Source organism: Vibrio sp. Vb1755 (genome assembly GCF_033338635.1).
GTDB classification, from domain to species: Bacteria; Pseudomonadota; Gammaproteobacteria; order Enterobacterales; family Vibrionaceae; genus Vibrio; species Vibrio alginolyticus.
The window spans coordinates 68,317-125,987 of the sequence record NZ_JAWOTA010000003.1 but is presented as its reverse complement, the minus strand read 5'-3'; the positions used below and the strand labels follow the sequence as shown (position 1 = coordinate 125,987).

General features: G+C 45.7%; 53 protein-coding genes (2 of these 53 only partly in view). 33 read left to right on the top strand and 20 right to left on the bottom strand.

Translation table 11 applies throughout. The annotated features are described in order from the left end of the window. From R7E00_RS05145 to R7E00_RS05120, 6 genes are all read left to right on the top strand, one after another. Nucleotides 1–244, top strand: the 3' portion of a protein-coding gene (locus tag R7E00_RS05145; RefSeq protein WP_258481610.1) for a U32 family peptidase. Its footprint begins 1,748 nt before the window's first position; 244 of the gene's 1,992 nt are visible here — the last part of the coding sequence; its start codon lies off the left edge, out of view; its stop codon occupies nt 242–244. Between the two features lie 104 nt (nt 245–348). Beyond that, nucleotides 349–594 carry a DUF3297 family protein gene (locus R7E00_RS05140; RefSeq protein WP_005374689.1) on the top strand — a complete coding sequence of 82 codons (246 nt, stop codon included), beginning with the start codon at nt 349–351 and terminating at the stop codon, nt 592–594. Between the two features lie 487 nt (nt 595–1,081). Then, complete coding sequence (locus R7E00_RS05135; RefSeq protein WP_258481611.1) at nt 1,082–1,792, top strand: ABC transporter ATP-binding protein; 711 nt, start codon at nt 1,082–1,084, stop codon at nt 1,790–1,792. Further along, the gene (locus R7E00_RS05130) at nt 1,779–4,289 is read left to right on the top strand and encodes an ABC transporter permease (protein ID WP_238843151.1); all 2,511 of its coding nucleotides are present in this window, start codon (nt 1,779–1,781) and stop codon (nt 4,287–4,289) included. The genes R7E00_RS05135 and R7E00_RS05130 overlap by 14 nt, the downstream gene beginning before the upstream one ends. After that, the gene (locus R7E00_RS05125) at nt 4,289–5,398 is read left to right on the top strand and encodes a lipocalin-like domain-containing protein (RefSeq protein WP_213869410.1); all 1,110 of its coding nucleotides are present in this window, start codon (nt 4,289–4,291) and stop codon (nt 5,396–5,398) included. Before R7E00_RS05130 ends, R7E00_RS05125 begins: the two co-directional genes overlap by 1 nt. Nucleotides 5,399–5,477: 79 nt before the next feature. Next, nucleotides 5,478–5,744: a DUF2999 family protein gene (locus R7E00_RS05120; protein WP_038135740.1), complete on the top strand. Its 267-nt coding sequence runs from the start codon at nt 5,478–5,480 to the stop codon at nt 5,742–5,744. Nucleotides 5,745–5,854: 110 nt separating this feature from the next. Here the strand turns inward: R7E00_RS05120 and R7E00_RS05115 are convergent, their stop codons facing one another. Then, the gene (locus R7E00_RS05115) at nt 5,855–6,442 is read right to left on the bottom strand and encodes a GNAT family N-acetyltransferase (RefSeq protein ID WP_262606191.1); all 588 of its coding nucleotides are present in this window, start codon (nt 6,440–6,442) and stop codon (nt 5,855–5,857) included. 91 nt (nt 6,443–6,533) lie between these two features. Then, nucleotides 6,534–7,397: a helix-turn-helix domain-containing protein gene (locus tag R7E00_RS05110; protein WP_262606190.1), complete on the bottom strand. Its 864-nt coding sequence runs from the start codon at nt 7,395–7,397 to the stop codon at nt 6,534–6,536. Between the two features lie 184 nt (nt 7,398–7,581). On the opposite strand from R7E00_RS05110, the gene R7E00_RS05105 reads away from it, so the two are divergent. Together R7E00_RS05105 and R7E00_RS05100 are read left to right on the top strand one after the other, a co-directional pair. Next, complete coding sequence (locus tag R7E00_RS05105) at nt 7,582–8,481, top strand: AraC family transcriptional regulator (protein ID WP_009706616.1); 900 nt, start codon at nt 7,582–7,584, stop codon at nt 8,479–8,481. A 298-nt stretch (nt 8,482–8,779) separates the two neighbouring features. Continuing rightward, complete coding sequence (locus R7E00_RS05100; RefSeq protein ID WP_042600224.1) at nt 8,780–9,877, top strand: YdcF family protein; 1,098 nt, start codon at nt 8,780–8,782, stop codon at nt 9,875–9,877. A 78-nt stretch (nt 9,878–9,955) separates the two neighbouring features. On the opposite strand, the gene R7E00_RS05095 is transcribed toward R7E00_RS05100, so the two are convergent. After that, nucleotides 9,956–10,378, bottom strand: coding sequence for an organic hydroperoxide resistance protein (locus R7E00_RS05095; RefSeq protein ID WP_262606189.1), 423 nt, complete (start codon nt 10,376–10,378; stop codon nt 9,956–9,958). Between the two features lie 137 nt (nt 10,379–10,515). Here R7E00_RS05095 and R7E00_RS05090 point away from each other — a divergent pair, with 137 nt between their 5' ends. From R7E00_RS05090 to R7E00_RS05075, 4 genes are all read left to right on the top strand, one after another. After that, entirely contained in the window at nt 10,516–10,974 is a 459-nt protein-coding gene (locus R7E00_RS05090) for a MarR family winged helix-turn-helix transcriptional regulator (protein ID WP_005383518.1), read from the top strand. A gap of 305 nt (nt 10,975–11,279) precedes the next feature. Beyond that, complete coding sequence (gene ahpC / locus R7E00_RS05085; RefSeq protein WP_005374632.1) at nt 11,280–11,837, top strand: alkyl hydroperoxide reductase subunit C; 558 nt, start codon at nt 11,280–11,282, stop codon at nt 11,835–11,837. Nucleotides 11,838–12,009: 172 nt separating this feature from the next. Beyond that, entirely contained in the window at nt 12,010–13,578 is a 1,569-nt protein-coding gene (ahpF, locus tag R7E00_RS05080; protein ID WP_005374617.1) for an alkyl hydroperoxide reductase subunit F, read from the top strand. Nucleotides 13,579–14,498: 920 nt separating this feature from the next. Beyond that, nucleotides 14,499–14,918 carry a VOC family protein gene (locus R7E00_RS05075; RefSeq protein ID WP_005374615.1) on the top strand — a complete coding sequence of 140 codons (420 nt, stop codon included), beginning with the start codon at nt 14,499–14,501 and terminating at the stop codon, nt 14,916–14,918. A gap of 77 nt (nt 14,919–14,995) precedes the next feature. Here the strand turns inward: R7E00_RS05075 and R7E00_RS05070 are convergent, their stop codons facing one another. After that, on the bottom strand, nt 14,996–15,535 hold the full coding sequence (locus R7E00_RS05070; RefSeq protein WP_017634523.1) for a CAP domain-containing protein: 540 nt from the start codon (nt 15,533–15,535) through the stop codon (nt 14,996–14,998). 127 nt (nt 15,536–15,662) lie between these two features. Beyond that, a complete protein-coding gene (locus tag R7E00_RS05065; protein ID WP_042522258.1) occupies nt 15,663–16,619 on the bottom strand; it encodes a LysR family transcriptional regulator in 957 nt (318 codons plus the stop codon). A gap of 126 nt (nt 16,620–16,745) precedes the next feature. Between R7E00_RS05065 and R7E00_RS05060 the strand changes: the two genes are divergently transcribed. The 3 genes from R7E00_RS05060 to R7E00_RS05050 all read left to right on the top strand — a co-directional run bounded on the left by R7E00_RS05060 (nt 16,746) and on the right by R7E00_RS05050 (nt 18,945). Beyond that, complete coding sequence (locus tag R7E00_RS05060) at nt 16,746–17,432, top strand: DJ-1/PfpI family protein (protein ID WP_258481613.1); 687 nt, start codon at nt 16,746–16,748, stop codon at nt 17,430–17,432. 120 nt (nt 17,433–17,552) lie between these two features. Further along, nucleotides 17,553–18,083, top strand: coding sequence for a sigma-70 family RNA polymerase sigma factor (locus R7E00_RS05055; protein WP_254901941.1), 531 nt, complete (start codon nt 17,553–17,555; stop codon nt 18,081–18,083). A 166-nt stretch (nt 18,084–18,249) separates the two neighbouring features. Further along, nucleotides 18,250–18,945, top strand: a complete 696-nt coding sequence (locus R7E00_RS05050) for a VC0807 family protein (protein ID WP_005383527.1) — start codon at nt 18,250–18,252, stop codon at nt 18,943–18,945. A 71-nt stretch (nt 18,946–19,016) separates the two neighbouring features. Here R7E00_RS05050 and R7E00_RS05045 read toward each other — a convergent pair whose 3' ends face one another. Together R7E00_RS05045 and R7E00_RS05040 are read right to left on the bottom strand one after the other, a co-directional pair. Then, on the bottom strand, nt 19,017–20,009 hold the full coding sequence (locus tag R7E00_RS05045) for a zinc-dependent alcohol dehydrogenase family protein (protein ID WP_258481614.1): 993 nt from the start codon (nt 20,007–20,009) through the stop codon (nt 19,017–19,019). A 49-nt stretch (nt 20,010–20,058) separates the two neighbouring features. Next, nucleotides 20,059–20,913 carry a helix-turn-helix transcriptional regulator gene (locus R7E00_RS05040; protein ID WP_318124404.1) on the bottom strand — a complete coding sequence of 285 codons (855 nt, stop codon included), beginning with the start codon at nt 20,911–20,913 and terminating at the stop codon, nt 20,059–20,061. Nucleotides 20,914–21,024: 111 nt separating this feature from the next. Here R7E00_RS05040 and R7E00_RS05035 point away from each other — a divergent pair, with 111 nt between their 5' ends. Next, nucleotides 21,025–21,717 carry an MOSC domain-containing protein gene (locus R7E00_RS05035; protein WP_005374601.1) on the top strand — a complete coding sequence of 231 codons (693 nt, stop codon included), beginning with the start codon at nt 21,025–21,027 and terminating at the stop codon, nt 21,715–21,717. Nucleotides 21,718–21,782: 65 nt separating this feature from the next. On the opposite strand, the gene R7E00_RS05030 is transcribed toward R7E00_RS05035, so the two are convergent. Further along, complete coding sequence (locus R7E00_RS05030) at nt 21,783–23,021, bottom strand: DEAD/DEAH box helicase (protein WP_225491596.1); 1,239 nt, start codon at nt 23,019–23,021, stop codon at nt 21,783–21,785. A gap of 273 nt (nt 23,022–23,294) precedes the next feature. Further along, on the bottom strand, nt 23,295–24,296 hold the full coding sequence (locus R7E00_RS05025; protein WP_158173298.1) for an arginine deiminase-related protein: 1,002 nt from the start codon (nt 24,294–24,296) through the stop codon (nt 23,295–23,297). Between the two features lie 404 nt (nt 24,297–24,700). Here R7E00_RS05025 and R7E00_RS05020 point away from each other — a divergent pair, with 404 nt between their 5' ends. Next, nucleotides 24,701–26,551, top strand: coding sequence for an ABC transporter ATP-binding protein (locus R7E00_RS05020; protein ID WP_005374597.1), 1,851 nt, complete (start codon nt 24,701–24,703; stop codon nt 26,549–26,551). Between the two features lie 591 nt (nt 26,552–27,142). Further along, nucleotides 27,143–27,850 carry a DUF445 domain-containing protein gene (locus R7E00_RS05015; RefSeq protein ID WP_005383549.1) on the top strand — a complete coding sequence of 236 codons (708 nt, stop codon included), beginning with the start codon at nt 27,143–27,145 and terminating at the stop codon, nt 27,848–27,850. A 123-nt stretch (nt 27,851–27,973) separates the two neighbouring features. On the opposite strand, the gene R7E00_RS05010 is transcribed toward R7E00_RS05015, so the two are convergent. Beyond that, nucleotides 27,974–28,450, bottom strand: coding sequence for an Lrp/AsnC family transcriptional regulator (locus R7E00_RS05010; RefSeq protein ID WP_258481615.1), 477 nt, complete (start codon nt 28,448–28,450; stop codon nt 27,974–27,976). A 292-nt stretch (nt 28,451–28,742) separates the two neighbouring features. Then, nucleotides 28,743–28,991: a hypothetical protein gene (locus R7E00_RS05005; protein WP_005374593.1), complete on the bottom strand. Its 249-nt coding sequence runs from the start codon at nt 28,989–28,991 to the stop codon at nt 28,743–28,745. A 358-nt stretch (nt 28,992–29,349) separates the two neighbouring features. Between R7E00_RS05005 and R7E00_RS05000 the strand changes: the two genes are divergently transcribed. Then, nucleotides 29,350–29,883, top strand: coding sequence for a GNAT family N-acetyltransferase (locus tag R7E00_RS05000; RefSeq protein ID WP_258481616.1), 534 nt, complete (start codon nt 29,350–29,352; stop codon nt 29,881–29,883). 18 nt (nt 29,884–29,901) lie between these two features. Next, nucleotides 29,902–30,336, top strand: a complete 435-nt coding sequence (locus tag R7E00_RS04995; protein WP_258481617.1) for a hypothetical protein — start codon at nt 29,902–29,904, stop codon at nt 30,334–30,336. 91 nt (nt 30,337–30,427) lie between these two features. Here R7E00_RS04995 and R7E00_RS04990 read toward each other — a convergent pair whose 3' ends face one another. Continuing rightward, nucleotides 30,428–30,667: an RNA recognition motif domain-containing protein gene (locus tag R7E00_RS04990; RefSeq protein WP_005374587.1), complete on the bottom strand. Its 240-nt coding sequence runs from the start codon at nt 30,665–30,667 to the stop codon at nt 30,428–30,430. Between the two features lie 148 nt (nt 30,668–30,815). Between R7E00_RS04990 and R7E00_RS04985 the strand changes: the two genes are divergently transcribed. Beyond that, nucleotides 30,816–31,349 carry a GNAT family N-acetyltransferase gene (locus R7E00_RS04985; RefSeq protein WP_042522265.1) on the top strand — a complete coding sequence of 178 codons (534 nt, stop codon included), beginning with the start codon at nt 30,816–30,818 and terminating at the stop codon, nt 31,347–31,349. 124 nt (nt 31,350–31,473) lie between these two features. Here R7E00_RS04985 and putP read toward each other — a convergent pair whose 3' ends face one another. The 4 genes from putP to R7E00_RS04965 all read right to left on the bottom strand — a co-directional run bounded on the left by putP (nt 31,474) and on the right by R7E00_RS04965 (nt 38,171). Continuing rightward, nucleotides 31,474–32,967 carry a sodium/proline symporter PutP gene (putP, locus tag R7E00_RS04980; protein WP_005374582.1) on the bottom strand — a complete coding sequence of 498 codons (1,494 nt, stop codon included), beginning with the start codon at nt 32,965–32,967 and terminating at the stop codon, nt 31,474–31,476. Nucleotides 32,968–33,103: 136 nt separating this feature from the next. Then, nucleotides 33,104–33,811, bottom strand: coding sequence for a 1-pyrroline-5-carboxylate dehydrogenase (locus R7E00_RS04975; RefSeq protein ID WP_006740880.1), 708 nt, complete (start codon nt 33,809–33,811; stop codon nt 33,104–33,106). Between the two features lie 11 nt (nt 33,812–33,822). Beyond that, the gene (gene putA / locus R7E00_RS04970) at nt 33,823–36,954 is read right to left on the bottom strand and encodes a bifunctional proline dehydrogenase/L-glutamate gamma-semialdehyde dehydrogenase PutA (protein ID WP_065275555.1); all 3,132 of its coding nucleotides are present in this window, start codon (nt 36,952–36,954) and stop codon (nt 33,823–33,825) included. Nucleotides 36,955–37,358: 404 nt separating this feature from the next. Continuing rightward, nucleotides 37,359–38,171, bottom strand: coding sequence for an AraC family transcriptional regulator (locus R7E00_RS04965; RefSeq protein ID WP_104976367.1), 813 nt, complete (start codon nt 38,169–38,171; stop codon nt 37,359–37,361). A gap of 971 nt (nt 38,172–39,142) precedes the next feature. Here R7E00_RS04965 and R7E00_RS04960 point away from each other — a divergent pair. Then, nucleotides 39,143–39,862: a PAS domain-containing protein gene (locus R7E00_RS04960; RefSeq protein WP_017820063.1), complete on the top strand. Its 720-nt coding sequence runs from the start codon at nt 39,143–39,145 to the stop codon at nt 39,860–39,862. A gap of 73 nt (nt 39,863–39,935) precedes the next feature. On the opposite strand, the gene pdxH is transcribed toward R7E00_RS04960, so the two are convergent. Next, nucleotides 39,936–40,571 carry a pyridoxamine 5'-phosphate oxidase gene (gene pdxH, locus R7E00_RS04955; protein ID WP_005374570.1) on the bottom strand — a complete coding sequence of 212 codons (636 nt, stop codon included), beginning with the start codon at nt 40,569–40,571 and terminating at the stop codon, nt 39,936–39,938. 115 nt (nt 40,572–40,686) lie between these two features. Between pdxH and R7E00_RS04950 the strand changes: the two genes are divergently transcribed. The 7 genes from R7E00_RS04950 (at nt 40,687) to R7E00_RS04920 (ending at nt 51,276) form a co-directional block, all read left to right on the top strand. Then, nucleotides 40,687–42,561 (top strand): sensor histidine kinase, encoded by a 1,875-nt coding sequence (locus R7E00_RS04950; RefSeq protein WP_017634535.1) that lies wholly within the window; start codon nt 40,687–40,689, stop codon nt 42,559–42,561. After that, on the top strand, nt 42,554–43,777 hold the full coding sequence (locus tag R7E00_RS04945) for a sigma-54-dependent transcriptional regulator (RefSeq protein WP_005383565.1): 1,224 nt from the start codon (nt 42,554–42,556) through the stop codon (nt 43,775–43,777). Before R7E00_RS04950 ends, R7E00_RS04945 begins: the two co-directional genes overlap by 8 nt. A gap of 173 nt (nt 43,778–43,950) precedes the next feature. Beyond that, nucleotides 43,951–45,342 (top strand): HlyD family type I secretion periplasmic adaptor subunit, encoded by a 1,392-nt coding sequence (locus R7E00_RS04940; protein WP_005374562.1) that lies wholly within the window; start codon nt 43,951–43,953, stop codon nt 45,340–45,342. A 114-nt stretch (nt 45,343–45,456) separates the two neighbouring features. Then, a complete protein-coding gene (locus R7E00_RS04935) occupies nt 45,457–46,140 on the top strand; it encodes a transglutaminase-like cysteine peptidase (protein WP_005374561.1) in 684 nt (227 codons plus the stop codon). A gap of 5 nt (nt 46,141–46,145) precedes the next feature. Beyond that, entirely contained in the window at nt 46,146–48,059 is a 1,914-nt protein-coding gene (locus R7E00_RS04930; protein WP_005374560.1) for an EAL domain-containing protein, read from the top strand. Between the two features lie 15 nt (nt 48,060–48,074). Beyond that, a complete protein-coding gene (locus tag R7E00_RS04925; RefSeq protein ID WP_005374556.1) occupies nt 48,075–50,189 on the top strand; it encodes a type I secretion system permease/ATPase in 2,115 nt (704 codons plus the stop codon). A gap of 493 nt (nt 50,190–50,682) precedes the next feature. Further along, nucleotides 50,683–51,276: a mechanosensitive ion channel family protein gene (locus R7E00_RS04920; protein ID WP_042522270.1), complete on the top strand. Its 594-nt coding sequence runs from the start codon at nt 50,683–50,685 to the stop codon at nt 51,274–51,276. Nucleotides 51,277–51,575: 299 nt separating this feature from the next. Here the strand turns inward: R7E00_RS04920 and R7E00_RS04915 are convergent, their stop codons facing one another. Then, entirely contained in the window at nt 51,576–51,899 is a 324-nt protein-coding gene (locus R7E00_RS04915; RefSeq protein ID WP_021707580.1) for a hypothetical protein, read from the bottom strand. 246 nt (nt 51,900–52,145) lie between these two features. Here R7E00_RS04915 and R7E00_RS04910 point away from each other — a divergent pair, with 246 nt between their 5' ends. Next, nucleotides 52,146–52,730: a flavodoxin family protein gene (locus tag R7E00_RS04910; RefSeq protein ID WP_054576529.1), complete on the top strand. Its 585-nt coding sequence runs from the start codon at nt 52,146–52,148 to the stop codon at nt 52,728–52,730. Nucleotides 52,731–52,793: 63 nt separating this feature from the next. Here R7E00_RS04910 and R7E00_RS04905 read toward each other — a convergent pair whose 3' ends face one another. Then, nucleotides 52,794–54,419 carry an ABC transporter substrate-binding protein gene (locus tag R7E00_RS04905; RefSeq protein WP_054576528.1) on the bottom strand — a complete coding sequence of 542 codons (1,626 nt, stop codon included), beginning with the start codon at nt 54,417–54,419 and terminating at the stop codon, nt 52,794–52,796. Nucleotides 54,420–54,560: 141 nt separating this feature from the next. Between R7E00_RS04905 and mpaA the strand changes: the two genes are divergently transcribed. Further along, a complete protein-coding gene (gene mpaA, locus R7E00_RS04900) occupies nt 54,561–55,271 on the top strand; it encodes a murein tripeptide amidase MpaA (RefSeq protein ID WP_033907251.1) in 711 nt (236 codons plus the stop codon). Nucleotides 55,272–55,290: 19 nt separating this feature from the next. Here mpaA and R7E00_RS04895 read toward each other — a convergent pair whose 3' ends face one another. Then, nucleotides 55,291–56,142 (bottom strand): SIS domain-containing protein, encoded by an 852-nt coding sequence (locus tag R7E00_RS04895; protein WP_005383578.1) that lies wholly within the window; start codon nt 56,140–56,142, stop codon nt 55,291–55,293. Nucleotides 56,143–56,384: 242 nt separating this feature from the next. Here R7E00_RS04895 and murQ point away from each other — a divergent pair, with 242 nt between their 5' ends. Together murQ and murP are read left to right on the top strand one after the other, a co-directional pair. Then, nucleotides 56,385–57,287 (top strand): N-acetylmuramic acid 6-phosphate etherase, encoded by a 903-nt coding sequence (murQ, locus tag R7E00_RS04890; protein WP_053303963.1) that lies wholly within the window; start codon nt 56,385–56,387, stop codon nt 57,285–57,287. A gap of 28 nt (nt 57,288–57,315) precedes the next feature. Beyond that, nucleotides 57,316–57,671: the 5' portion of a PTS N-acetylmuramic acid transporter subunit IIBC gene (murP, locus tag R7E00_RS04885; RefSeq protein ID WP_062730872.1), read on the top strand. Its footprint extends 1,099 nt past the window's final position; only the first 356 of its 1,455 coding nucleotides appear in the window; the start codon lies at nt 57,316–57,318; the stop codon falls past the right edge of the window.

Below are 57,671 nucleotides of genomic sequence, written 5' to 3'. Positions count from 1 at the left end.
CAATTCAATCTACAGCGAGCACAACGTCTTAAACCTGCAAGTGATGCACGATCTGCCGCAATTGTTTACCGATGTGTTGATCGATCTGCGTGATATCCAGACCGAAACGAAAGTCTCAGCAAGCAAACCTGAGTTGATTGACGCGTTCTTAGCTCTACTTGAAGAGTACAGCGAACAAACCGTCCAAACGCTGAATGCCATGATTCAACCAACAGCCAACGCGCAGTATTTGAAGGGGTTGTAGGCGGTACTTGAAAGTTAAACAACGCATCCACTCTCAACATATCTTGAACACACACAGTGCACTGACTACAATAGCGCACTTTTTACGGAATTTAGGTCACAAACATGACAGATACAGCTAAACCAGCTCTACCAGATCGCCTAGCGGGTAACCCACGTAGCCCATTCTTCATCAAAGAATGCTTCGAGCACCAAATCGGTATTCGTATCAACGGCCAAGAGCGTACTGACGTAGAAGAATACTGCATCAGCGAAGGTTGGGTAAAAATTGCTTCTCCTAAAGCAAAAGACCGTTTCGGTAACCCAATGCTAATCAAGCTTAAAGGCGAAGTTGAAGCGTACTACGTGTAAGCTGACCACGCTTAATATCTTTGAAAGCTCGAGTCTGACTCGGGCTTTTTTAATGCCTGTCATATCCCTTCCTCATTTAATCTCTTCCCTCTTCTTTTCAGTACAAAGTAGGGTCTGTTTATCTTTCGAGATTAAGTTTTGTTCGAGGTAAAATCGTTTTAGGCGAGGCAAGGAGTGTGTAGCCTAGCATCCTAAGTAAATACTCCTTAACAAGGCATAGAACGATTTTAGCCGAACCCTTTGGGCAGCGTTTGTTGGTCATTTCTCCTGCGTTATCAGCTTTTTCATGTAGGCTAACTACACATCAAAGCTTCTGCCTTGCACAAATACCCAACAATTCGCTGCAAAAATCAGCTCGAAAGGTCAACAGACCTTAAACTCGATGTAAATCGCTGTTTTTATCTAATTGTTGTCTAAAGTTTCTAGAGAACTAACTGCAATAGTGATTGCCAAAAGAAACGACACCTTTTGAATACAGGGAGAGGAAATGGAAAGCCCACTTGTCACACTCAAACACGCCAGCAAAAGCTTTGTTGATGGTAAAGAGACACATCGCGTGTTGGAAGGCGTCGACTTCACGTTGAACACAGGAGCGAGTGTTGCGCTGACGGGCGCAAGTGGCAGCGGCAAAAGTACCCTACTCAATATCATCGCTGGCTTTGAGCCGCTTTCCGAAGGTGAGTTGTGGTTAGATGGCGATAACACGGCGGCTTGGAAAGACCCACAATGGAGCCGATTTCGACACCAAAAACTCGGTGTTATCTTCCAGCAATTCAACCTATTAACGCCACTCAACGTGCAGCAAAACATCGCCTTCCCTCTGCATTTGAATCAGCAGAAATGGAACGACTGGTGCGATTATTTGGTCGAGACTCTGGGCATCAGCCAACTGCTCGATAGACATGTTTTTACCCTTTCCGGTGGTCAACAACAACGAGTCGCTATTGCGCGCGCCTTAGCACACAAACCTAAACTGCTACTTGCTGATGAACCCACAGGTAACCTTGACCAAAAAGCAGGGTTAGAAGTGATGAAACTGCTGAGTGAAATCACCACCCAAGGCAATACCGCCGTGCTCTTGGTGACCCACAGCCATGAATGCGCTGAATTTATGAAAGCACGGCTGCGATTGGATAACAGTCAGCTACAGAACAGCCATCAAGTAAACAAACATGAGCTTCACCATGAAGCAAACTAAGCCATCAAACAACAGATTCACTCATACTCGACTCGCCCTGAATCTGTTTGCAGCGCACTATCGGCAGGCGCCACTGCAAGCCGCCGCAATTCTGATCGGTATCGTGTTGGCTGTGACCTTGTTTGTTGCGGTGCAAGCCATCAACCTCAATGCCAAGCGCAGTTATGCGGAGTCTACCGAGCAGCTTAGCGCACAAGCTCAGAACGTAATTATTCCACCAGCAGGGCAAAACTACCTGCCCGAATCGCTCTACTTCACCCTTAGACAAAACGGACTCAGTACAGCGCTACCTGTAATCGAAGGGCGAGTGAGAGACGAACAAGGTCGACGCTGGTCAGTACAAGGTAGCGAGTTGATTGCCGCTATCTCTTCACGTTCTCGCTATTCATCAGATAGTGAACAGAACGTGTCTTTGTTCGATAGTGCTTTACCTTTGCCTGAGCTTTTAGCCGGCAAGCCAATCGTGATGATGAGCCAATCTCAACATCAAAACTTAGGAGAGGTAGAAACCCTAACTCTGGACGACATTCCAACCCAAGTGGTGGTGCTACCTGACGAATGGCAGTTAGGTAGCCGAATGTTGATGGACATTGGCTTTGCCCAGCAACTGCTCAATAAACAAGGACAGCTCAGTTACATTGCGGTTTTCCATTCGGGTGATAAAGGGAATAAAGACACGCAAGCAAATTGGCAGAACCTTATTGGTGAGCAAGGACAATGGATTGCCAATAATCAAAGTACCGACCTTGGTTCGCTGACCGACAGCTTTCACCTCAACCTCACGGCAATGAGCTTACTCGCGTTTTTAGTCGGGCTGTTCATCGCTTACAACGGCGTAAAGTACAGCTTGCTTAAACGCAATCGGCTGTTAGTGCAAATTCAACAAGCGGGTGTTGCGCCGAGCATTGTGTTCTCTGCGCTGTTAGTTGAACTCACAATTCTCGTTACCATCGGCGCTTCCCTCGGTTTTGTATTGGGCATGCAGCTTAGCCACTGGTTACATCCGACCGTGGCACTGACTCTAGAACAACTTTATGGCGCGACACTGCTGCCCGGCACTTGGCAGTGGCAATGGTGGGCGCAAGCCCTGCTACTCACGTTAACCGCAACCCTATTGGCATGTTGGCAGCACTTTAAACAGCGAGTGCGCCAGCCGCTTTCCTCTCATGGCGGATTTTATCAAGCGCCGGAAGCCTCTAACGAAAACCAATTGTTCGTGATAGGTGCTGCGTTGACGGCTCTCGCACTCGCAGGGTTATGGCTGAGTGAGCATCATCGCTTTACCATGGCGTGGCTCGGCGTGCTTGTGGTGTCGATTCCTTTGTATCTACCTAAAACACTCAGCGTCTTAGCCAATTGGTGTGAAAAACGCACCACTTCCGGTTTGATGCAGTATCTGTTTGCTGAGCTGCGCGAGCTGATTTCTCCGCTTTCTCTCGCCATGATGGCGCTGCTACTCGCCGTTACTGCCAATATGGGGATGAACACGCTAGTGGGTAGCTTCGAGTCCACCCTAAAACAGTGGTTAGAACAAAGGCTGCACGCCGATATTTACGTCAGTCCTGCGCAAGGAGAAATCGCTGATATAGAGCACGCGTTAGAGCAGTTTGACAATGTTGAGACCGTCTACAAGCAATACTATGTCGACGATAACCTGCAAGGCTTACCGATTTTGCTTGGTACCAAAGACAAAGACACCTTAGAGCAAACCATGGTGTTCAAATCGCATTTGGAGAACTTCTGGCAGCGTTTTTACCAAGGTGAGTCAGTCGCGATCAGTGAACCAACCGCGGTCAAACTGGGTTTATCACTGGGTAGCGAGCTCACGCTTGATGCCGTTCCAAATAAGAACCTGCTTGTGGGTGCGATATTCCATGATTACGGCTCACCCAATGGTGAAGTGTTATTGGCTCCCAAATTATGGCAAGAGAGCGGCTTTACCGACCTGCCAACAAGCCTTGGCATTAAAGTCTCAGGTGACCCACAAATCGTATACGAGCAACTGCGCGAGCAATTGAATCTGCACCCAAGTCAGCTCTACGATCAGGCGCAAATCAAATCCATCGCGTTGGATATTTTCTCGCAGGCCTTCGCCATTACGCGCGCACTCAACGGCGTAACTTTGATGGTCGCGGTAATTGGTCTGTTCAGTGCTTGTTTTATGTTGCTCGACGCGCGCAAAGCCGCCATTGCAAGGCTGTATGCACTTGGCGTTAGTCGTCGTAAATTAATGACCATGGTGGTCGGACAGATCGTCGCTTTGGTCAGTTTTACTCTGGTTATCGCCCTGCCCCTCGGAGCCATGGTGGGTTACGTGCTGACAGACATCGTCACCTTACGCGCTTTTGGTTGGAGCTTAAATTATCTGTGGAATTGGAGTGACGCCCTCAGCATTGCGGCGATCACCATCTTAGTGGCAGTGATCGCAACCTTGATTCCGCTGTGGCGATTGGTCAGTAAGCCTGTCGTATCCAGTTTGCAAAGCGAGGTGTTGTGATGGTTCGATTGGCAAGCAAACTTACTCTACTCATAAGCAGCTTATTCCTGTTCGGTTGTGAAGATCCCCAACAACAAAATATGGGCACGTTGCTGGGCAGTGGATATACGCAAAGCGAGAGCAACCTATTCACCCCCGTAGAAAAAGGGAATGAACTCACCTTCCCGGCAGACCATCAAGCGCACCCGAATTTTCGTCATGAATGGTGGTACTTAACCGCTAACTTAATTGATGAAGATGGCAACCCACTTGGCGTCCAGTGGACACAATTTCGCTTTGCTGCTGCGCCGCCAACTGGCGAAGATGACGTAAAGAAAACCGAATGGCAAGCTCAACAAATCTACATGGCGCACAGCGCAGTCACGACCGCGGACAAACACTACGCCGATGAAAAATGGTCGCGCGATCAAACATCCCTCGCTGGCGTCGACACTTCACCATTTCGAGTTTATCTCGATGATTGGCAGTGGACCTCTTCAACCACCGACCTCTTCCCTGCCACATTGAAGGCGAACTCCGAACAGTTTGGCTATTCGCTGACGCTTACCAGCAGCGCACCTTATCAAAAGCAAGGCGAGCAAGGTTACAGCACCAAAAGCGCCGATGGTCAGGTGGCTTCGTATTACTACAGCCAACCGTTTATTGATGTGTCCGGTGAGGTCACGATCGACGGCGAAACCCATCAAGTGTCGGGCAAAGGTTGGATAGACCGAGAGTGGAGCTCGCAATTCTTACTCGACTCACAACAAGGCTGGGACTGGTTTGCCCTAAGGTTGAGTGACGACACCAACTTGGTGGTGTTCCAATTGCGTGATTCTAAAACCGGATCATCCAGTTACTCCAGTGCAAGGCTGATGCAGCAAGATGGTTCTGGCATCGCTATCCCACAGAAAGACATTCAGTTAGAGGCAACCAATCAAACAGAAATCCAAGGGCGAAAGTATCCAACCCAGTGGCAGGTGTCGATTCCTAAGCAGCAAATCGAGCTTACCGTTTCTGCACTCAACCCGAACGCGAAAATGCCGCTTTCTGTGCTTTATTGGGAAGGCCCAGTACGTATTGAGGGCTCTCATTCTGGGACAGGTTATATGGAGCTAACAGGGTATTGAAATATTGCGCGGGAGCCCCAATTATTCTGCTAGAACAAATACTGGCAACCAAGTCATACACTGATTGAAAGGAAATATGATGAACCCAATTATCGCCTTGCTGAAAGAGAACAACATCAGCGATGAACAGATCAACGAAATCTTCCAGACTCTGACGCAAAACCCGCTCGCAGCAATGGCAACCATCAGCCAACTAGGTCTGCCACAAGAGAAGCTACAAATGCTGATGGCGCAAGTGATGCAAAACCCTGCGCTAATCAAAGAAGCCGTAGACGAGTTGGGATTGGATTTCTCAAAGGTTGAAGAAGCAAAAGAGAAGCTTCAAAGCCAAAACCAAGGCAACTAAGTCTTAATCATTTAGCGCTGAATATAGAAAAGGCCGTTAACCCGAGCATGTGGGTTAACGGCCTTTTTTGTTCCTACTTTGTTTTTGACTACTTTTCTGTCAGCTAATTATTAGCGATTTAAAGACGCGAATTGTTCTGCGGTCATACCGTAGTAAAGTTTATCGTCAAAGCCTTGCTCTCGTTTGTAGTAGTCTTTCTGACGGCCTTCTTGAGTAAAACCATTTTTCTCTAACGTCTTGTAAGAGCCAGCATTAGAAGCGTAGCAATCGGCACTGACTTTATGGGCGTTTAGCTCAGTAAAGCCAACCTCGGTCATCATTTGACAAGCGCGAGTCGCAACGCCTTTGCCCCATGCGCAAGTAGGTAACTGATAACCCACTTCGTAGTTGCCGGTTAAGAACATCACTGCGGTCACCGCACACATTCCCATGTACTGACCTTGCTGGTCACGAATCACGAACGTTGGGCTATCTGGCCAAACATCGTCTTTAATCGCTTGTGCCGTATTTTCAATAATAGGGCCAAAGAAACCTTCATACAGGCTGTTGTCAGCAGGTGCGAAGAACAGATACTGATTGACCTTATCGTCGTTCAGCATCTCGATAATATCTTGTAGATCAGAGCCTTGAATCAACTGGATAGTCAACGATTCGTTAAATGGGATGGCTTCGCCTTGTTTTAGTTTTTGATATGACATGTGTTACCTCGTTATCTGCTGAAAATAGTAGCTCAGCGGATAAGAGAAAAATTGGATTTTTGCGACAAATTTCGGGCTGATTGGCAATGTATTATGACTCAAAGTCGCCATAGATATCGATGGTTAAGTCGCGCTTTTTCAAGTATTTGCTTGGCGTTTTTCTTAGCTGCTGTTTGAGGGTACGAATCAAATGCGATTGGTCACTGAAACCAAATTGTTGTGAGAAACTCGCCCAATCAATCGCTTCTTGTTGCTGGTAGAGGGTCAAAATCATCTGCTCTAGGCGTGCCATTTGTTGATACTGCTTAACGCTCAACCCCACCACTTGTTTGAAACTGCGCTCAAGCGTTCTTCGAGAACAGGCGCACTGTTTGGCTATCTCATCAATATCCATCGCTAACTCAGGTGAACGTAGCGCCTGAGCATCCATCACGGACACCGCTTTTTGCGATGCCAAAAACGGTTTGATACGGCAAGGTTCGATATCTAACGCATCTAAATGTCGCTTGATATAGTCCAGCAAACATTGCGGTGAATCTTGCAACTCTAACTGCCATAAGCCTTGTTGAAAGCGCACATCAAACGCTGTGTTAAGCCACTCAAACCATTCGCATTGGTTAATTGCGCTAACTCGGGATGCATCACTAAACCGCGATTCAATGGCATACAAACCCTCAGGGCGAAAGGTGATACCAATACGCTTGATGGGAGCCGTATCTTCCAACAACAGCAAGTGTTCGTTAGCCGTTAATAAGTGGCAGCCTTTGCCAGCAAGCTTAGTGTCTCCCGTGTCGTAGCTGTAGCCTTGCTCTGGTGACGTAAAGAGTAAATGAGCACGCGGGTTTGGAATAAGGTGCGGCTTGGGGTCAATGACTTCACCCTCTGGCACTTCCAAGTACCAAACTTGATGAATGAGCCATTCGTACTCTGGCAGAGTGTGTTTCCAAGCTATCATGATTGTCCTAGCGGTTAGTAAAGATAATGAGCGCAACGTTTCTGCTTAAACATCTGTTCGTTGAGTGTGACTGATTGACGCTCATCTCGCCACGCATTTCTCACCCAGCTCCCTTGCAAGCTTGTTGGATTGCGGTAGGCTTTGAGCAGAGAAAACAAGCTGAACAGAACAAGGAAATACCCCGATGCGCGTCGACTACCACCAACGACTGGTTCCTGTGATTCGTTATTTAGAACAACACTTTAATGAACCACTCAATCTGCCAGAAGTGGCCGCGCTGGCGAACCTTTCCCCTTATCACTTTCATCGCACCTTCAAAGCCGTGCAAGGCGAGACATTGGCCGATTTCATTCGACGTTTGCGTCTAGAAGCCGCCGCCGATGACTTATTCAAATCCAAGCAACCGGTATTAAACATTGCTCTAGAGTACGGATTTTCTAGCTCACAGAGCTTAGCCAAAGCCTTCAAACAACATTATGGCGTTACACCTACGGCCTTTCGTGACTGTGAGAACTACCAGCAATTTTCTGAATTAGCACGAAACAGCAAGATTGGACACACGTTGCGCAAGAATGGAAACGAAGTAACACCAAGCGATTCATATACTGGCTCTGAACTCACCAAATGGAGCATGACAATGGAAACGCAAAACTTTGAAAAAGCAAAACTGGCTTACATTCGCGTAAACGGCCCTTACGGCCAAGGCTATGAGGAGCCGTCAGGTCGCCTGTATCAATGGGCAGGAATGAAAGGTTTGGCGGGCAATACCTGCATTTTCATCTACCACGACAACCCAGAAATCACGCCAGACGAGAAGTGTCGCACTGATATCTGCTTGATGGTGCCAGAAGATACGGAAGTTCCAAAAGGCATTGAGCTGCAAGACTTCCCCGGCGGTCAATATGCGGTGATGCGCCAGCACATTACTGACCCAAGCCAATACTCAAAAGCGTGGGATGATGTCATGAGTAAAGTGATTGAATCCGGTATTGAGAACGACGACCGTCCTTGCTTTGAGCTTTACCACAGCTTCGACCCACAAACGCATCATGCAGACGTTAGCTTCTGCACCGCGATCAAATAAACCAAAAGCCTGCATCGTTGCAGGCTTTTTCATTTCTTACTCTGGTTGCTTAAATCCGTTCTTCCAAACGCTGTTTATCTTTTAATCCAATTACTTAGAACACGAACGAATACCTCAATATTTTCGTGATCCTACTTCGCGTTTTGACCACGTGCATTCATTCGCTCGGCTGAGTTGGGATTCATTTCACAGATTATTCATGAAGCGAACCTAGACTGAAAAAATTCTATCGACCCCGTTCGACCTACAACGCTAGGCACAATAAAAACTAGGTACTACAGCACCTCTAGGACATTCCATGAAGAAGAACTTACTTGCCATTGCTCTTGGTAGCGTGATTGCGCTGACTGCTGCCCCATACTCTATCGCGGCTAACGATGCTGCCGTCCAATCTTCCGCCGACTACTCACAGATCGTCACTAAACGTCAGGTTGTCGACCAACTGCTGAATGACGCGGTACAAGCATTCAAATCCCCTGCGCGTATCTCGCATGCGGGTTTTACCGCCAAAATGCCGAGCAACATGGAGATTGTTACCGATCGCTTGCTTGAAGCGTATAAACTTGAGCCGTACCGTACTGACCTACTGATTTCTGCAGCAAACGCGCAGATCTACAACAAGAATGCAGACCGCGCGATTGAACTGTTTGAACAAGCCCTTTCTGTTGCGCCAGACGATGTGGATTTGCACGCCTACTTAGCAGTGTGGCAACGCTTTGAGGGCAACCAAGCGGAATCAGCAAAACACATGGCGACGCTCACTAAACTCAATGCAGGTAAAGCGGCAGATATCCAACGCATCTTCGACACCGTAGACCGCGTACTTGCAACGCCACTAAAAGAGAAAGCCGATAAAGGCAAATTGGATGACAAAGGCGCTATAGTCACGTTGGGATACGCGCTGAACCCAGATGGTTCAATGCATCAAATCTTGGTTGAGCGTTTGGAAACCACGCTAGCAATGGCGAAAGCAAACCCAGACGCGTTGATCGTGTTGACGGGCGGCGTACCGAAGAACCACAAAACCGAAGGCAAGTTAATGGCGGATTGGCTGATTGAAAAAGGCATCAGCAAAGATCGCATCATTGAAGAAAACTACGCCACCAGCACGGTAGGTAACGCCCTATTCAGCAGCTACGCGTTGGCGCGTCATAACATCAAACACGCGACCATCATCAGTTCCGCGAGCCATGTGCGCCGTGGTCAAACCTTGTTTGAAATCGCAAGCTGGCAAACTGGCCCACAAGGCATCACTTTCGACACTGTGAGCTACCCAGACAAGCCACTGAAAGACTTAGCCAAAGCCAGCGATAGTGAGCTGCTTGGTATCTACCGCGATGCTCTGCGTACCTACGGCATGTGGAGCTACCGCTCTTACCCGTTAGAGTCGCGTTAAGTATTCTCGACTCATACCAATCAAAAAAAGCCTGCGTACTTGCAGGCTTTCTTGTCTTTGTGCAGTGATAAGAACCGCTTAAATCGCTTCGCCGTTTACCGTTACTGCCACATCAATGTTGCCACGAACTGCGTTTGAATATGGGCAAACTTGGTGTGCAATGCGCGTTAGCTCTAGCGCTTGTTCTTGTGGCATGTCTAGCTCTACCGCTAGGCTCACTGTCAGTGCAAAGCCGCCGGTATCGTTCGGACCGATGCCCACTTGCGCTGTTACGGGTGCACTCTTCAGGTTTACTTTACCTTCACGCGCTACGTGCAGAATCGCGTTAGAAAAACACGCTGAATAACCCGCAGCGAACAGCTGCTCAGGGTTAGTTGCTGCGCCTGTGCCGCCCATTTCCTTTGGGTATGACAGCTCTAGATCGAGAAGACCATCATCTGTTTTTACTTGACCATTACGACCAGCCAAAGCGGTAGCTTGAGTTTTGTATAGAGTAGTCATGCGAGTGTCCTTCTTAATTTAAGTTGCGCACAATTTAATTGCTTGCAATCTTATATCGAAGTAAAGATCGTTTGCAACTATATTGTGCACAATTTATTTTATGACTCTCTTTCTCTGTGAGCAGGTAGGCAACGCTAATGAGCCAGTGTTACACCGACAACACCATGACCGACGACGATAAACTCTTACTCGAAAACCAAGTTTGCTTCCCGCTCTACAGCGCAGCAAACGCAGTGATCCGAGCTTACCGCCCGTTGCTGGACGAGCTTGATCTGACTTATTCGCAGTACTTAGTGATGATGGTGCTGTGGGAGAAAGACGGTGCCAGTGTGAAAGAGTTGGGGTCACAACTGCATTTGGACTCAGGCACACTCACGCCGCTGCTTAAACGCTTAGAAGCAAAAGGCTATGTAGAGCGTGGTCGCAGTGAAACCGATGAGCGTGTTCGCGTACTCAACCTAACAGAACAAGGTCGTGATCTTAAGGAACAAGCCAAGTCAGTGCCAAACGCCATGATGTGTAAAATCACCTTAGAGTTGGATGAAATGATCATGCTGAAGAAGCTGTGTGGCAAAGTGCTCGATAATCTGAGCTGACAAAATAGACGCATCAGCGTATCCACTCCCTATTAGAAAGAGCCTGCCGAGATGCAGGCTCTTTCGATCTTAGCTAGAAGATCTACTCAAAGTCATCATCGGTATTCTCTATTGCTACTCTGCCTTCATCTTCAATAAAACCTATCAAAGCAAACTCACTTACATCGGATTTCCCTATCAAGTGAAATAGGAAATGGCTATCAATAGGATAGTTACAAGCGATTTTCCTTAAACACACTCCGATGAGAATATACTTTCCGAAAGCAACAACAGCTCAGCTTAAAACATTCAAAGGAAAGTAAATTATGATTAATACTCAAATCAAACCATTTGCAGCTACAGCGTACAAAAACGGCGAATTCGTTGAAGTAACAGAACAAGACGTTCTAGGTAAATGGGCAGTATTCTTCTTCTACCCAGCAGACTTTACGTTTGTATGTCCAACAGAACTGGGCGACCTAGCAGACCACTACGAAGAGCTACAAAAACGTGGCGTAGAAGTTTACTCAGTATCTACTGACACACACTTCACTCATAAAGCATGGCACGACAGCTCAGACACAATCGGTAAGATTCAGTACTACATGCTTGGCGACCAAACAGGCAACATCACAAACAACTTCGGTGTGATGCGTGAAGGTCAAGGTCTTGCAGACCGTGCAACGTTCCTAATCGACCCAGAAGGTACTATCCAAGCAATGGAAATCACTGCTGAAGGTATCGGTCGTGACGCGGAAGACCTACTACGCAAAGTGAAAGCAGCTCAATACGTAGCAGCGCACCCAGGCGAAGTTTGCCCAGCTAAATGGAAAGAAGGTGAAGAGACACTAGCTCCATCACTAGACCTAGTTGGCAAAATCTAAGCCACTGAAATTTAAGTTCTAATCAGTTCCCGATTTCCTTTTTCTGATTAGAACTGAATTAGAGAGCACTTCAGGTTAGATACCTTGACGACCTTCTGCCTGATTTGCTCTCTCCCCCTCAGGTTTTATCTACAGTAACCACTTTTTAGTTTTAATTAAGGTAGTAACAACTATGTTAGACCAAGCGATCCAACAACAACTCAAACAATATCTGGCTAATGTAAAAGAAGAAGTTCGTTTAGTGGTTAGTCTAGATGAAAGCAAAGCATCGAATGACATTTTATCTCTGGCGAACCAAATCGCAGAGATGAGCGACCTAATCACCGTTGAACGTGACGACAACGCAAGCGCACGTAAACCAGTGATGGCGGTAACTAACCCAGCAAAAGGCACAGCACTACGCTTTGCAGGCTTGCCAATGGGTCACGAATTTACCTCTCTAGTATTGGCACTGCTTCACTCTGGCGGTCACCCAATCAAACTAGAGCCAGAAGTGATTGAGCAAATCGCAGCACTAGACAAAGATCTAGACGTAGAAATCTTCATTTCACTGTCGTGTCAAAACTGTCCGGACGTGGTTCAAGCGTTCAACATGATGGCGGCGATCAACCCGAAAGTAAAAGCAACCATGATCGACGGTGGTTTGTTCCAAGATGAAGTGAAACAACGCGACATCATGGCAGTACCAAGTGTATTCGTGAACGGTGAGCTATTCGGTCAAGGCCGTATGTCTCTGACTGAAATCCTAAACAAAGTGGATGACGGCGCGAGCGAGAAAGCGGCGAAAGCACTGAGCGAAAAAGACCCATACGACGTGCTTGTTGTCGGCGGTGGTCCTGGTGGTAGCGCAGCTGCACTATACGCTGCTCGTAAAGGTATTCGTACTGGCGTTGTTGCTAAGCGTTTTGGTGGTCAGGTTATGGACACCATGGCAATCGAGAACTTCATTTCGGTAAAACGTACTGAAGGTCCAAAACTAGCAACTGACCTAGCAGAACACCTAAAAGAATACGACGTAGACGTCGTGACTGAGCAACAAGCTGAGAAGCTAATGGGCGCAGCACATACAGAAGATGGTTTGATTCACATCCAACTTGAAAGCGGCGCAACGCTGAAGAGTAAGAGTGTCATCTTAAGCCCTGGTGCACGCTGGCGTGAAATGAACGTTCCGGGTGAGCAAGAGTACCGCAACAAAGGGGTCGCGTACTGCCCACACTGTGACGGCCCACTGTTCAAAGGCAAGAAAACCGCAGTTATCGGTGGTGGTAACTCAGGCATCGAAGCTGCTATCGACCTTGCTGGTATTGTAGAACATGTAACGGTTCTTGAATTTGCAGACGTACTTCGTGCAGACCAAGTGCTTATCGACAAAGCGAACTCACTACCAAACGTAGACATCATCACGATGGCGCAAACAACAGAAGTCGTGGGTGACGGTACTCGCGTAACAAGCTTGAAGTACAAAGACCGCAACACAGATGAGATCAAAGAGATTGAACTGTCAGGTATCTTTGTTCAAATCGGTCTAGTACCAAACACAGAATGGCTAAAAGATTCAGAAGTAGCGCTATCTGAGCGCGGCGAAATCGAGGTCGGTAGCCGTGGCGATACGAGCCTAGAAGGTGTGTTCGCAGCCGGTGACGCAACAACCGTTCCTTACAAACAGATCATCATTGCGATGGGTGAAGGTGCAAAAGCAAGCTTAGGCGCATTTGACTACCTAATCCGTAAGCAAGGTTAATCTCCAATTTCTTGAGCACAAAGCGCACGGTGCTGTGTTTTCTTCCCCGGAAAACCAATCGGGGCACCGTGACAGCGATGAGTAACAAGAAATACAATCAAAAAACCTAGAAGCCCAAAGACTTTGCCAGCAGATATTAACTGCTGGCTTTTTTGGTTTGGGGAGAGGTGTAAGCAAATCTCTCAGCGCTCCGAGTTCAAACTGGAGGGAATGGCTCTACAATCACGGATAATTCAGTTCACTCCACCAGCATCACAACGCGCTGCGAATAGATTCTGAATACTCGCTTAGGCTCCTTCAGAATGACGCTGTTCGTTTAGCGTTCTCTCCCCGTCATTCCCGCGAACCTAGGTGAGACTCGGAATCTACTCACCGTAAACTCGATCGAAAATGAGTAGCACGAACAAACAAAAGGTGAAACAAGGTTGCAAGCACCTTACCCAACATTCAACCAGCAACCCCACCTAACCTCCCCTTGTATCAAACTCCGAAGCTCTCAACACGCAGAGCTCAAAAGGGAGGAACTGGTTCTGTGCTCGCGGATAGTTCAATTCACAACGCAACATAACAACACACTGAAAGTAGATTCTGAATACTCGCTTAGGCTCTTTCAGAATGACGCTCTTCGTTTAGCACTCTCTTTCCGTCATTCCCGCGAACCTAGGTGAGGCTGGGAATCTACTCACCACAAACTCGATCGAAAATGATTAGCAAGAACACGAACAAACAAAAGGTGAAACAAGGTTGCAAGCCCCTAACCCAGCTCTCAGATTCAAAGCACCAAACCCACCGAATCTCTCAATGTATCCAGATCCAAAGATATCAACCCTAAAAAATTTTAAAAAAGCCCTTTACCTCAACTTTACTTGAGGTTTTAGCATATTCATCGTTGGCTAGAAAATGACAAAAAGGAGCACATCATGATCCAACTAGAACATATTAACTTAGTCGTGAAAGATATCCCTGAAATGCTGAAGTTTTACCAAACTGCATTTCCACATTGGTACGTGCGTGATGAAGGTAAAGGCGAATGGAGTGGCAAGCCAAGAAACTGGCTACATTTTGGCGACGAGTATCAATACATAGCCATGAGTGACCATGGCGAAGGAGAAAACCGCGAGTTGAGCGGGCACCAAGTTGGGCTAGCGCATTTTGCTTATGTGACCAACAACGTCGATGCAATCATCAAAAGACTAACCGATGCAGGTTATCCGATTGCCCAACCTGGTGCTGATGAACCATACCGCAAAAATGTGTATTTTGTTGACCCTGCCGGTTTTGAGATTGAATTTGTTGAATACCTGGCGGATGACCCAAAACTTCGTAACCTGACAAGCTAAAAGAGATGTAAATAATAAAACGCCAGCAGATAGTGACTGCTGGCGTTTTATTTTATCTATCAGGCTTCTTTATCGCATTAGCGCTGTTTGGCAAAAACCTGAGTCCAGTAATATCCGTAGCGTGCAGAGTGATTTTCGACAAGCGACGCGCCCATCTGATCAAAATCCGCACTCATGATATTAAGGCAGTGACCTTCACTCGATAACCAAGCATTAATGACGGCGTTAATGCTGCTTTGCCCTACGGCGACATTCTCACCAATGGCGCTCCAAGCATAACCCGTTGCGTTAACTCGATCTGACATTTTGCTGCCATCAGAGCCTGTGTGGCTCATGAAATCGCTGTTCGCCATATCGCTTGAATGTCGATAAGCGGCGCTTTCCAAATCGTAGCTCCAAGTCAGGGCCCCAACAGGTGGCATGGTGGTTGCGCCACACTGTTGTGTAGTAGAGCGGGCGCTGTTGACCGCTGCAAGCATCTGCTCGGCAAATGTGCCTTGTGACGATGTGGAACCTGTGTTTTGTGAGCCGCTTTCTGCTGGGGCTGACGACTCCCCGTCGCCGCCACATGCGCTGAGAAGTAGGGCCAAAGCAGGCACTAAGATCTTAGTTGGCATTGTCTTTCCTTTATGAGTGACGAAGAGCAAACTGCGCTTTTCGATAATAACGCCCAATAAACTAACAAAAACCAATAAAAGCGCCATATAGCTTAGGGGGTTTTAACCAAAGACTCACATGAAGTTTTCAATCGCCTTGGTTCGGTCGATAAATCGGCAACGTTTCAGCCCAAGTATGGAATGGCGTTTCATCCATATCCTGTATTGCTTGAGTGATAAAATCGATGAACACCCTAACTCGTGCAGGCACATATTCCCGGTTGGCATAGAGAAGATACACGCCATTTCCTGCTTGGCGCATGCTCGGAAATATCGGCACTAAACGCCCCGATTTAAGCCAGTCTCTCGCGATAAAATGAGGGATCTGAGTTAATCCTAAGCCTTCTGCGCAAAGCTCTGCCATGGATTCACCGTCATTTACAATATAGTTTCTTTCGGGGTCATATTCACTCGCACCGTCTGGTTCTGGCATCCGAATCGGCAACAGTTTCCCCGTTTGTTTAAAACGAAAACGAACCCAAGAATGGTCATTGAATACATCCGGGCCACTCGGAACACCATGGCGCGCTAAGTAATCCTGACTGGCACAAATGATAAAATCGATAGGGCTCAGCTGACGCACAATCAATTGACTATCGTGAACGACACCAGAGCGAATCGACACATCAATACCTTGCTCAATAATATCAACGTAGGCGTCATCGTAATGAATATCGATAGTGATGTTAGGGTAGCGGCGACAAAACTCTTTTAATAAAGGACGAATATAGAGGCGACCGTACGAGACTGGCACATTAATCTTAAGCTGCCCTGAAAGCGCATCATTGTGACTTTTTAATGAATCCTCACATGCCGCCAGCTCCTCTAGTACAAACCTAGCAGTATTTGCGTACCTACGACCAGCTTCTGTCAGGCGGCTCTGTCGCGTAGAACGTTGAAAAAGCTGTATACCCAAATCGCTTTCAAGACGATGTATGGCTTTGCTCACGGTCGAAGGGTCAGTGCCATACACTTTGGCAGCCGCAGCAAAACTACCGCCATCTAAAGTGGCAATAAAAAATCGTAGGGACCGTATCTTATCCATATAACCAATGAACTCTATTCATGAATTTTATTCACTTTAGTAAAGACCAAGTGGCTCTTCAATCACTAATTAGCCTAAATATAATGAACCTCAATAACTTGATGCTCTGTTAACGAGGAAAAAACCATGGGTAAAAACGGATTGAAGAATGCACTACAACTATTGATAGCGACACTAGTCCTATTCTTTGGGATGCTTCAAACAGCACATGCCGCAGATAAACGAATTGGTATTCTGGTTTACGATGGCGTACTGACCTCTGATGTTACTGCGCCTTTAGAGGTTTTTGGCGTCGCAAGTCGTCTCACTTGGTTTAGTGATTATGACGTGCTCACCATTTCCGTCTCTGATCAGAAAACCATCACCACTGAAGAGGGATTAAAAATTGGTGTGGATGCTTGGATTGGTGATCTGCCGGAACTCGACGTATTGGTTTTAACATCCAGCTATGACATGGATGCACTAATCGAAAATAAAGATCTCATTCACTTTATTAAAACTACCTCAAAGGCGGCAGATTGGATGGCAAGTAATTGCTCTGGCGCGTATTTGTTAGCCGAAGCTGGCCTTTTAAACGGCAAACAAGCAACAACTTGGGCCGGAGGTGAAAACGGCTTTCAAAGAGATTACCCTGCAGTCAAAGTACAAGTCGACCAGAATTTTGTCATTGATGATGGCGTTATCACTTCGAACGGTAGCCTAGTTAGCTATCAAGCTGCTCTTAAGCTACTTCACCTTATGACTTCAGAGTCTAAAGCTCAGGAAGTCGCAGATGCCATCCAGTACTCACGCTTTTCCAACCAACCATTTTAAGCGTGTAAGAAAGAAATCAGAGTCACCCTTCGATATTTGGAAGGTTAACTCTTCGAATTTGTCTTCCTAATCGAACAACCCTTTTTATCACTGTAAAAGCGATAAAAAGGGTTGTCGTTCATCTGGCAGACACAACGTGCTCTCCAAACTTTTTATCTTAATGCTATGGAAAAACGTAAACGTTACGAAGCACTGACGAAAGAGCGATACCAAGAGATCTACCGTCTCGCGTATTGGTTATGCAAAGATCACCACCTTGCTCAAGATTTAGCGCAAGAAACCTTTCTGAAAGCGTGGCGATTCTTTGATAAATTAAATGACCCCAACGCCGCGAAGTCTTGGCTCATTACTATTTTGCGTCGTGAGAATGCTCGGCGCTTTGATAGAAAACAGTACGATTTTGTCGACATTGATGAGTGTGCAATACAGACAAAAACCTACCCTGGCAGTGACTACGACATGGCCCAAGATTGGCTTCAAAAACAAATGATGATTCTCGAACCCAAATACCGAGAGCCGTTGCTCTTGAGCTTAGTGGCTGGGTTGAATCATGATGAAATTGCCCAAGCCTTGAGGCTCAACCACAACACAGTGGCAACTCGATTATTCAGAGCGCGTAATCAGATCATCGCACAGAAGGAGAGTCATTAAGACACAAAAAGTAGTCAACCATGTAAACTAACTGGCTATGCTCCGGTCTATTTCATAAGTCGTTACACAACTCGACGCTTTAACGCTTTACATCAAGCGCGACTAGATGAACACTTCTTGTCAAAGTACAATAACAGCCGACATAGAGTAGAGTCAGTAAAACATTATGAGTAACACGACGGCGAAAAAGCCGAATCCCTTATTTGAAATCCTTTTCAACGTATTTATCCCTTCCTTCATTTTGATGAAGTTTAGTGGCGATGAGCATCTAGGGACAGCAATGGCGCTGGTTGTCGCTTTGCTATTTCCTATCATTTATGGCGGTATGGACCTTGTCCGTAACAAGAAATTTAACTTTATTTCTGCTCTGGGCTTTATCAGTGTTCTACTAACTGGTGGCATCGGCTTGTTAGAGCTTGATACACGCTGGTTAGCACTAAAAGAAGCCCTGATTCCTGGCCTGATCGGTTTAGCGGTTTTGGGTTCAACGTTTACCCGCTACCCACTGATGCAGAAGTTAGTACTGAATGACACAGTGTTGAATCTCGCGTTGATTAACCAACGTTTAAAAGAAAATGGTAAAACCGATGCGTTCGAACGTTGCCTTATGTCTTCTAACTACCTGTTTGCAAGTACTTTTGCGTTCTCATCTGCAATGAACTACTTCCTTGCGACTTGGATTGTGACTAGCCCTTCTGGTACTGCTGCCTTTAACGAAGAGTTAGGGAAAATGACGCTGTACAGTTACCCAATGATTGCCATCCCAAGTATGTTGATGATGTTCGGTATTTTTTATTACATTTGGCGTCAAGTACGTGCGATGACATCGCTCGAAACAGAGCAAATCTTCCATCTAAAATAGCCCAATCATTACAAGTAAACCCATAAAAAAGAGGATTTTATCCTCCCTTTTCTCAACAGGCTCACTGTAATTCACAGCGTCAAAATGATTTTTCCTGACACTGCTGACGAGCGTCGCTCAACCATTTCAATCGCTGTTTGAAAGTCCTCTAACGGCAGATAATATGCAACGTTTAACTTTATGTCGCTGCTAATAAAATGTTCTAACATTTCAGCGAACACCGTCTTTCTCCCGCCTTTACCTACCGATTCTTCCCAATACCGCAAAAAGAATGTACTAAAGTCGATGTTGTTGGCCTTCATCGATTCAAAAAACTCAGGCGTATAAGGCGTTAACGACAATGTTCCGTAGTTGATGTATTGGTCGTTTTCTTTCAAAGTACGAATAAGATCCGTGCCAGCCTCACCACCTATCGCGTCCAGAGCGACCGTTGGTTGTGGCAGTTTGCGCGTTTGCAGTTGCGCGTGTAAGTCTTGTTTTGCGTCCAACACTGGAATCGTATCGTACGGATACTTTTCTGGCTTTGAAGTCACAGCAATCAGTGCAAAACCCAGTGAATGGGCGAGCTGGGCAAATATCTTACCGATCGCTGACCCTGCTGCATTGATGATCACCACATCGTCTTTGTTCAACTTAGCTACTTTAGTGGTGATCACCCACGCGGTTAACGCGTTGATGTACAACTGACAGGCATAGCCGTTCTCCAAACTCTCAGGTAGCGGAAAAAGATTCTCAGGCGAGGCATCTATGTAGTATTGCCAAGTCCCACTCATCGCCACCAACACCTTTTGCCCAACTTGAAGGTCAGTTTGATCAACTGCACTGACTTCCACCACACGCCCAACCGCTTCAAATCCCGGCACGCGAGGTGGTACGTGAACGCGGCGGTATTGCCCAACACCATGAATGGAAAGCAAGTCACTTGGGTTAATATTGGTGGCTTCCAGTCGCACCCGAACCTTGCCCTGAGCAAGCGGTTTGAGGGGCTCTTTTTCCAACGACAGCGACGTTTTGGGTTGACCAAAACAGAATTGATTCACTCGAGTATTTATCGTTGGTGCCATTGTTATTCATACCATGTAATTGAAATTCAAAAAGGAAGTTTCGCGACTTCTACTCAAAAGCATTAAGTGAAGTCGAAGCTCTGTATTTCGACCTGCGCGATGCGCCGTTCACTCTAAACTGTTGTGGCGTCATATCAAAATAGGCTTTAAATGCTTTGATGTAGGATGAGTCGTTTTGATAACCCACTAGGTCTGCAATGGCTTGGATTGGCAACGATTCATCTAACAAAGAAAGCGAGTAAATTAGCCGAATTTGTTGCCGCCAAAGTAGAAATGAAGTGTTGAATTCCTTGGCGAACAGCCGTGATAAAGTACGCTCAGACGCCCCAATTTTCTCCCCCCACTCTTTTAGCGAACAGCTCAACGCGGGCTCGTCGGTCAACTGCTCGAAAATCAGTTTTAGTCGTCTGTCTTGTGGCAGCAATAACTGAAATGTCTGCACGTTGCGTTTCAAAATTTGATCATGCAGCACCGCCAGCAAATGCAGCACTTCTTCGTGGCTTGTCTCACCTTCACACTGTCTGCGGATCTCTTGTAAAAGCTCATTTAAAAACGACGTTAAAGCAATGGTTCTCACTTGTGGCTCGTACGTTGCGCCAAACTCAGGGTTGAGGTAAATACCAACAAATATCGTGTTGCTTAGAGCAATCGACTCGTGTTGAACACCCGCAGGAACAAATAACGCAGAGGTGTGCGGAACCAAATGCTGATAATGCTCCGTTTGTGTTTGCAATAACCCTTTGATAGGAAAGATGATTTGATGCCAAGTGTGTTGATGCAGCGCATCAATGTAACCTTTTGGCATGTCGATGGTTTTCACTAAAACAGGAGAATGGGAATTCGCGGCCATCATCTCATTGGAGGTGACGACGCCTGACTTCGAATCAATTTGGCGAGTTAGCATTGTTAGTTGTCTTTTCACCCCTACACCGACACAAGTTTACTAGGCTATCATGCTCCGCATCGCGAATGAAGGTAAACACTTTATCTCTCATTCAAATAATAAGGAGGTTACATGAAGAAAATCGGCGTCGTAAAAGCTGTGCTAGCAGGGAAAACCGTCCCTTATGCTCATGGTGCGCAAAGCGCAATCAACAAACAAGTGCTGCCTGAGCGCCAGCATGCAACAGAGCTCGGTTTTATCAGTGATGAGCAAGGTGATCCGCGCTTTCATGGTGGCATTCAAAAAGCGCTTCATATTTACCCAAGCGAGCACTACCCAATCTGGCAACAAGAATTAGGCGAAAGAACCATTTTCCAATCCGCCGGCGGCTTTGGCGAAAACATCAGCTCCGAAGGCGTCACCGAATCCACGATTTGCTTGAAAGATAAAATTCGCATCGGCTCAACACTACTGGAAGTGTCGCAAGGTCGCATGCCTTGTTGGAAACTTAACGTACGCTTTGACCAACACGATATGGCGAGAAGACTGCAAGATACGCTTCGAACAGGCTGGTATTTCCGAGTGTTGGAAGAAGGCGATATCGGTGCAGGCGACGAGATTATTCTGTGCGAAAGACCTTATCCAGAATGGCCACTGGCTCGCATCATGGGCGCGGTTTTCACTGGCTGTTTAGATAGAAAAGAACTCACTCAGCTGTCTGAGCTGCCGTTAGTCGAGTCTTGGGGCAAGTTGGTCGAGCGCCGCCTAGAAACTGGCGAAGTTGAAGATTGGGAAATGCGCTTGGTTGGCCCAACTGTGGGTTAACACCCCAAAGTAAAATTTAAGCCACGCTCTGAACCGACTATGCCGTCAGAGCGTGTTTTTTTGGTTTACTTCGCACTCGGGGCTGGGCGTTTCGACTTACCTTGGAACTGCTTAATGCTCTTCTTAGCATTAGTTCGGCGGTTGGCTTTTTTATCGCGTGGCGCGCGTTTGCTCTCGCCAGTTGATGGCTTATCCGTTACTGGAAAACCTGCCAGATCTTGCACTGGTAATGCACGTTGAGTCAGGTGACGAATCGCGCTTAGTGCGTCCATTTCACCATGACAAACCAATGACACCGCCACACCTTGCTCGCCAGCGCGAGCGGTACGCCCTACTCGGTGAACGTAAGTTTCTGCATGCATTGGCAGTTCAAAGTTGATCACTACAGGCAATTGCTCAATGTGAATGCCGCGCGCTAGTAGATCGGTGGCAATCAACACCTGAATTTGCCCAGATTTAAACTGCGCCAGAGCTTCTTCTCGCTCATCTTGACTCTTATTGCCATGCAGCGCATTGGTTGAGATGCCCGCTTTATTCAGCTTCTTCGCTAAGCCATCGGCGTTCTCTTTCGCACCAATAAAGACTAATGCCTGAGTCCACGCGTTTTTTTGAATCAGTTCAATCAATGCCTTGGTTTTACTGCCTTTGTTAACGAGGTACAGCGTTTCAGCAATATCTTGGTTGGTGCTGTTTTCTTGATGCGCTGCAACTTGCTTTGGTGCCTGCATAAGCAGCTTCGCTTTACCCTTCAACTCATCTGAAAACGTTGCGGAGAACATTGCGGTTTGGCGCTGGTTTGAAATCAGCCCCGCAATATTTTGCACGTCAGGCCAAAAGCCCATATCCAACAAACGATCCGCCTCATCCAGCACTAGGTAGTGGATATTGCTTAAGTCTAAACCGTCTTTTGCCAGATCAACCAAACGACCTGTCGTCGCGACAAGGATATGAGGATTTGTCGCTAGCGCCTGCTGTTGTTGCTCTTTATCAACGCCGCCACACAAACACACTGCGTTGAGTTCAAGAACTTGACCAACTTGGTTAATTGCTTCACTCACTTGCATTGCCAGCTCACGAGTTGGCACAAGAATCAGCGCTTTTTGCTCTGGATTGACACCCAGCTTTTCCAACAAAGGCAAACCATAAGCAAGGGTTTTGCCGCTGCCTGTATTTGCCAAAGCCAATAGATCTTGACCAGCCAACAGCTCAGGAATGGCCAACGCTTGAATATCGGTCGGTTTCTTGAAGTCTTTTGGCAGTGCGTGAATCAGCTCAGAACTCAATGAGAGAGTAGAAAATGGCATTAGCGAAACCTTGTACTTTTGGTTGAAGAGGCAATAAAAACATTGAAGATGCGGTAAAACGCAGGCGCGGACTTTACCACAATTACCACAATCTGTTAGGTGAACCATCCTATTTTAGGCGCTTAAACCAAGCGGCGCCGATGCAAATCGTCAGAAAACAAAAAAGCGCAAAAAAGCCGTTAGTCTGTACTGCCACAGAGCTAACGGCTAAAAACCCTTGAAGAGAACGCTTCGTCAGCCTTTCACTGCGGCTGAAAAGAAATGTGCAGTTTATTAAAGCACAGCTTTACGATTCGGTAAGAACACTTCACCCAACATGCAACGAACCGAACCACCACCAATAGATTCTATGGTAGAAACGTCGAATGGCAGCAATTTACCGTGCGTTGCCAATTGCTTTCTTTGTGCTGGTGAGAATGCATCGTACGCCGATTGCGACATCGCAATCACCTTATCGCCGTTGATCGTTTCCAGTTGCAGAATGTTACCGCAGAACTGGTTCATCTGCTCCAGCGAAATTGAGATGACTTGCTTGTCTTTGGCGAGTGACTTCATTACAAAACGACGCTCAAATTCTGGGATCACTTCGTCACAAATCACGCAAAACTGTTCGCCAACCGCCATCATCACATTGGTGTGATAAATCGGCGCACCAGACGGCAAACGAGTTTGGAAAGAAATCACTCGTTCATAGCCAATACGATCGGCGTAATCTTCTAAAACCAGACGATCACAACGTTGTGAGAGTGCGGCGTAGACCGTTTTATTTAGGTGGTCAAACACCATCACACCCGTGCTTTCTAAATACGCTTGCTCATCAAGATATTCAGTTAGACTGCTGCGTCGATGAACTTCTCGCCCTGCTTGCGCTAGTGCTGCCACAAGCGCATCGGGACGTACTTCTTTTTGACGGTTTTCACAGGCCATTGGAAAGGTGTACAACGTGCCATCTGGCGTAGTGCTAAACCAATTGTTTGGAAATACCGCGTCTGGCGTCGCAACATCTGAAGTTGGATAATCAAACTCAACAACTTGAACGCCCTCTTGACGCAGCGTTGCAACCATACTCGCGAACTCGGCCATTACTCGACGTGAGACTTCTTCTTGGCTGAGTGACACTTTATGTTGGAACTCATTATCTTGTGCGGTTTCTTCATTAAAACGAAACTCTTTCGGTGGCACCATCACTACGCAGTTTGCGGTTTGGCGCTGAGCACTTTGCGTGCTTTCTTCTTTCCCATTAGCAAATTGGGTCACTGATTCGTGTAATAGCATCCAATACATTCCTTATCACTAGAATGAGGAGATTGTAAATTTATTGTTAACTTCAGTTTTGCTGTTTTGACAATTAATTTAATTGCACAAAAGTAATTTTTGCTGCATTAAGTTCATTTTCCCTTAAATTTTATTGTCACTTTGCAGGTTTAAGCTTTTATGGCACCACGATGAACATGATAAGAATTCATCATAAGAATCAGAACCATAGACAATCACACTCATAACCAACTAGTTACATTTAAGACACAATCGGTTAGACTATTTTTTCGCCCCTCTCGTCAATCGGTCTGCTTTATCGAGGAGCAGGCAAGAAACTCTCATACACGCGGTTTCGTCCAAAGCAGCGTGAATCGATGGATTTAGCCACCCCAAATGGCACTGTTTTAACTTTAGGATGAGTTATGTTTAAACGATTTGAAGGCTTTACAGAGCCGTTCCCCAAATCTACACCGGATCAGCCTCCTTCAGGGATGTTCGCTTTTCTGCGTTATTACACTCGTGGTTATGAAAAGCCTTTGATCATCATGTCTTTGATGGCCACAATTGTGGCTGTTGTTGAGGTAATGTTGTTTGGCGCCATGGGACAACTGGTTGATTGGTTGTCTACCAGCAATCCAGAAACGTTCTTACAAGACAATAAATCGGATTTGATTTTCTACGGAGCCTTATTGCTGGTTGTCATGCCTATATTGGTGATCTTGTACTCGTTGCTCGTTCATCAAACGTTATTGGGCAACTACCCAATGTCTATCCGCTGGCTTGCACACCGGTATTTGCTCAATCAAAGCTTGAACTTCTATCAAGATGATTTTGCAGGTCGAGTCGCAACGAAAGTCATGCAAACCTCATTAGCTGTGCGCGAAACCGTGATGAAAGCTATGGATGTGTTTGTTTACGTTACGGTTTACTTCACCAGCATGATCATTATGTTAGCGACGGCAGACTGGCGTTTGATGATCCCAATGATCGTCTGGCTACTCGCTTACATCGCTATCCAAATCTATTTTGTCCCTAAGCTCAAAGACGTCGCTTCAGCGCAGGCCGATGCACGTTCGACAATGACAGGGCGTATCGTCGACAGTTATACCAATATTCAAACCGTCAAACTGTTTTCTCATAGCCAGCGCGAAACCCAATATGCCGAGCAAGGCATGAAAGGATTTTTGAATACGGTCTATCGTCAAATGCGCCTAGTGACCGGCTTCGACGTCGCTGTAGAGATCTCAAACTATATTTTGGTATTTTCCGTTGCTGCTTTATCGATTTACCTGTGGTTGGATAGTGCCATTAGCGTTGGCGCGATTGCGATTGCTGTTAGTCTTGCATTGCGCGTAAACGGTATGTCTATGTGGATAATGTGGGAAGTTGGCGCCCTCTTTGAAAACATGGGAACCGTTGTCGATGGAATGAAAACGCTCTCTAAGCCTATTGATATTAAAGATAAACCAGGCGCAAAAGACTTGGTTGTCACTGAAGGAGGCATTCACTTTGATAACGTCAGCTTCCATTACGGTGAGAACAAAGGCGTGATTAGCCATCTCGACCTCAACATCAAACCAGGAGAGAAAGTAGGCTTGGTTGGGCGCTCCGGCGCCGGGAAATCGACTTTGGTGAACTTGTTACTTCGTTTCCACGATGTCGAAGACGGCAGCATTAAGATCGATGGACAGAACATCTCAGAAGTCACACAAGACTCTTTGCGCTCAAAGATCGGTATGGTGACCCAAGATACTTCTCTGTTACACCGTTCAATTCGAGACAATATTTTGTATGGCAATCCAGATGCGACAGAAGAAGATTTGCTGAAAGCCACTAAGCAAGCGCATGCCCATGAGTTTATCGAAACTCTGACCGACCCATTTGGTAATGTCGGATACGATGCGCAAGTTGGTGAACGTGGTGTGAAACTGTCTGGCGGCCAACGTCAGCGTATCGCAATATCTCGTGTGCTACTCAAAGATGCACCATTGCTGGTATTGGATGAAGCCACATCGGCCCTGGATTCAGAAGTCGAAGCAGCGATTCAGGAAAGCTTGAATGAGTTAATGCAAGGGAAAACGGTTATTGCTATCGCTCACCGATTATCGACCATCGCACAAATGGATCGCCTCATCGTGCTAGATAAAGGCAGCATCGTTGAACAAGGTTCTCATCAAGAACTCATTGCGAATAACGGCATTTACGCCCAGCTTTGGGCGCATCAAACTGGCGGATTTATCGCTGAAGAGCTAGACAATCAACACGCTTCTTAACGAGTGATAAGCTCAATAAAAACGGCGCTTTAAGCGCCGTTTTTTATTTTAATCCATGGCTAGACGCTCATATAGCCATTGTGGTTTCTCATATATGAAACACTCTCCATGATAAAGCTCACACTTTTTCTGCTAATATACCGCCTCGTTGCGTATCCATTGCAATGAACACAATACAGAGTATTGAGCCGTCTTCATTTGTCATTTCACTTTTTGAGAAACAGCTATACTCAATAGATGGCTTAGTTATTATATTAACAATAAGGTAATTAGCTTATGTGTAAATGTGGTTCAATGCAGATCGTACAACTCAAACCAAGTTGGGCTGACAAGCTATTTGGCTACTCAGAAAGATGGAAATGCCAACTTTGTTGTAAGATCTACCGCATCTAAAATTAAAAATAGAATCTTAGTTTTTCTAAGAAAAAGCAGTGGCCCGACAATGATTGTCGGGTTTTGTTTTTCTGTACATCCATTTTTATCCCTTCGCAACACGGTCACTCATCACGGCAAAACCTAGCATCTCAATGTGACTTAGGTATAGAATCAGGCCCACTTATTTATTCCGATATTCACATATAACTGGTCACTATGAACAAAAGTTTGCTAACGAATGTCCTTGCTATCGCTTTGATGGCTGGAGGTCATCAATTACAAAACGACTATCTTTGGTATGCAGGGCTGTTTGCGTTCTCAGGCGCCATCACCAACTGGCTTGCCATCCATATGCTGTTTGAGAAAGTGCCTGGATTATACGGTTCTGGCGTGATCCCCGCACGATTTGAAGAGTTTAAACTGGCTATCAAAAACCTGATGATGGAACAGTTTTTTACTGAAGCGAACATTGACCGATTCTTGAATAAAGAAATGGCGGGCGGTGTGAACATCGATCTTCAACCAGTAATTGAGAAAGTAGATTTAAATCCAGCATTTGATTCCCTAGTGGAAGTAATTGAAGGCTCTCAGTTTGGTGGCATGCTAGCGATGTTTGGCGGCTCGGAAGCGCTACAACCCATGCGCCAACCTTTCGTCGAAAAGATGCAAGAATCCATCATTGAGTTGAGCAAGAGCGATAACATCAAAGAAGCACTGAAAGAGCAATTCGAATCTCCTGCAATGATGGATGAGATAAAGCAGAACATTGAAGGTATCATCGATCAACGTTTAAGCGAATTAACACCGGCATTAGTTAAAGAAATGGTGCAAAAAATGATTAAACAACACCTTGGATGGCTAGTCGTTTGGGGCGGTGTTTTTGGTGGTTTAATTGGCGTTATCAGCACCTTTATCGGGGCATAATCGCTCACCGATTTATTAAAAAGGAGCTTCGGCTCCTTTTTTTATATTAAAAAATAATACGCCAAGTCACGCTAAATAATATGCTCAACACATTAGCGCTGCGGTCATAGACATCAGCCTCGCCTAACCAAGGAGCTCAGGGTTCACGCCAAATCCCGTTTTATGTTCTTCAATGACCACTTCACTACGAGTTTGAATCACGCCCGGAAGCGTGCCTAACTTGCTCGACATAAAATCCTGATACGCTTTCATGCTCTTAACACGAACTTTTATCATGGTATCGAAATCTCCAGAGAGCGAGTAGCACTCTTCAATTTCAGGCATCAATTCCACCGCTTTCGCAAACTTTTCAAAAATAGAAAAACTGGTTTGGTCTAAACGAATATGGATGAATACTTGCACATCCAGCCCCAACTTTTCCGCATTCAACTCTGCATGGTAACCATTGATATACCCTTCTTTTTCTAGTCGCTTTACACGGTCAGAACATGGAGAAGTCGTTAAGTTAATCAGCTTTGCTAGTTCTACAACTGGAATTCTGCCTCTCGAATGAAGCACTCTCAAAATATGTAAATCAATCCGGTCCAATTGATAACTCATTAACCCACTTCCTTGTAACCACTTAGAAAGCATCACATTAATCGTTGCTCAAACAATTGCAAACCATCAAATGCACAGCATGTGAAATTCAGCAGAGAATAACCAGAAAACAACGAAGGAGGGAAAGAGCTATGATTATTGCCGCTCACTTAGTAACCGTGATATGAAGAGAAAAAGCAACCTAGCGGCTCCCGCGGAGTCGCAAATTTGAAAGCGCATGACACGCCTGTATAGATATGTCGTTCGGGCAACACTGCCCTATTTAACCATTAATCATGGCTATCACTCAGAATTAGAGTGCGGCCGATGTATGCCGTGTAGGATGTGGCACAACCTCTCCAATTGCACGATGATTACAACAACGGCAGTAGTATTGAGGCTCCATCTCGTAATAATGTTCACCTGATACAAATTTCGCCATCAGCTGTGTAAAACTCACCATTTTGCCTGTTAACGAGTCAACAGACTGAGGCTCGCAACGCTTCATAATCACTTTATGTTGCGTTGATTTTCTACAAGCTGCGCAATATATATCCGGCATTTCTCTTCTCCCTACTTTTTCGTCCTACTGACAATTGACATATTTTGTTCAAAATAATTCCACAATTAAAAAGCTCCTTTAATTTTTTGTGCCCTATCTTCAAAAAATTGAACGAAAGTATCAAAAAACTGAGACATTGGTCAGACCTCAACTTTTGTACCATCAATATGAGCAAACGTGCTTATGTGTGTAATAATACGACACATTACACATAAGCAATTGTTCGGGCTTATTATTTAGTAAGGCGCATGACAACTACACGCCTGGCTAGATCGAGCTTTCGAGACGCCTTGTTATCTCGATTTACCCCGCAAACCAGTTGCTCGCAGCTATAGCCGTCTCATCAAGGAAGAAATGCATGACGATACAACCGATTCTCACTACCGAAAGACTCGTCCTCCGGCCATTCAATATCGATGACTGCCAACAAGTGGCTTTACTCGCTGGAGATAAGCGAATTGCCGACATGACAGCAAACATCCCTCATCCTTATGAGCGACCGATGGCGCAAGCATGGATAGATAGGCACGATCCGATGTATCAGCAGCATCAAGGCGTGGCGTACGCTATTACCTTGCGAAACACTGGGGAGTTACTTGGTGCAGTGAGTTTACCGCGTATCGAAGAGGGGTACGGTACATTAGGCTACTGGGTTGGCGTGCCACATTGGGGGAAACGCTATGCATTCGAGGCCTCCAAAGCCTTACTCGAATTTGCTCGAATGCACTTTGAGTTAAACGGAATAACCGTGATGCATTTGGTGGACAATCTGCGTTCTAAATCGGTGATCCAAAGACTAAATATCCCTTACATCGGTGACAAAACATTGCGCATGCAAGGCAAAGAACGAAAGGTTTGTGTCTACCAACTCACGTTCGTCGCTTCTGAATAAAGTCGAGGGATATGTCGGATGATTATCCATGAAACTTCACAAAATCTGCCCAAGAACAACCCTTTCTTGCTAGGAACTGTATTGTTGTCGCTGTTCTATTTTTCCTACCTAGCAGACAAGGTCGTCGAGTTTGGACTCGTAGCACTCACAATAATAGGATTGAAACTGCTCTCAACGTACTTCACGCGCCGCGCGTTCAATCCTAAAACGCTAGATATCGATGCAAGCACCAACACCTTGAAGTACCGCCAGGGCTCAACGGTTTACTTCCGTCTACCTCTTGATGACATTGTCAAAGTCCAAATACAGAAAGAGTTCCTCTCTAGCAAAAGTTTGATGCTCTACACAGTCAACGACGCTTACCAAGTGCCGAATTCAGACAATTTCGATTCTCTACAGTTAAAGGATTTAATGAAACAACTTGAAGAGAGAATTGATGATCAATCTCGCTAAAACGAAAAGAGAAGACATTCTAGAATGTTGCCAATTTGGTCTCTAAATAGAAAGACAAAAAAGCCAGCAATAACGCTGGCTTTTCTCTGTATTAGTCTTGTGCGACTTTCACGCGAATTTTGCTTTTTTCTACGTTCGTCAAATTCAGTGCTTCAAGAGCAGAAATGGCTTCTGCTTCGTCCGGCATGATGACAAAACCGAAGCCTTTCGACAAACCCGTGTCTTGATCAAGCACTAGCGAACACAGTTCTACTTTGCCGTACGCTGAGAATAATTTGCGGATATCTTGCTCGGTCATGTGACGAGCCAAGTTTCTTACTAAAAGTTTCATAATGAACCTAGTTGGTTTGATAACGGTTCGATTCTCTCAGTTTCTCTCTGGCAAACCAAGTGAATAATATGACGGCGTTGACTAGATCATTCTAAGTACATCTGTTTAAATGATTTTCCGTTCATTTTTCACCCATAGGAGAGTCGGCATGGAAACGAAACGTCTCAAACTCATCCCTGCTTGTTTAGAACGAGCCGAAGAGGCGCATCAAGCTGTCGTTCGCAGCCAAAAGACTCTCGAAGTCTATCTGCCGTGGGTGCCTCATGTGCTGACATTAGAAGCGATGATAGAAGGGACAGAGAAAGCCATCGCAAACTTTGAAAACTTCGAAGAAGAGCTGCGTTACTACATGATTGAAAAGGAAAGCGATCGCTTACTGGGTGCGGTCGGCTTGATGATTCGAGATCCCGACGTACCATCCTTTGAGATAGGTTATTGGTTAGATAATGCTGCCGTTGGCAATGGTTATGTTGCCGAGGCTGTGCTCGAAGTTGAGCGCTATGCGTTTGATGACTTGGGCGCCAAGAGAATCGCAATTCATGCTGATAGCACCAACCAAAAGAGCCGGGCTGTAGCCGAGCGCTGTGGTTATGAGTTCGAAGGAGAGCTCAGAAACGAACGTCTGACTACATCGGGAGAGTTGAGTAACACCGTTATTTACGCCAAAATTCGTCGCGACTAACACTCCAATCTAACCGAGCAATGCTAAGCTTTGATCTCAAGCTACCACCATTAACGTTAATTAAGTTTCAGATAAAACAAAGCCCGCTAAAATAGCGGGCTTTGTGTTCATATACGGGAAGTTACTAGTCTAGTTCAACCAGTTTTTTCTCGAACGACTGGTGTTGGTCTAACACGTCTTGCGCAGCACCACCCGTTGCTTTACTTACCACAATGATGGCAAGCGTAGAGAAGATGATGCCCGGTACGATTTCGTACACATCAAACCAACCGCCTGTTAGCTGCTTCCAAACTACGATAGTGATACCACCAACAAGAATACCTGCTAACGCGCCATTACGGTTCATACCGCTCCAGTAAAGGCTAAGTACAACCGCAGGACCAAATGCCGCACCAAAACCAGCCCAAGCGTAAGATACAAGACCAAGTACTGAGCTATCAGGCGTCATCGCTAGGAATAGCGCAACAAGCGAAATAACGATAACACCGATACGACCAATCATTACGATTTCTTCAGAAGACGCTTCTGGCTTGAATACTTGCTTGTAGAAATCTTCTGCAAGCGCTGAAGATGAAACAAGGAGCTGTGAGTCAGCGGTACTCATTACCGCCGCTAGGATTGCTGCTAACAACATACCCGCAACGACAGGGTGGAATACTGCGTTAACCAATAGCATGAAGATCTTCTCGCCGTCTTCTAGTTGAGTACCCGGATGACCCGTAACCCAAACCAGACCAACAAGACCAACAAGCATTGCACCAACCATAGATAGTGCCGTCCAAATCACTGCGATACGACGTGCAGTTGTTAGATCTTTGTTTGAACGAGACGCTTTAAAACGCGCTAGGATGTGTGGCTGACCAAAGTAACCAAGGCCCCACGCCGCTAGAGAGATAATGGCAATCGCAGACAATGGTTCGCCTTTCGCGTCATTCCATAGCGTTGCAAGTTCTGGGTTGATGTCATGTAGATCAGAACTTAGCTGACCTAAACCACCGTCCATTACCGCTATAGGAACAATCATTAGCGCAGCCGCCATTAGCAGACCTTGCACTAAGTCAGTCCAAGATACCGCTAGGAAACCACCGAATAGTGTGTAAGAAACGACACACACCGTACCGATGATAACAGCGTAGGTGTAATCTAGACCGAATACCGTCTCAAACAGTTTGCCCCCTGCGACCAAACCTGAGCTGGTGTAGAAAAGGAAAAATAGAAGAATGAAAAACGCAGAGATTGTCTGAATCAGTTTCGACTTATCGTTGAAGCGACGTGACAGGAACTCTGGCAACGTTAGCGCGTCAGTTTGGATACTGTAGGTACGGAGGCGTTTTGCACTGATGAGCCAGTTTGCCCATGTACCAAGAAGTAGACCGCCGGCTAACCAGAAGGCCTCGATACCCGCAGCGTACGCATAGCCAGGCAAGCCTAGCAGCAACCAACCACTCATGTCTGAAGCACCTGCAGATAATGCAGCAGGCCACGGACCTAGGCTACGGCCACCTAGGAAGTAGTCAGATGAATTGGAAGTCCTCTTATACGCGTAAACGCCAATAGCAACCATAATCAGTAAATACGCCACAAAAGTGGACGTGATAGCAAAGCTATTTTCTATCATTAGATAGTCCTCGTTATAATTATTTCCTTCCTTGCCTGCCCTGATATTTTACCGTCTCAGCAATACATCAGAGTATAAAAAACCAATCTGGACCGGCTCTCAGTCCAGTTACTCCAGATTGGCATTACAAGTCAGGTTAGTGAGTTTCGTTCCCCAACTCGAGTAGAGTTGCGTTACCACCCACCGCGGTAATATTTATCGTTCGAGTGCGCTCAGTAATGAAGCGCAACGAGAGATGAGGATCATGAGCCAATTTCGGTGACTCTAAATCCGTTTCAGAAACTAAGCCGACGATTGCACCGTCACGCTTAGCTAGTTGAAGATTGAGCGCATGCTCAACCTGTGAACGCCCAACATAACCCACACTACGTACATCGCTCTCAAGCAACGGGGCAGACGCATCGTACGCAACAACCTGGACTAAGTTAGATGGGAAGTTTGCCAACGCTACAGCTTGCTTAACCAGTTGGTTTAGCTCTGCATTGTCACTGCAAACGACCACACTGTTGCCTGCAATTAAGGCACAGGTGATCATCGCAAAAGCACTGTATAACGCATTATCAGCAGGCTCGATGTTGTTTTCACAAATCACCAAAGCCACACCGCGTCCTGCGGCATACAGTTCGTTAGTTTCCCCTGTAGGGCCAACTAACTGGTGAGTTTCTGCAAGAAGAGTTGATGCTTGTTGCAAGTGGTAAGAAACCACTTTGGCAACGGTAGACTGCTGCCCTTCTAGTGCAGATTTAAATGCCAGAACATGCTCGCATTTGTAATCAAAATCAGTCAGATTCCACTGCTCCCACGCAGAGAATGCATCTTTAAAATAGGTGATCTGATGAACCATAATGCGACTCCTTATGCGTTTTCTGCTTGAGCAAGAAGATGTTGAGTAAAGCGGAATAGGTAGTGTGGACCACCAGCTTTCGGGCCAGTACCCGACAAGCCTTGACCACCAAACGGCTGTACACCAACCACAGCGCCAACTTGGTCTCGGTTGATGTAGCAGTTACCTACTCGAGCATGTTTCTCAATCCAACGGTACGTGGTTTCGTTACGGCTATGGATACCCATCGTCAAGCCAAAACCCGTTTTGTTGATCTGCGCAACCACGTTCGGTAATTCAGACGCTTTAAAGCGAATAATGTGCAAGATTGGACCAAATTGTTCTTCTTTCAGCACATCGATGCCCGAGATTTCAAACGCACTTGGTGAGACAAAGTCACCATGCTGGCACGATTCATCCAGCTGTAGCTGAGCGACTTTAGTCTGTGTTTTGCTCATTTGCTCAAGGTGAGCGAGGAGTTTTTGTTTTGCATTGCTGTCGATAACCGGACCAACATCTGTTTTGTGTAGGTAAGGTAAACCAACATGCAGTTCATTCATCGCACCCTGAATCAGGTTGATCATACGGTCTGCTACATCTTCTTGTACAAATAGAACACGAAGGGCAGAACAACGCTGACCAGCAGATGCAAACGCCGAACGAATCACATCACGCACCACCTGCTCTGGCAATGCAGTACTGTCCACAATCATTGCGTTTTGGCCACCTGTTTCCGCAATAAACGGAACCGGTTTCGCGCTGCGCTCCGCGAGCGTGACGTTAATGCGTTGCGCCGTTGCCGTTGAGCCAGTGAATGCCACACCAGCAATAGCATCATGAGAAGTCAGTGCATGACCGATCTCAGCGCCGCGACCAGTAAGTAACTGAATCACACCTGCAGGGAAGCCAGCATCAAGCATTAATTCAATAGCACGAGCGGCAATTAAGCTTGTTTGCTCAGCAGGTTTTGCAACCACAGTGTTACCTGCAATCAGTGCTGCCGTTACCTGACCAAGGAAGATAGCCAACGGGAAGTTCCAAGGGCTGATACACACAAACACACCAAGACCTTCACGGCTAGAAATGCGTTTCACACCGTCAAAGCCTTCTAGCTCAAATGGCTGTAGGTTTTGCGCTTGTTTCGCGTAATAACGACAGAAATCCACTGCTTCACGAACTTCATCAATACTATCGTGAATCGTCTTGCCCGCTTCTTTGTGACAAATCGCCACCAGCTCAGCCAGATTTTCTTCCATTAAGTCAGCAAGCTTTTCTAAACAAGCCGCTTTTTGCTCAACAGGAACACCTTTCCAATCAGAGAAAGCAGTTTGCGCCGCATCAATTGCAGCGGAAACATGATCAAGTGTTGCAAATGCCACTTTGCCGACTTCAATTCGGCGATCGTACGGTGCGGTGATGATCTCAGCCGCATTTTCCTTGATCATGCTTTCGGCAAAACGCTCACCATTGATCATCGGGCCTGCAACCCACTGATTGTCCATGAAGCTTTCTACCTGCGCTTCAAATGGCTTCGCCTCACTGTCGATATCAATGTTGACGCCATATGAGTTCTTACGCTCAGGGAAAATATCGGCAGGCAATGGAATTTTGTCGTTGTGTAGCGTGTCAAAACCCGTCAACACATCCACAGGGTGATGGGTCAACTCATAAATCGGACAACGCGCATCAACTAGACGGTGTACAAACGAGCTGTTCGCACCATTTTCAAGCAAACGACGAACCAAGTACGGAAGAAGATCAGCATGGCTACCGACAGGAGCATAAATACGTACTGGCTGACCGTACATTTTCATAACATGGTTATACAGTGAATCACCCATACCATGCAGGCGCTGGAACTCGTATTCTTTGTGCTCCGCCATGACAGCAATTGCCGTCACCGTGTGAGCATTGTGGCTTGCAAATTGTGGGTAGATATTACCGCGAACACCTTCGCTAAGTAGGAAACGAGCACAAGCTAGGTATGCAACGTCCGTCGCTTCTTTGCGAGTGTATACTGGGTAATTTGCATAACCCGCTTGTTGAGACCACTTGATTTCGCTGTCCCAGTACGCGCCTTTAACCAAACGCAGAGGAATAACGTCACCTTGTTCTTTTGCGAGTGCATTTAGCCACACCAAGACTGGTAGCGCACGTTTTGAGTAGGCTTGAATAACCAAACCAAACTTGCCCCAACCCTTCACAAGATCGCTACGGTATACTTTCTCAAATAGCTTCAGGGAAAGCTCAAGGCGATCCGCTTCTTCTGCATCGATTGTGATTGCAACGTCGACTTCAATAGCACGTTTTAGTAGTTGCATTAGTGAGTCATACAACTCTGTCATTACACGCTCTTCATTTGCGACTTCGTAGCGCGGGTGTAATGCAGAAAGCTTGATGGAAATCGAAGGCGCTGGACTGGTGTCGTTACCGTAAGTCTCGCGACCCACCGCTTCGATCGCCATTAGGTAATCTTTGAAGTACTTGTTCGCGTCCGCTGTAGTTAACGCCGCCTCACCCAACATATCAAACGAGTAGGTGAAACCTTTGTCGCGCATTGGGCGACCGTTCTTCTGCGCTTCTTCGATCGTACGACCACGAACAAACTGGTGACCCATTATCTTCATTGCCTGATACATGGCTTTACGAATCACGGGCTCAGAGAATTTATTTACCAGACGGTTTACAGCCTGACCTGGGCTCTGGGTGCCTTGCTCACCAAGACCAACCACTTTACCTGTTAGCATAAGGCCCCATGTTGATGCGTTAACAAACACAGAGTCAGAGTTTTTCAGGTGAGATTTCCAGTCTGCGACACTCAACTTATCTTTAATCAAAGAATCTGCTGTCGCGGCATCTGGGATGCGCATTAATGCTTCTGCAAGACACATCAGCAAGATACCTTCTTGAGTATCTAAGCTGTATTCCAGCAATAAAGCATCAATCATCTGGATTGACTTCTTATCGGCACGAATGGCTTCGATAAGGTGGGTCGTTTGGGTAGTGATCGCCGATTTTTCATCCTCTGTCGGCGTCGCTAGTGGCAATAGTTGCTCTAGCCATTGAGACTCGTCCACCATATATAATGGCGAGATCAGTGACCACAACTTATCAAGCGGCTGCCCGATAAATTCCGGTGTCAACACGTTCGTAGCTGTAAACATGTGTGTTCCTCAATCTCACTCCTCGAAAACCGCTTCGAGGATTATCAATGGCTGGCAGTGTATTTTGAGGCCGATAAGAATACTTGTCAAAAACTACGACATTTTTGCCAAAAACTCGCTTTTATAACAAAACATCCACATAGTCACATTCAAATAGGTAATATTTTGTGTTGTAAATTTTAATTTTTTCATTGCATTCACAACAAAATATCAAGAATATCAATAAGATTTTTGTGAAGAGCTCGTTCTAAGAGAAAATGTAGGATCAAGTGGCATATCAGCCACTGCAAAGAACAGAGAATTTAAAAAACGAGAGATAGGTCACGTGAATAAAACATAAAAAACCATGCATAGTGCATGGCTTTATTCTAATTGATGATTATTTGACCTAAAAAAACGCGTTGTTATCCAACTTGTTTTTTATAACGGGAAGGTGATATTCCCTGTAAGCGAGTAAAAGTATGAGTAAAAGTACTCTGGCTTGAGAAGCCAGTAAACTCGGCAATTTGCCCTAAAGAAAGGTGCCCTTGCTCGATTAATTCACGAGCCATGTCGATTCGCTTTCCGAGAACATATTGATGAGGTGTAATCCCCATCTGCTCTTTAAACAAGCAATGAAACTGACTTTCCCCAAGAAACACTCGCCCGGCCAATTGAGCCACACTAATCTTATGACTCAGGTGCTGCTCAATGTAACGATCAATCGCCTCCAAATCAAAGCGCGACTCTTTTCGACTGGTCTCAAATGCCGAGATATGGCGCTGCATTAACGCAATCACAGTGTCGTTACACGCACGACTTAACAGCAGGTCATCCGGATGGTTTCGCATTTCCTGAACCAACATCTGTATCAGCTTCTGAATTTGACTATCTAACTGGAAGTAGACATGGTCTCTCTCCAGGTTATTGATTTTTTGAAGCATTTCAGGATCATCATTTGTCGGTTTGGGCATATTCAGCACCAAAATATCCGATTGATTGATGACGCCACCGAAAGCATGATCAGAGCATGCGGTGACCACACAACCTTGACCAGGGCCGACAAGATTACCTCGCCCGCGCACTTCAAATTCGGCTTGCCCTTTTAAACCAATCACGATCTGCGTATAAGAATGATCGTGGCAATCCATATAAGACGGAAGTGTGATCAGCTCCGCCGGCTTCGGCAGCATAATCTCTTGATATGAAAGGATTTTTTGGTTATCTGAGTCATTCATTTTAAACAGTCGTCTTTACACGGTCAGCCTACTTCTTCGCATCATATACCTTCTTTGTTGGGTTGCAACTTTTACCCAACTCAATCGACAAGATCAAATCAGCATGATCAAGTTCATTTACATGATCATAGTTCCGGAACGATGATCATGCGAGATTAATTTACGGTCAGTGAGCAACCAATTTTATTAACAAAAACGGATAGATAGGCAACACCTTACTTATACATAATCAATCAATGTAAAGATCCTTATTACCGAACAATCCGTTATTTTGTAAAACACCGTGCTCCATATTAGATAAGTCGTCCCTGAAACGGATCGAAACCCACGCTTAAACTCAACATAGAGGGATTTCCCCCCTTACTAATATGCCTCTGATTCAATACATTAGTTATCGAGCTTTAAGATGCATACGATCTAAGGCTCTCGGTATCTCATTGATACCTCTAACTTACTTAGCAGACCCTCGCTAGGTAATTTAGAACCTCTTCTACACGTCGACAAGATTATATCTTGTGTTGCCAGCCCGTCTTCAGGCTGGCTTTTTTTTCGCTTCTCAACAATGAAAACAATGGCATAAGCTGATATCATAGCGTTTGTCTCACTGTCCCTCTCATATGCTTAGGTGCTGCTCTTTCGCTCACAAGTGATATGAACGTCAACCACATTACAACTGAGTTGTAGGAAGCATGATCAATGACGATACGAGTTGTAAGCCGAACATTGGCGGACATCCGTGAGCGCACATATCTGTAATGAAACAGACCATTTTCCCAATTAAACTCTTCGTTCCATTTCGTCGTTGTCTATGACTACCTGACGAAAACATCGAACACCATGAATTTAATTGGATTGAGCGCCAATCAACGAACGTGTTCTAGCAACGTAACTGCCTACTTGGCAACATCAATACGAGCCATGTAACACGGACGTCTCTGTATTGGTAAAAGCAGTATGTAGTGAGTCCTTTTGTGAATATTTCAGTCGATACCATAGAACAATCCCTCCTTAAACAGCTACCAGGTTGTTGGGGATGCAAAGATAAAGATTCGGTATTCCTATACGTAAACCAGGAATACGCAGAACTGTTAGGGCACACGTCGCCCGAGGAGTGCTTGGGTAAAACTGATTTTGATATGGCCAGCCCAACCACTGAATGCGCGCAAGAATTTCAACGCCAAGATAAACACGTTCTCGAAACTGGCGAGTCACTAAAAATTCTGGATATCCACCCTTATCCAGATGGCCGCTGGCGAGCACATATATTTACTAAAACACCGTGGCGAGATGACAAAGGCGACATCGTAGGCACCATTTTCTACGGAAGGGAACTCACCGACACCGCCGTGATTGAAGTCGGGTATTGGGTTTGTCGTGCAATCAGTACCAACCCAAATCAACAATCCATCTTTCGTTTTTCTGACTTACAACCAAAACCAGAGAAGCTCACATGCCGCGAGCAAGAAACGCTTTTCCTCTTGCTCTATGGCAAAAAGCCTCAATTTATCTCTCAGGTCATGGGCATATCAACAAAAACCGTTGAAGGTCACGTCGCACGCTTACGTAATAAGTTTGCAGCGAACAGCAAGAACGAGCTAATAGATAAAGCAATGGAAGCAGGCTACGGCTCTGTTGTACCCAAAACCCTGCTTAAGCATCAATTATCGGTTGTGTTGAATGGAGAGCGATAATTCACATCGCTTCCACCTACAAAAACACCGCCCCAATTCGGCGGTGTTTGTTTATTCATGAGGGACCATAAGCCTATGGCGCTAAACGATCAATGTCCCAACTTCCATCATGCTGGGAGAAAAGAAAACGATCGTGAAGGCGATGTTCGCCACCTTGCCAAAATTCGATGCTCTTTGGTTTTACGCGAAAGCCACCCCAAAAGGTTGGTACTGGTATTTCACCCTTAGCAAACTTCTGTTTTAGCTCTAAAAACTTACCTTCCAACACACCTCTGGCAGAAATACGACTACTTTGTTTGCTCGCAATTGCGGCCAACTGGCTCTCTTTAGGACGAGAAGTAAAGTATTTCATATTCTCTACGGCGGTAAGCTTTTCAGCCACACCAGTAATATGAACTTGGCGCTCTAACGGGTGCCAAGGGAAGTGCAAACTAATATTGCTGTTATGCTCTAGCTGCTGGGCCTTGCGACTGCCTAGGTTGGTGTAAAACACAAAACCATCTTTGTCGACGTTTTTCAATAGAACAATGCGTTGAAACGGCATGCCATTTTCATCAACCGTTGCAACTGTCATCGCAGTCGGGTCCGTTAAACCCGCTTCAACTGCTTGCTCTAGCCACAGATTAAATTGATCAATAGGATCAGCTTTCAAATCTTTACGACGCAGCCCACCTTTGGTGTACTCACGACGAATATCAGCAAGTTCCATCTTTACTCCTTCACTCGTTTTTGTCGATTGTGCTCCCGATACTGAGGAAATACAAGGACATCATTGTGCTTGTTATCGTTGCCGCTCACAGCATCACAGTGCGTCATTTGATACCATGACACAAAAAACCAGTGAGCCGATCGTGAACTTACTCAACCCCAAAGCCCTACGTCATTTTTTACTGCTACTGTGTGCCGTTGGCATTTCAGGGCTTGCGCTTACTCATCATTACGCAACTCAATACCAACATGATCAATGGCAACAAAAGCTAGAGAGACAAGCCGCGCAAGTGTCACAAGAAGTGGACTACGAACTGGCAAAGTTTGAACAGATACCAAACCTATTAAGTCACGACCCAAGACTACTCAAAGCAGTAGAGCGCGGAACGCCCTCTCAAGAGCTCAACCTACTGTTATCAGATTGGTTGAAGCAAAGTTTGGCCGATACGATTTACGTTCATGACCGCACCGGGTTAGTCATTGCCTCAAGTAACTTTCAGCAAGAAGATACGTTTGTCGGCTCTAGCTTTAGCTATCGCCCCTATTTTAAAAATGCGCGACGCGGTGAGCCCGCTCAATACGTTGGATTAGGCGTACGCTCGAATAAACGTGGGTACTTCTTCTCATCTCCGCTGTGGGTAAATGAGGAAGTCGTTGGCGTGATCACAGTAAAAGTGAATTTGGAGCAATTAGAACAGCGCCTTTCGCAAACCACGACTGACGTACTCATTACAGATAAACACAATGTCGTGTTTATGAGCAATTTACCAGACTGGCGCTATCGTGCACTTTTCCCACTGTCATCGAGTGCAATAAATGAACTTACCGAAACGCGTCAATATGGCGATACCTTACCCGAATATTTTGGTGAGTTAACGGCACACAGTGGTGTCACGGAGTTTGATGACAATCAATTGCTTCTATCACCGAATTACCTCGCATACGCAACACACTTATTGGATAAAGGGTTTCGCGTCGTTGCCTTAATTAACCACAACAGCGTTCTTGCCGCCGTTTTACAGGCCGATATCGTCTTCCTGATCTTATATGCGCTCATTGCTCTAATTGCGTTAGCGTGGTTCCAAACCCTAGTTAACAAAGCGCGCCTTGCTCATCTCAATGTGAGCCTAGAAGAAAAAGTAGTGCAACGGACACTAGTTCTGAGTGAAGCCAACCAAAAGCTACAACAGACCATCCGCCAATATGAACAAAGCCAACAAGAGCTTAAACAAACACAACAAGAGCTGACGCAAGCCGCGAAATTGGCACTGTTGGGCGAGCTATCAGCCAGTATTAATCATGAGATAAATCAGCCACTTTCCGCACTAAGAACCTATACCGAAAACTCGCAGCGTTTGTTGGCAATGGAAAAATACCCAATGGTCGCTGACAATTTGGGCAAAATGCTGACACTCAATGACACCATTTCGGAAGTCATTGCCCGCTTAAAAGTCTTTACTCGGAAAGCCACGCACGATTCACACAATGAAATCTCAGTACTGCACGACGCGGTACATACTGCCACCAGCATTTTGAGCAACAAGCTTATTAAGCAAGGAGTAACACTAAAAGTTCCGGCCATCGACTATGATGTGAAGCTGGCCATTCACAGCGTTGAATTAGAACAAGTGCTGATAAACCTCTTCCACAACGCCGCACAAGCGATGGAAAACCACTGTATCGATCCGCAAATATCCATTGCTGTTCAGTGTCATGATGACAGTTGCGACATTCTTGTTTCCGATAACGGACCAGGGATGTCAGACGAAGCCCTAGCAAAAGTGTTCGACCCATTTTTTACGACTAAGCCGGAGGGTCTTGGATTAGGTTTAACAATCTCCAAGCGGATTATAGAGAGCTATCACGGCTCCCTCTGTGCCTATAAACATCAGAACACAGAACAACAAGCAGGAGGGATGACCTTTATCGTGACGCTACCAATAGTCAATCAGAATAAACGTACCCCAGAAGTGGAAAACGACCATGAATAACCCAGTTTTCTTTGTTGATGACGAACCACACATTCGTGATGCCGTGTCTCAAGCCCTGCTGATTGAAGGGATAGACGTCACCTGCTTACCAAACGCAGTAGAAGCCTTACGCGTAATCGACTCAAATACACCTGCGATTATCATTACCGATATCCATATGCCCGTGATGGATGGCTTGGAGTTTATGCGAACTTTGCGAAGCAAAAACGATCACTTTCAATTCATCGTACTTACTGGACATGGAGATGTGAAAACCGCGGTAGATGCGATGAAAAGCGGCGCGTACGACTTTCTAGAAAAACCGTTTTCAACGGAACAGCTCATGAAATCGCTCAACAATGCCAGCGATAAACTGAACTTGTTGCAAGAAAACATCTGGCTTAAGAAAGAGCTCGACATGCAAACTCATGTTGGTCCGAAAATGATTGGTCACAGTAAGGCCATGGTTAGTATTCGTCGCGCCTTGATCAGTGCGCCTACAAGCCAGCCGCTCATTTTTGTAGGTCAAGATGGTACGGGTCGGCGACTCGCTGCACAATTTGCCCACGACATACATGCAACACCAGATAGTGAGCTAATCGCCGCTTCTGGTGAAGACCTCTATGAGCTTTCATTAGAAGCGCTCGACAAAGCCATACACCGCTTAAGTGAAGGAAAACGCCACTGCAGTTTGTACTTACATAGCGCAGAGCATGTATCATTTGAACAATGGGAATACTTGTTCAAGCACCCGAAACTTGAACGTGTTTTTGGCGCGACCACCCAAGCCGAGCCACCTCTAAAATCCCTGGCGACTCTAATTCACTTACCGACGCTCGATGAAAGAAAGGAAGATATAGGGCCTTTATACAAGCACTTTGTGCGCCACACAGCGAGCCGATATCAGTTACAGCCGCCACATATCAGCCTAGAAGAGGTCAAACACCTCACCAGTCTCGAATGGCCAGAAAACGTTAAGCAGCTACGCCAATTTGCTGAACTTCGTGCCCTCAAGCCAGATACTTTTAGAATGGAAGATTGGAACAGTGAGAAAAGTCTTGAAATTCAGAGTATGACTCAGCGCACAGAATACTTTGAATATTGCTTGTTATTCGATGCATTGCAAAGACATCGCGGCAGACTCAAAGAGGTTCAACTAGAATTACAGGTATCACGCAAAACCTTGTACGACAAACTAAAAAAACATCAGTTGGATAAAGCCAAGTTCAAGGCGTAATAGCTATACTCCGGCGCTAATTATGCTTTTGTTTGATTTAGAAAGTGTAAGAAAGCTCATTTGAAGAGAGAATAACCCTCTTCTCATATTTTATTAGCCGAGCATGCTGACATGATCGGTTAATAATAATAAGATCAAAAAGATAATCCGTAATTATATAAGCAGGGACTGTGATGAGCCGAGATAACTACAACAAACTCAACGATGAAGAGTTGGATTTTGTTGATGACAAAACTGCAGCATTGCTCCTCAATACCCCCAACAGCGCGCGTTTTATGCTCTGGGTTATGGTGCTATTTTTCATTGCAGCAATAGGTTGGGCATCTTGGGCTGAAATCGACAAAGTCACGGTTGGTCAAGGCAAAGTGATTCCCTCCTCACAGATACAAGTAGTCCAAAACTTAGAAGGTGGCTTAGTCAAAGAAATCTTGGTCAAAGAAGGTCAGTTGGTTGAAAAAGGCCAACAGTTACTGCTTATCGATGACACCCGCTTTCGCTCAGATTTTCGTGAACGTGAGCAACAAGTTGCCAACCTTACCGCATCTGTGCTGCAACTATCCGCTTCTATTAACAGTGTTGCCGTTAATCGTGATTTTGAAACGGAAAACTGGCGTCAAAGTGTACTACTTGATTACGGTAAACTGACCTTCCCACCAACCTTGGAAGAGACTCGACCTCAACTCACACAGCGTCAAAAAGCAGAATATCGCGAAGATCTAGATAATTTACGCAACCAACTTTCTGTTATTGACCAACAAGTGCAGCAAAAGCAGCAGGACTTGGTAGAGATCCAAGCACGAGTAAGGAACTTGCGTCAAAGCTACCAATACGCGAAAAAAGAACTCGATATCACCAAACCTTTGGCAGACGAGGGCGTTGTTCCTCGTATTGAACTGCTCAAATTACAGCGCCAAGTCAACGATACCCGTCGTGAAATGACGTCCAGTGAGCTCAAGATTCCCGTATTGCAATCAGCGATTCGAGAATCCATGCTCAACCGTATTGATGTTGCACTCAAATTCCGCTCTGAACAGCAAGAGAAACTCAACAGCGCCCAAGACCAGTTATCTGCTTTGGTTGAATCAGCGGTGGGCTTGGAAGATAGAGTAAACCGAACGGTTGTGAATTCGCCAGTAACAGGCAAAATCAAAACACTGAACATCAATACTGTCGGTGGTGTTATCCAACCTGGTATGGATATCGTCGAGATCGTACCAACAGAAGACACACTATTGGTAGAGGCGAAAATTGCGCCAAAAGACATCGCATTTTTACGCCCAGATCTTCATGCTATCGTGAAATTTACAGCTTACGACTTCACAAAGTACGGCGGTTTAGAGGGAGAGTTGGAACATATCAGCGCGGATACCACTCAAGATGAAGAAGGCAACAGCTTCTACATTGTTCGTGTACGCACCGAAAAAACAAACTTTGGTCAAGATGCAGATTTACCAATCATTCCAGGAATGACAGCATCGGTCGATATCATCACAGGGAAGCGAACCGTTTTGGAATATCTACTTAAACCGATTTTAAGTGCCAAAACGAACGCCTTGAAGGAGTAAACCACATTAAGATACTCGCGATAGGGAGTATTGAGCGATAAGTGATTAAATAAAAAGCACTTATTTCTCACTGACGAACTCTCTAGAAGAGTATACTTGTGATACGAGTCGAATATGCGATCCAATTTGCAGCGTAAAGTTACATTATTAATCAGCTTAAGTTGTTTGTCGTTCCAACTTGGTGCGCTGAACAGTAAAGAACAACGATGGGTCAATACGGTCACAGCGGTGTACGGCGAACGTGCGGGATTGCGCGTAAATACATGGCGAAAGAACCTCGACTTATTTAAACAATTAGAGACTCATGAACAGCTCGCTGGCGTTAACGACTTTTTTAATCAGCTGTATTTCGTTGACGACATAAAACTGTGGGGAAAGACAGATTATTGGGCTACGCCACTCGAATTTTTAGGGAGTAACGCAGGAGACTGTGAAGATTTCACTATTGCTAAGTACTTCTCTTTACTCGAGCTAGGAATACCAGATTCAAAGATGCGGTTAATATACGTAAAAGCCATCGAACTGAATCAGTTTCACATGGTATTAGCTTACTACCCTACCCCAAGTTCTGAGCCGCTCATTCTCGATAATATCAATCCTGACATTGTCCGAGCCTCTAAGCGTAGCGACTTGCTACCGATATACAGTTTTAATGGTACAAACCTGTGGTTGATGAAGTCATCTGCTAGCACTGGAGAGCTGGCAGGGAAAGCATCACGGTTGAGCCTTTGGAATGACTTACGCTCGCGCGAACGTAAGTTGCAGTTAAATAAACCTAAAATTAACTATGACGAGTGAGAAACATGACCCTATATAAGAAGCTTGTGGTGGGGATGGTTACGGTCTTTATACTCTTGTTGGCATCAGTATTCGTAATCCAATTCAACACGACTCGAGACAGCTTGGAGCAACAGCAACGTTCAGAGGTCAACAACACTATTAACACCGTAGGTTTGGCATTGGCTCCTTACCTAAAGGACAAAGATAAAGTCGCGGTTGAGTCCGTGATTAATGCTCTGTTTGACGGCAGCACCTACTCAGTTGTTCGCCTTACAGCATTAGATTCTGACTACCAGATCGTGCGTACCTACCCAGTTAAACCAAGTACGGTGCCACAATGGTTTATCGACATGAATCTATTTAAAGCGATTCACGATAAGCGTGTTGTGACCAGTGGTTGGATGCAGCTCGCCGAAGTAGAAATCATTAGCCACCCAGGCGCAGCTTACGAGCAGCTCTGGCAAGGTTTTATTGGCTTGCTGTCTGTATTCAGTGTCATTTTTCTAGCTGGTTTAGTGGCAATTTCATACATCCTACGTCGCTCGCTAAAACCATTAACGGCCATCGTAAATAAAATGCATGAAATCGCGAATAACCAATTTGGTGAACCGCTTGCTCGTCCAAGAACCAAAGATCTTATCGCGGTGGTAGATGGCATTAACATGATGTCTGCTCAAATTGAGCTATCATTCAAAGAGCAAGCCAAAGAGGCGCAACGTCTGCGTGCTCAGGCTTACCTCGACCCTATATCTAAATTGGGTAACCGCTCATTCTACATCAACCAAATTGACCAATGGCTTGCAGAGCAAACGCAAGGGGGTATCGCGCTACTCCATGCTGAATACATTGGGGACATTTACGAGACCAAAGATTACCAACGCGCAGATGCCCACGTTAAAGAACTGTCTCAACGTTTGAAAAACACCATTGATGTACCGGGTGCCACTATTGCTCGCTTGTCTAGTGATGAGTTCGGTTTGCTTTTCCCTCATATGGATGAGAGCGAGTTACGCATTTTATCGGACAGCATCGTCAATTGTGTGAACGGCCTAAATACTGACCCAACAGGCTTAGCAAAACCTAAAGCGTCACTAGGGGTTGCACACAGCAAAGATCAGAAAACGCGCTCTGAAATCCTCTCGATGGTGGACAACGCACTATCGAAAGCCAAAGCGCAACCAGACAAGCCATACGGCTTCATTGGCAGTGATACACCTTCTAGTTTGATGGGTAAACAGCAATGGAAAGCGTTGGTTGAAGAAGCCATTCATAGTGATTGGGTTAAATTCCGTTTCCAAGCTGCGAAAAACACATGGGGTAAAGTATTCCACAACGAAGTATTTTCAAGCATCGAAAAAGATGGTGAAACGTATCGTGCGAATCAATACCTATTCGCACTAGAACAGTTAGACGCCACCAACATCTTTGACCAGTATGTCATTGAATCAATGATTAAGATGCTAGAAAATGGTGAACTTAATGACCCAGTCGCGATTAACATCGCGCAAAGCAGCTTGTCTCAACCATCGTTTATTCGCTGGACAACTAGCATGCTAGAGAAACACGCCAAAGTGGCCTCTAAGCTACATTTTGAAATTCCAGAGGAATGCTTTATCGATCAGCCTCACCACACAGCACTGTTATGTAATGCCATTCGCCAATCAGGTGCTGAGTTCGGCGTAGATAACTACGGACGTAACTTCCAATCTTTGGAATACATCCAAGAGTTCCGCCCGAACTATGTGAAGCTCGATTACCTATTCACACACAACTTGCACGACGAAAAACAGAAATTCACGCTAACGTCGATCTCTCGTACTGCCCACAACCTTGGTATTACGACTATCGCATCGCGTATCGAAACTCAAATCCAGTTGGATTTCCTCACTGAACATTTTGTTGAGGTATTCCAAGGATTCATCGTCGACAAGGAATAAAAAGGTTTATCAACGATGAAAGACCCTTTACTGAATTCGCTCATCTACGTTAGCCGTTACTATGGGTTAGCTAACTCGCCAGAAGCGCTAGTCAACGGACTACCGCTATCTGACGGTAAACTGACCCCATTTTTGCTACCAAGAGCAGCGGAAAGGGCCGGATTGGTTGCCAAGGAAAACCGCGCAGAGCTGGAGAGCATCTCCAGCCTAATTCTGCCGGCAATCTTAGTTCTTAAAGGCGGTGACTCTTGCGTTCTCAACAGCATCAATATGGAGAAACGCGAGGCCGAAGTCACCACCCTAGAAAGTGGAATGGTGCCGATCTCTATTCCATTAGAAGACCTACTTGAGCAATACACTGGTCGGTACTTTTTAGTTAAAAAGCAATTCCGTTTCGATGAGCGCTCTCCCGAAGTGCTCAAAACCAACGAAGGCCACTGGTTCTGGTCAACCTTGTGGCAGTCAAAACGCATCTACCGTGATGTTTTAATCGCATCACTTCTCATCAACCTCTTTGCGGTTGCCGCTCCGCTATTCACTCGCTTGGTGTACGACAAAGTGGTTCCGAATCTTGCGTTTGAAACCCTATGGGTACTAGCAAGTGGCATCTTTGTCGTGTTCCTGTTTGACTTCATTCTCAAGTCGCTGAGAAATTACTTCATTGATGTGGCGGGCAAGAAGTCTGACATTCTGATTTCATCCAAACTGTTCAGCAAAGTGATGGGGATTAGAATGGAATCGAAGCCGCCTTCGGTCGGTGCCTTCGCTCGCCATTTACAAGAATTCGAATCTATTCGAGAGTTTTTTACTTCAGCGACCGTCAGTGCTCTCATTGATTTGCCTTTTGCCATTTTGTTCTTAGTGATTATATGGTTAATGGCTGGCGATCTTGTGTATGTACCGATGGTGGGCGTGGTCATTTTGATTATTCACTCGCTACTTATACAAGGGCCGCTGCGTCGCTCCATTGAGGAGGGTTCACGCCTAGCATCGCAAAAATATGCCAATTTGATAGAGAGCTTGGCTGGGTTAGAAACCGTAAAAATGCTCAGTGCGCAAAGCCAATTCCAATACCGCTGGGAAGAGGCAGTTGCGCACATGGCGAACTGGAATATAAAAAGCCGCCGAATTACGGATAGCATTCAAAACGCAGCAGGTTTTGTGCAGCAAAGTAGTAACGTAGGGATGATCATCCTAGGCGTTTACTTAATTGCAGAAGGCGACTTAACCATGGGCGGTTTGATTGCCGCAACCATGCTTAGCGGCCGCGCGATTGGTCCTTTGGTTCAGTTATCCTTACTCTCTACGCGCTACAACCAAGCGAAGTCTTCTATGACAATTATCAATCAAGTCATGGAAATGCCGGATGAACAAGAAGAAGGTAAACGTTACATTCACCGCCCAATAGTACAAGGCAAAATTGAACTTGAACGCGTGACCTTCCACTACCCAGATTCACCGGTGGCGTCGATTCGAGATTTGAGCTTGACCATTAACCCAGGCGAAAAAGTAGCGATCATAGGCCGTATCGGTTCGGGTAAAACCACGTTAGAACGTCTCATCATGGGCTTGTATCAGCCGACGGAAGGTCATGTTCGCATTGATGATACCGACATCGCACAGCTGCATCATGTCGACATTCGCCGTAATATTGGTTGTGTGCCGCAAGATTCGAATCTGTTCTTTGGTTCTATCCGCGACAACATTACGCTAGGTCGCCCATTAACCGATGACCGTGACGTACTAGACGCAGCAAATCGTGCCGGTGTTACTGCGTTTACGCAATCTGACCCAGCGGGCTTAGAACGCCAAGTTGGTGAAGGTGGAGCAATGCTTTCGGGTGGTCAACGTCAAGCAGTCACGATCGCTCGTGCATTTTTGGGTCGTCCTCCTGTTCTACTAATGGATGAACCAACCAGTGCGATGGATAATCGCTCAGAGATGCACATTAAACATCAATTAGCACAGTTGAAACCTAGTGAAACGCTGATTCTGATTACGCATAAAACGTCTATGCTCGACATCGTTGATCGCGTAATTGTGATGGAAAAAGGCAGCATCATTGCAGATGGCCCTAAAGCGCAAGTGCTGAACGATTTGAAACAAGGCAAAGTGCGTGCGGTTAGCTAGCCTGAATTCACATTGATAAAAGACAAGGGCCCCGTTTAACTTGTGTTTAACGGGGCTTATTTTATTGGGAGCCCGAGATAATTAAGTTCTTCAAGCGCGACCCAAACGAGTACAAGGCCAACAATCACGAATAAAATCATAATCGCCTTTTCATCTTCTTCCATTTTTCAACGCCCTAAAAGCTATTTCAATTAATACACCTTAGGTTATCAGGACAAAAGTCATATTCAGCTCGTTTATAAGGAACTAGCGTCATAGAATGTCGGATATGGGATACAGCTCAAAGATTGCTCTTTTCAAAATCACGTCAGCTTTGGTTGAATATAAGTAATAAAGCCAAAGAGTTCGCAATGCTCACTAAGTCTTTGATTAACCAATATAGTACTCTGTAGTACCTCAACACAGAGACAAATGGTGTAAAGAAAAATTGTGATTACTTACAGCAAAAAATCAGCTATAAAAGCCGCTTTCTAGATATCGTCGAGATGAAGAAATGAATGATTGGATCCAATTAGAGCAAGTGAGCCAGTATTTCACTACGGGCTCCCTCGGTTACAAACTATTGATGGGCATTTTTGTCCTGATCGCGTATCGCATCCTGAAGAGGATTGTAAATAGAGCCATCCTAAATTTGGCAACAACGAAAGGTGTAAAAAAGGCTCGTTTGAGTTTTATTCAGCGCTGTTTCAATGTCGCGCTGCTATTTTTGACCGCCTCTATTTTTGCCATTATCACAGGTATTGGCTATGGCGATGTGTCTTTGTTCCTATCGTCCATTTTTGCCGTATTAGGTGTGGCGTTTATTGCGCAGTGGTCAATTCTGAGCAACATCACTGCCAGCTTTTTGATCTTTTTTGTCTTCCCGTACCGAGTGGGTGACCGAATTAAAGTCGTAGACAAAGATGAAGACATCTGCGGTGAGATTCAAGAAATCAGCATGTTTCACGTGTTAATTAAGCACGACAACGGTAACTTGATCACTTACCCAAACAACCAGATTTTGCAAAAAGCAGTGCTAAAGCTGGCGAAAAACAAGCCAGAGCCAAGTAAAGTAAAATCTCGGATTTATACTCGCAGAAAGAAATAACCCACTAAAAAGCCGATGTATCTACATCGGCTTTTTAGTATCACTTGGTGGTCACAAATAACCCAAAGTTAATGGCGAAAAACAGTGAAGAGACAAAACGTATAAGCTGAAGGTCACCACTGTATTCTTTCATGATAAAAACATGACACATCGCCGAAACCAAAAGCGCTACTTTAACCAAAGGAAGCTTCTTATTTACGAACCTTAAATAAATACAAAAATAGAGATGGTGCAAGCAAAGAAAAAATCGTCACTAGTTCCATCTTCCTTAAAATACAAGGACATGGTTTTAGTTAAGCTTATATTTTTAGCTTCATTATGAGCCACCCACTAATATTTAGCGAGATAAGGGCATAAAAGAGGTAAAAAACAAGACTGACCGAAACAAAAAGTAGTGCATGCACTTTTTCTTCTAAGCTCTCTGGATGAACATTCATATCCACATCAAACACACCCGCTATAAAGTGTGCAAATACCGTGGAAGAGGCTGTAGAAAGGCCTCCTACCATAATGATAATAATCCCTCGCCTTAAGAAACGATGAAATGTACTTTTCCCGCCTTGGATCAGGTCTGAGTTTACATATTTTAATCTATTTTTCCGCCTATTAATCATCACTAGCATCGGTACCTTTATCATTGTTTCCAAGAGAGTTTTCTACATCTTTAAGATCTTCCTTTAACGCTTTTATACACGACATTCATCGTCGTTGCATTCACTGTAGTTATGCCGTCGACTTACCCTATAAGAAAGCTCTTTAGATACCAATTCGTACTTTATCTATCTCAAATCTCTTCTTGACCTCAACTTATCTTGAGGTTTTAGCCTTAGTCGCACGATTAAAAATCAACAATGAAAAAAGGAACCATTGTGTCCAAAATTGCGATTATTTATTTCTCTAAAACCGACGTTACTGGTCAGCTTGCTCGCGCGATTGCCGCAGGTGTTGAACAACAAGGCATTAAGCAGCAAGATGAATGTGAAATCCTCTCTCACCGAATTGAAGGCAGTGAGATTATTGAGGGACGTTTTGTGAACCCTAAACTAATGGATGAACTTGCTGAGTGTGATGCAATTATCTTTGGCTCACCGACCTATATGGGCGGTGTAGCAGCGCAGTTTAAAGCATTTGCAGATGCAAGCAGTGAATCTTGGTATTACCAAAAATGGGCGAGCAAAATCGCGGCTGGCTTTACCAGTGGTGGGGCAATGAATGGCGACCAATCTTGCACATTACAATATCTACAAACGCTCGCTAACCAACACGGCATGATGTGGATCGGGTTGGATAAGATCAGCAATTCTGGGGAGCAAAACCTGAATCGTTATGGTGTACAAGGTGGTATTGTTGCACAAGGTGATGAAGGTGGTCAGTTGCATGCTTCTGATGTTGCAACAGCGGAGTATCTTGGCAAACGAGTCGCTATGCTCGTGAACAAGCTCTCCACTCGCTAACAATAAAAAGAAGCCCCGTAAGATACATCTTCGGGGCTTCATATTTATCGCTTGTTTTGAGCGCTACTTCTTGATGTAGAGGTCTTTCGAGTAGATACGACCTTCTACGTTGTTCTTGGCAAAACCGCCAACCGTAGGACGAACCAAACGCGCTTGCATGTAGTAGTAAATCGGTGCGATTGGCATATCCGCCGCCAACAATTGCTCGGCTTGATCATAGAAACCTTGGCGCGCTTTCTCATCGGTTGCGGCCAATGCACTGTTCATCGCGTTGTCGTACGCTTCATTGCTGTAACGTGCAAAGTTACCCGAAGAACCTGAGCGAAGTAAGCTCAGGAAAGTAGACGCTTCATTGTAATCACCACACCAGGAAGCGCGCATCACATCGAAATTGCCTTGTTTACGCGCCACTAAGTATGACTTCCACTCTTGGTTTTCTAACTCCACGTGTGCACCGAGATTTTTTTGTAGCATCGACGCTATCGCAACCGCGATCGATTTGTTTGCCTCACTGGTGTTGTACAGCAATTTAAAATCGAGCGGCTTGTCTTGGCTGTAACCCGCTTCTTTTAACAACTGACGCGCTTTCTCGTCACGTTGTTGCTGACTCCACTTACTGTATTCAGGCGGCGTCGCATCAAACCCTGCGGTGTACTGATGCGCAAAAGTATAAGCAGGAAGGTTGCCCACTTGCGTGACACCATTCGTAATCACATCGCGCATGATGGAGTACGACACCGCTTGACGCACTCGCACATCATCAAATGGCGGACGAGTGGTATTGAACGCGTAGTAATACGTACACAATAATGGCACCACCGTGTAAGCCTGCTTGTAATCTTGTTTAAGCTTCTGCGCCATATGAGTCGGCACATCTGACGTGATATCCAGCTCTCCTGCCGCATAGCGATTGATCGACGCGTTTTGGTTTTCAAACGGAATGTAAGTCACTCTGTTTAGATGCGTATCTGCGCTGTCCCAGTAACTTGGACTCTTAACCAGTTCAATGCGTTCATTCACGACCCACTTATCCAATGTGAATGCACCGTTGCTAACAAATTGGTCTGGTTCGCTCCACGGCTTGTCGCGGTTTTCCACTGTCGCTTGATGCACTGGCATCATGGACGTGTGCCCAGTCATAGCAACAAAGTACGGCACTTGACTGTCCAACTCAAAACGTAGGGTGTATTTATCCACTGCCTTGATACCGAGATCGTCCAAAGGCTTTTTGCCCTCTGCTACATCGGCGATGTTTTTGATCTTGGTGAGTTTGAGATACCAAACATTTGGAGAAGCGGTCTTCGGATCTACCGCTCGGCGCAGTGAATAGACAAAATCATCCGCTGTCACAGGCTCGCCATTCGACCATTTCGCGTCTTTGCGAAAGTGAAAAGTAAAAGTTTGGTTGTCCTTGGTTTCCCATGATTCTGCCACACCGGGAATGATGTTTCCGTCACGATCTTGAATCACAAGCCCTTCAAATAAGTCACGAATCACATGCATTTCTGGCAGACCTTCGGCTTTCGCTGGGTCAAGCGTCGCCGCCTCTGCGTCATTCGCACGTACTAAATGCTGTTCTGCGGCAAGTTGAATGCCTTTAGGTAAGGTCTCCGCAGCAACTGATGTAGCAAGAAAAGGGGTGAATAAAGAGGAAATCAGCAACGCCGTTGAATGTTTTTTAAAATCCATATCGTTTTTCGTTCTCCTAACGAGTCTTGTGAAGCAAATTCCACAATTAACATTTCAACCGTTGACGAGTTTAAACGGTTCAGTTTAGCTAGGTGTAATTAGCTTAGATATTGATACTACTTCATCAATCAGGAGATTACGGTGAGTCTAATTCCAAGAACGGAAAGAGCGGCATTTTTAATTCGGCCAACATCATACGGTCAATCCGTGCTTGGTGCGCCATTACTGTATTTTCCGGCTCAAGTCGAAAGTGCTTCGCGAGGTTTGATTTTGGCAGGCACTCACGGGGACGAGACGGCCTCGATTGCAGGTTTGTCCTGCGCGCTAAGAAGCTTGCCTGCTGAAAACTTACGACATGATGTGATTCTGTCAATGAATCCTGACGGCAACCAACTAGGCACACGCGCAAATGCAAACCAAGTGGATCTCAATCGCGCGTTTCCAACCCAAAATTGGACTGAGCATGGCACAGTGTATCGATGGAGCTCTCACACACCCGTTCGAGACGTACAGGTGAAAACTGGCACTAAAAACCAACTAGAGCCTGAAGTTAGCGCATTAATTAACTTGATTGAACTGCGCAAGCCAAAGTTTGTGGTGTCGTTTCATGAACCGCTTGCTTTTGTGGATGATCCCAAACATTCCGACCTTGCCAAATGGCTCGGCGAGCAGTTCCAACTGCCAATCGTTGACGATATCGACTACGAAACACCCGGCTCATTCGGCACTTGGTGTAGTGAACGTGATTTACCTTGCATCACGTTGGAGTTACCAGCGATTTCTGCCGATCTCACCATTGAAAAACATCTCTCTGCTTTTATTGCTTTGCTGAGGCACGATCCGGATCTCTAGTCCGCTGTTAAACAAGCGATCATGTGAGGATCTGTTTGATGTCGGTACTGATATCGCTGATCAACTGACGGGCACTGTCGTCTCTTTGCTGAACCAAGATGATAAACAGCAAATCGGTGATCACGTTTTGCGCGGTACGCGAAGCAATGGATGAGCTGCGATGTTCCGTTTCATTGGCAATCGTATCAAACGTAATATCGGCAATACCGCGCAAGCGACTTCTTCCAGGCGCAGATAACGCAATCACCTTCGCGCCCTGCTCTTTTGCCGCTTCTGCCGCGACGAGAATTTCTTTGCGCTCACCCGAAAACGAGATTGCGATCTGAACATCTTCTGGAGAGAGCGTGCGGGCAACAGCAATCTGCACGTGGCTGTCTTGTTCAGAAAGCGCCGTAATACCAAGTTTAAGCAGTTTAAAGCTTAAATCCTTCGCGGTCAGTGCAGAGCCCCCAATCCCGACCACTTGCACTCGACGCGCTTCACTCAACCATTTCACCGCTTGGTGACACGCTTCGTAAGACAGCGTATTGGTAGTTTGAAACATAGCGTCGGTTTTCGCTTTCACCAGTTTCTGTGAAATTACCGCAATGGGGTCGTCAGCCAAAATATCACTGTGCAGCGGTGTCGACTGCATCGCATGCTTACGGCCAATCTCTTCATTCAGAGCTAACTTAAACTCGCTGTAACCTTTAAAGCCGATACGCTGAGTAAATTTCACAATGCTCGATTGACTCACTTTTACTTGCGCCGCAAGTTCTTGGCTGGTGAGCAGCGCCGCCTTTTCTGCGTTTTCAACAATCCAATCGCCAACCAAACGACCGCTTTGCGAAAGCTGAGTACGCCTCGCTACTATCCTATTGATAACTGACACAACAAAAACCTCAAAAATTTTAAATAAATTATTCCAAAACAGAAATAATAGGCGTTTGATTTAACCCCCTGATTATTCTAACCAAGACAGTTAATCCCGGATGTAATAGACGTATATTTTCTCTCATTATTCCAAATTTCTCCTGCATAAAGAATAACCTCAAGTGTGATTTTTATCACCAAACCTGAATATTTTATTCCATAAAATCGCCCTCAGATTGAACATTACAAAGAGTGCAAAACATGAAAATTGATTTAAGCAGATTGGTGACAGAAAGCCGTAACCCAGCCAGTGCCGAGATCGATACGCTTTCGACAATCGAGATGCTGCAAGTCATTAATGAAGAGGATCAAAAAGTCCCGCTCGCGGTAAAAGCGGTGCTACCACAAATTGCAGAGACAGTTGACGCAATTACTCAAGCTTTTGCAAATGGTGGCCGTTTAATTTACATGGGAGCTGGTACGTCAGGTCGCTTAGGCATTCTTGATGCAAGCGAGTGTCCTCCTACCTACGGCACGCATCCAGATATGGTGATTGGCTTAATTGCTGGTGGACATCAAGCGATTTTAAAAGCGGTAGAAAACGCAGAAGACAACGCGAAAATGGGTCAAGACGACTTAAAAGCACTTCACCTCACCAAGCATGACGTGGTTGTAGGCATTGCAGCGAGTGGCCGTACACCTTATGTACTAGGTGGTTTGGACTACGCTAAATCCATCGGAGCCACGACCGCATCTATCGCCTGTAATCCAGAATGTGCCATGGCAGAAGCGGCCGACATCGCGATTCTGCCGATAGTTGGCGCAGAGGTTGTCACTGGATCTTCTCGCATGAAAGCCGGCACCGCACAAAAACTGGTGCTAAACATGCTCACGACAGGCGCAATGATTCGTAGCGGTAAGGTATTTGGCAACTTAATGGTGGATGTAGAAGCCACTAACGCCAAGCTCATCCAACGCCAAACCAACATTGTTGTGGAAGCAACCGGCGCATCAAAAGAAGAAGCAGAGCGAGCATTAAAGGCCTGCGGTCGCCACTGCAAAACCGCCATCTTAATGATTTTGGCCGATTTGGATGCCGAACAAGCCAAATCACGCCTCGCCGCGCACAACGGCTTTATTCGCGCAGCACTAAATAATAACTAAATAATCCGAGTTCTGAAGGATAGACCCTATGGCAAAAATAACTTCAAACACAGTATCGCAGTTGCTGTCCGCAGTGGGTGGCAGTAACAACGTAAGCAAATGTGGTAACTGTATGACGCGTTTGCGTTTATCGCTCGCCAACAATGGCTTGGCTGATCAATCAGTTATCAAGCAAATTCCCGGCGTAATGGGTGTGGTGGAAAGCGATGAGCAGTTTCAGATCATTCTCGGTCCCGGAAAAGCTCAACAAGCGGCTGAGATGATGAATCAATTGATCGACAGCTTAACCTCTGGTGACAGTGAAGAAGCAGATATGCCGCAACAAGATCTTTCTGCCGTCGCAGCCGAGCAGAAAAAACAGATGAAGAGTAAGCAAACCAGTGC

Excerpts from the sequence above, each read along its gene's own strand:
- ahpF (WP_005374617.1), top strand. The coding sequence starts at position 12,010 with ATGTTAGACCAAGCGATCCAACAACAACTCAAACAATATCTGGCTAAT.
- R7E00_RS05075 (WP_005374615.1), top strand. The coding sequence starts at position 14,499 with ATGATCCAACTAGAACATATTAACTTAGTCGTGAAAGATATCCCTGAA.
- R7E00_RS05010 (WP_258481615.1), bottom strand. The coding sequence starts at position 28,450 with ATGAGTTATCAATTGGACCGGATTGATTTACATATTTTGAGAGTGCTT.
- R7E00_RS05110 (WP_262606190.1), bottom strand. The coding sequence starts at position 7,397 with ATGATAGCTTGGAAACACACTCTGCCAGAGTACGAATGGCTCATTCAT.
- R7E00_RS04965 (WP_104976367.1), bottom strand. The coding sequence starts at position 38,171 with ATGAATGACTCAGATAACCAAAAAATCCTTTCATATCAAGAGATTATG.
- R7E00_RS04930 (WP_005374560.1), top strand. The coding sequence starts at position 46,146 with ATGACCCTATATAAGAAGCTTGTGGTGGGGATGGTTACGGTCTTTATA.
- R7E00_RS05115 (WP_262606191.1), bottom strand. The coding sequence starts at position 6,442 with ATGTCATATCAAAAACTAAAACAAGGCGAAGCCATCCCATTTAACGAA.
- R7E00_RS04940 (WP_005374562.1), top strand. The coding sequence starts at position 43,951 with ATGAGCCGAGATAACTACAACAAACTCAACGATGAAGAGTTGGATTTT.
- R7E00_RS05050 (WP_005383527.1), top strand. The coding sequence starts at position 18,250 with ATGAGTAACACGACGGCGAAAAAGCCGAATCCCTTATTTGAAATCCTT.
- R7E00_RS05095 (WP_262606189.1), bottom strand. The coding sequence starts at position 10,378 with ATGACTACTCTATACAAAACTCAAGCTACCGCTTTGGCTGGTCGTAAT.
- R7E00_RS05065 (WP_042522258.1), bottom strand. The coding sequence starts at position 16,619 with ATGGATAAGATACGGTCCCTACGATTTTTTATTGCCACTTTAGATGGC.
- R7E00_RS05035 (WP_005374601.1), top strand. The coding sequence starts at position 21,025 with ATGAAGAAAATCGGCGTCGTAAAAGCTGTGCTAGCAGGGAAAACCGTC.
- R7E00_RS05015 (WP_005383549.1), top strand. The coding sequence starts at position 27,143 with ATGAACAAAAGTTTGCTAACGAATGTCCTTGCTATCGCTTTGATGGCT.
- R7E00_RS04915 (WP_021707580.1), bottom strand. The coding sequence starts at position 51,899 with ATGCTAGTGATGATTAATAGGCGGAAAAATAGATTAAAATATGTAAAC.
- R7E00_RS05045 (WP_258481614.1), bottom strand. The coding sequence starts at position 20,009 with ATGGCACCAACGATAAATACTCGAGTGAATCAATTCTGTTTTGGTCAA.
- R7E00_RS05125 (WP_213869410.1), top strand. The coding sequence starts at position 4,289 with ATGGTTCGATTGGCAAGCAAACTTACTCTACTCATAAGCAGCTTATTC.
- R7E00_RS05040 (WP_318124404.1), bottom strand. The coding sequence starts at position 20,913 with ATGCTAACTCGCCAAATTGATTCGAAGTCAGGCGTCGTCACCTCCAAT.
- R7E00_RS05100 (WP_042600224.1), top strand. The coding sequence starts at position 8,780 with ATGAAGAAGAACTTACTTGCCATTGCTCTTGGTAGCGTGATTGCGCTG.
- R7E00_RS05090 (WP_005383518.1), top strand. The coding sequence starts at position 10,516 with ATGAGCCAGTGTTACACCGACAACACCATGACCGACGACGATAAACTC.
- murQ (WP_053303963.1), top strand. The coding sequence starts at position 56,385 with ATGAAAATTGATTTAAGCAGATTGGTGACAGAAAGCCGTAACCCAGCC.
- ahpC (WP_005374632.1), top strand. The coding sequence starts at position 11,280 with ATGATTAATACTCAAATCAAACCATTTGCAGCTACAGCGTACAAAAAC.
- R7E00_RS04935 (WP_005374561.1), top strand. The coding sequence starts at position 45,457 with ATGCGATCCAATTTGCAGCGTAAAGTTACATTATTAATCAGCTTAAGT.
- R7E00_RS05120 (WP_038135740.1), top strand. The coding sequence starts at position 5,478 with ATGAACCCAATTATCGCCTTGCTGAAAGAGAACAACATCAGCGATGAA.
- R7E00_RS04990 (WP_005374587.1), bottom strand. The coding sequence starts at position 30,667 with ATGAAACTTTTAGTAAGAAACTTGGCTCGTCACATGACCGAGCAAGAT.
- R7E00_RS04975 (WP_006740880.1), bottom strand. The coding sequence starts at position 33,811 with ATGGTTCATCAGATCACCTATTTTAAAGATGCATTCTCTGCGTGGGAG.
- R7E00_RS05140 (WP_005374689.1), top strand. The coding sequence starts at position 349 with ATGACAGATACAGCTAAACCAGCTCTACCAGATCGCCTAGCGGGTAAC.
- R7E00_RS04995 (WP_258481617.1), top strand. The coding sequence starts at position 29,902 with ATGATTATCCATGAAACTTCACAAAATCTGCCCAAGAACAACCCTTTC.
- pdxH (WP_005374570.1), bottom strand. The coding sequence starts at position 40,571 with ATGGAACTTGCTGATATTCGTCGTGAGTACACCAAAGGTGGGCTGCGT.
- R7E00_RS04905 (WP_054576528.1), bottom strand. The coding sequence starts at position 54,419 with ATGGATTTTAAAAAACATTCAACGGCGTTGCTGATTTCCTCTTTATTC.
- R7E00_RS05105 (WP_009706616.1), top strand. The coding sequence starts at position 7,582 with ATGCGCGTCGACTACCACCAACGACTGGTTCCTGTGATTCGTTATTTA.
- R7E00_RS05025 (WP_158173298.1), bottom strand. The coding sequence starts at position 24,296 with ATGCTATTACACGAATCAGTGACCCAATTTGCTAATGGGAAAGAAGAA.
- R7E00_RS05130 (WP_238843151.1), top strand. The coding sequence starts at position 1,779 with ATGAAGCAAACTAAGCCATCAAACAACAGATTCACTCATACTCGACTC.
- R7E00_RS04985 (WP_042522265.1), top strand. The coding sequence starts at position 30,816 with ATGGAAACGAAACGTCTCAAACTCATCCCTGCTTGTTTAGAACGAGCC.
- R7E00_RS05005 (WP_005374593.1), bottom strand. The coding sequence starts at position 28,991 with ATGCCGGATATATATTGCGCAGCTTGTAGAAAATCAACGCAACATAAA.
- R7E00_RS04920 (WP_042522270.1), top strand. The coding sequence starts at position 50,683 with ATGAATGATTGGATCCAATTAGAGCAAGTGAGCCAGTATTTCACTACG.
- R7E00_RS05030 (WP_225491596.1), bottom strand. The coding sequence starts at position 23,021 with ATGCCATTTTCTACTCTCTCATTGAGTTCTGAGCTGATTCACGCACTG.
- R7E00_RS04950 (WP_017634535.1), top strand. The coding sequence starts at position 40,687 with ATGACACAAAAAACCAGTGAGCCGATCGTGAACTTACTCAACCCCAAA.
- R7E00_RS04925 (WP_005374556.1), top strand. The coding sequence starts at position 48,075 with ATGAAAGACCCTTTACTGAATTCGCTCATCTACGTTAGCCGTTACTAT.
- R7E00_RS05070 (WP_017634523.1), bottom strand. The coding sequence starts at position 15,535 with ATGCCAACTAAGATCTTAGTGCCTGCTTTGGCCCTACTTCTCAGCGCA.
- R7E00_RS05135 (WP_258481611.1), top strand. The coding sequence starts at position 1,082 with ATGGAAAGCCCACTTGTCACACTCAAACACGCCAGCAAAAGCTTTGTT.
- R7E00_RS05060 (WP_258481613.1), top strand. The coding sequence starts at position 16,746 with ATGGGTAAAAACGGATTGAAGAATGCACTACAACTATTGATAGCGACA.
- R7E00_RS05000 (WP_258481616.1), top strand. The coding sequence starts at position 29,350 with ATGACGATACAACCGATTCTCACTACCGAAAGACTCGTCCTCCGGCCA.
- putP (WP_005374582.1), bottom strand. The coding sequence starts at position 32,967 with ATGATAGAAAATAGCTTTGCTATCACGTCCACTTTTGTGGCGTATTTA.
- putA (WP_065275555.1), bottom strand. The coding sequence starts at position 36,954 with ATGTTTACAGCTACGAACGTGTTGACACCGGAATTTATCGGGCAGCCG.
- R7E00_RS05020 (WP_005374597.1), top strand. The coding sequence starts at position 24,701 with ATGTTTAAACGATTTGAAGGCTTTACAGAGCCGTTCCCCAAATCTACA.
- R7E00_RS04945 (WP_005383565.1), top strand. The coding sequence starts at position 42,554 with ATGAATAACCCAGTTTTCTTTGTTGATGACGAACCACACATTCGTGAT.